The sequence below is a fragment of the Nonomuraea corallina genome, assembly GCF_027620315.1.
Classification (GTDB): domain Bacteria; phylum Actinomycetota; class Actinomycetes; order Streptosporangiales; family Streptosporangiaceae; genus Nonomuraea; species Nonomuraea corallina.
In genome coordinates, this window is record NZ_JAPNNL010000022.1 from 1 (window position 1) to 57,671 (window position 57,671).

Sequence of the window (57,671 nt, forward strand, 5' to 3'; positions counted from 1 at the left end):
GCCACCGCGCCGCCGCCGGCCCCCGTCTGGCGCTCCGACGGCGCGTACCTGATCACAGGCGGGACGCGCGGGCTCGGCATGGCGCTCGCCCAGCATCTCGTCCGCGCGGGCGTACGGCGGCTCGCCCTGGTCGGCCGCACCCCGCTGGACCGCGAGGCTGGTGGGCTCACGGAAGCGGCCGAGCGCACCCTGCGCGACGTCGCCGAACTCTCGGCGAGCGGCGCGGAGGTGCTGCTGCTCACCGCCGACACCGGGGTGCCCGACCAGCTCAGGGAGGCGTTGCGGCGCGCCCGGGAGCGCTTCGGCTCGCTGACGGGCGTCATCCACGCCGCCGGACTCCCGGCCGCCGGCCTGCTGAGGCGGCGCACCGTCGCCGAGACCGCGCGGGTGCTCGCGCCGAAGGTCGCGGCCATGGGACCGCTGGCCGAGCTGGTCGGGCCCGACACCCCGGCCGCCGAACGGCCGGAACTGCTCGTGCTGTACTCCTCCGCGGTGACCGCGTTCGGCGGCATCGGCGAAGGCGACTACTGCGCCGCCAACACCGTCCTGGACGCGTACGGTGACGCGCTGGCCGCCACCGCCCCTTCGACCAGGGTCGTGTCGGTCGCCTGGGGCCCCTGGCAGCACGACGTGTGGCAGTCGCGGAACCTCAAGTCGGCCGGAGGACTGGCCGACCGGGTGGCCGCCTACCGCGCCCGGTACGGCTTTGCCGACGACGCGGGCTGTGCCCTGCTGGACCGGATCGTGGCCGGCGGCCACGGCAGCGTGATGGCGGTGCGGCAGCCGCTGCACCAGGTGCTGGACGCCTGGACGAGCATGCTCGACCTGGACGACCTCGTCGGCTCCGCCTCCGCGGTGCCCGTGGGCGAGAGGTTCCCGCGCCCGAGGCTGCGCACCGACTTCGCCGCGCCGCGCACCGAGGCGGAGTCCGAGATGGCCGAGCTGTGGGGCGCCTACCTCGGCATCGACCAGGTCGGCGTGCACGACCCGTTCTTCGACCTCGGCGGCAACTCCCTGGTCGGCATGGCCATGATGCTCGCGATCGAGCAGAGGCGGGGCCGCCCGGTCCCGCCCGCGCTGCTGTTCGAGCACCCGACCGTGGCGGAGTTCGCCGCCGCGCTCGACGACGCGGACGACGCGGACGGCGGGGGAGACCGGGATTCGCTCACCACCAGTTCGGCACGGGGGCAACGGCGGCGCCGGGCCCGTTCCAGTAACCGGAAATGAGGTCGGAAGACGTGATCGACGACATCGAGACCGAGAACTCCGGCACCGACATCGCCATCGTCGGCATGTCGGGCCGTTTCCCGGGGGCGTCCGACGTCGCCGAGCTGTGGTCCGCCGTCCGGGCGGGGGCGTCCGGGATCACCCGGTTCTCCGACGACGAGCTGCGCGCCGCCGGCGTCCCCGAGGACGTGCTGGCCGATCCCGCGTACGTGAAGGCCGCGCCGGTGATCGAGGGCGTCGAGCTGTTCGACGCGGCCTTCTTCGGGTTCAGCCCGAAGGAGGCGCAGATCCTCGACCCGCAGCATCGGCTGTTCCTGGAGCACAGCCACGCGGCCCTGGAGGACGCGGGCTGCGACCCCCGGCGCTTCGACGGCTCCATCGGGGTGTTCGGCGGCTGCGCGCACAGCTCGTACATGCAGAACAACCTGCTGCCCAGCGGCATCGGCGCGGTGATGGGCGACCTCGCGCTCGGGCTGGCCAACGACAAGGACTCGCTGACCACCCGGGTGGCCCACACCCTGGGGCTGACCGGCCCGTCGTACGGCGTGCAGAGCTACTGCTCGACGTCGCTGGTCGCGGTCTGCGCCGCGGCCACCAGCCTGGCCGGCTTCGAGTGCGATCTGGCCCTGGCCGGCGGCGTCGCGGTCAGCGTCCCGCACCGCGTCGGCTACCTCTACCAGCAGGGCGGCATCTCCCCGCCGGACGGCGAGTGCCGCGCCTTCGACGCGACCGGCCTCGGCGCCCCGCTCGGCAGCGGCGTCGGCGTGGTCGCGCTGCGCCGGCTGGAGGACGCGCTCGCCGACGGCGACCAGATCTACGCCGTCCTGCGCGGCTGGGCGGTCAACAACGACGCCGGCCGCAAGGTCGGCTTCACCGCGCCGGGCGTGCAGGGCCAGGCGGCGGTGATGGCCGAGGCCCTGGCCAGCGCCGACCTGACGGCCGCCGACATCGACTACGTCGAGGCGCACGGCACCGGCACCGCGCTCGGCGACGCCGCCGAACTGGCCGCGCTCCAGCAGGTGTTCCGCGGGCAGTCGCTGCTGATCGGCTCGGTCAAGACCAACCTCGGCCACCTCGACCGGGCGGCCGGGGTCACCAACCTGATCAAGGCGGCGCTGGCGCTGCGCGACGACGAGATCCCCCCGACGCTCAACCTCACCGAGCCCAACCCGCAGCTCGGCGCGGGCGACGCCCGGCTGGAAGTGGTGACCCGGCGGCGCGCCTGGCCCCGCACGACCGGGCACGTCCGCCGGGCGGGAGTGAGCGCGTTCGGCATCGGCGGCACCAACGCCCACGTCGTGCTGGAGGAGGCGCCGCTGGTCCCCAGGACGGAGGAGGAGCCGCGCCCCGAGCCGCTGGTGTGGTCGGCCCGCACGGCCGCCGCCGCCGACGAGATGACCGCGCGTCTGGCCGCCCACCTGGCCGGGCCGGGGAACGGGACGCGCCTCGCCGACGTGGCCCACACCCTGCAGAACGGCCGGCAGGTCTTCGGCCACCGCAGGATGCTGGTGGCCGCGTCCACCGCCGAGGCCGCCGCCGCCGTCCACGACGGGGCGGTGCTGGGCCGCGCCGAGAGCCGCGCCGACCGGCCGGTCGCCTTCCTCATCGCCGGGACCGGCGAGCAGTACCCGGGCATGGCGGCCGAGCTGTACCGCACCGAGCCCGTCTTCCGGCAGACGCTCGACGAATGCCGCACCGTGCTGCGCGGCCGGATGGGCGGCGCCGACCCGCTCGCCGAGATGCTGGCCCCGCGTGCCGCCGCCGGTGACCTGAGCGCCCTGCTCGGCCGCGGCCCGGCCGCCGCCGCGACCCCGACCGGCGTGCTCCAGCCCGCCCTGTTCGCCGTCGAGTACGCGCTCGCCACCCTGGTGTGCTCGTGGGGCGTGCGTCCCGCCGTCCTGGCCGGCTACAGCCTGGGCGAGTACGTCGCCGCCTGCCTGGCCGGAGTCCTGTCACCGGAGTCGGCGCTGGCCCTGGTGGCGCACCGCGCGCGGCTCATCGACGCGCTGCCCGAGGGCGCGATGAGCGCCGTCCCATTGCCCGCCGCCGAGGCGCGCGAACGCCTGGCACGGGCCGGGATCACGGGCGTGGACGTCGCCGCCGTCAGCGGCCCCGAGCTGACCGTGCTGGCGGGAGAGCCGCACGCCATGGCGGAGGTGCGCGCCCTGCTGGAGGCCGACGCGGTGCCGTGCCGCCCGCTGGCCACCACGCACGCCTTCCACTCGGCCATGATGGAGCCGATCCGCGAGGAGCTCACGGCGTGGATCGCGGAGAACGTGACCCTGAACGCGCCGCGCGTGCCGTACGTGTCCAACGTGACCGGCGCCCTGGCCACCGCAGAACAGGTGACCGACCCCGCCTACTGGGCCGAGCACATGTGCGCCCCCGTTCAGTTCGACGCCGTCCTGGCCACGCTGCTGCGGCAGGAGGGCGAGGCGGCGCTGCTGGAGATCGGCCCCGGGCAGTCGCTCGGCGCGATGGCCCGCGGGCACCGCGACTGCGCCCGCGAGCGCTGGCCGCTGGTCGTGGCCACGCTGCCGGGCGCGCAGGACCCCCGCCCGGCCACCGCCGTGCTGGCCGAGGCCGCCGGGCGGCTGTGGCTGGCGGGCGTGCCGGTCGACTGGGCCGGCTACCGCCAGGACCGGCCGGTCGCCAAGGTCGGCCTGCCCACCTACCCCTTCCAGCGCGAGCGTTACTGGGTGGACCCCCCGAGCACCGTTCCGGCCCCCGTTTCCGGTGCCGTTTCCGGTGCCCTCTCCGAGGGTGTGGCCGGCGCCGTTCCTGGTGCCGAGGTCGGGTCCGGGGTCGGGCCCGGCGTCGCGGCGGGACAGCCTGAGCCGCACGTACGGCTGATGGACACGCGGTGGACGACAGCCCCGGCGCCGCCGCAGCCGGCGGCGCCGGTCGCCCGCTGCGTCCTGCTGACGGGCCCCGCCGAGGCGGCCGGAGCCCTGACCCGCACGCTCCGCGCCGACGGGATCGAGGTGGTGACTATCACCTCGTCGGACGCCTTCGCGGAGACCGGGGACGGCTACGCCATCGACCCCGCGTCAGCGGCCTCCCACGCCGAGCTGGTCGCACGGCTGGCGGAAAGGCCCCTGGAGGGCCGGACGGGCGAGCCGGCGGGCGGCGTCCCCACCGTGCTGGTGGACCTGAGGCTGCTCGGCGAGAGAGAACCGTCCTCCGACGGCCGCGCCTGGCTGCCGCCCCTGGCACGCCTGTTCGACGCCTGGGGCGAGTCCGGGACCGGGGTGCGCGTCCTCCTGGCCACCTCGGGCGGGCAAGCGGTGACAGCCGGCGAGGTCCCCCACCCCGGGCAGGCCGCCGCCGCCACCCTGCCGATGGTCGCCAACCAGGAGTACCTGAACCTGGACTGCGCCACCGTGGACCTGGACCCCGAGGCGGGTCCCGCGGCGGTCGCCGAGGCGCTCGCCGCCGAGATCCGCCGGCCCTCCGGAGAGGTGTTCACCGCCTACAGACAGGGCCGCCGCCTGGTCCGCGTGTTCACCCCCCAAGACTCCACCGAACCCCCCGAGGAGACCGGCGGGTGCGCGATCCGGCAGGGCGGCACGTACCTGATCACCGGCGGCCTCGGGGACGTCGGACTGCTCGTCGCCGGGCATCTGGCCCGAGGGGGCGCCCGGCGCCTGATCCTCACCAGCCGCCGGGGCGTGCCCGAGGACGACGGCGACCCCCGCCGCGAGGGCGTGCGCCGGTTGCGCGAGCTCGGCGCCGAGGTGCTCACCCCCCGGGTCGACGTCACCGACGCCGCCGCCATGCGCGCCGTGCTCGACGACGCGCTTCGCGGCCCGGCCGGCCAGGCCCCCCAGGAGGGGGCGCGGCTGGACGGGGTGGTGCACGCCGCCGCCGACACCGGACAGGACACCTTCCACCCGCTGCGCGACCTCGACGACGCCGCCGTGGAGAAGAACTACGCCGCCAAGGTCGGCGGCGCGCTGGTTCTGGAACGGCTGCTGGACGAGCTGCCCGCCGACCGCGCGCCCGACTTCTGCCTGCTGTTCTCCTCCACCTCCGCCGTGCTGGGCGGCATCGCGTTCGCCGGGTACGCGGCGGCGAACGCCGCGCTGACCACGATCGGTCAGCGCAACGACGCCCGCCGCGGCACCACCCGGTGGCTGAGCGCCGCCTGGGACACCTGGGCGGTCACGCTCGGCCGGATCGAGGGCGGGATGGGCGCGGCGATGGCCGCCCACTCCATGAGCTCCGAGCAGGCGCTGGCCGCCTTCGACGACCTGCTGGCCGTCTCCCGGCCCAGTCTCGTCGTGGCCGCCGGCGGCCTGGACGACCGGCTGCCGCACGCCCTGCCCGCCGCCGGACCGGCCACGGCCGTCGCGGCCGGCGACCGGTTTCCGCGCCCGGAGCTGCCGCAGCCCTACACGCCGCCGCTGTCGGCGGCGGAACGGGACCTGGCCGATCTCTGGTCGGAGGTGCTGGGCATCGAACCGGTGGGCACCCGGGACAACTTCTTCGACCTCGGCGGCAATTCACTGGTCGCGCTGCAGATGCTCGCGCTGGTGAAGCAGCGGTTCGGCGTCGCGGTGCCGACCGTGACGCTGTTCGAGGCGCCGACCGTCGCCACCCTGGCGGCCGTCGTCGCCGAGCGCGTCACCCCGCGGGCGCCCGCGCTGCGGGTCACCGAGGCGCCGCGGCGCGACGTCGGCGAGCCGGTCCGGTCGGATCAGGCCGACCAGGATGACCGGCGGATCGCCGTCGTCGGCATGGCCGGGCGCTTCCCCGGCGCGAGCGACGTCGGCACGTTCTGGCGCAACCTGCGCGACGGCGTCGAGTCCATCACCTTCTTCTCCGAGGAGGAGCTGCTGGCGGCCGGGGCCGACCCCGGGCAGATCAAGGACCCCGCGTACGTGCCCGCCAGGCCGGTGCTGGACGACATCAGCGGCTTCGACGCCGCCTTCTTCGGCATGAGCCCGCGGATGGCCGCGATCAACGATCCGCAGCAGCGGGCCTTCCTGGAGGTGTGCTGGGAGGCGCTGGAGCAGGCCGGGTACGCGGCGCCCGAGCACCGCGGCCGGGTCGGCGTGTTCGGCGGCGCCAACATCAGCACGTACCTGCTGCGGATGACCGACCACCTGCTCGGCGGCGGGCAGCAGGAGTTCAGCGACTTCGAGGTCATCATGGGCAACGACAAGGACGCCCTGACCACGACCGTCTCGTACCTGCTCGACCTGTACGGGCCGAGCGTGGCCGTGCAGACCTTCTGCTCCACCTCGCTGGTCGCCGCCCACCTGGCGGTGCGCAGCCTGCGGGCCGGCGAGTGCGAGCTGGCGCTGGCGGGCGGCGTCTCGATCCGGGTGCCCGACCGGGTGGGCCACCTGTTCGGGCCGGGAGGGCAGGAGTCGCCTGACGGGCACGTGCGCGCCTTCGACGCCGGGGCCAAGGGCAGCATGTTCGGCGACGGCGCGGCCGCGGTGCTGCTCAAGCGGCTGCCCGACGCCGTGCGCGACGGCGACCACATCTGGGCGGTGATCCGCGGCTCCGCCATGAACAACGACGGCGCGCTCAAGGTCGGCTACACGGCGCCCAGCGTCGTCGGCCAGGCCAGGGTGATCGCCGACGCGATGGCCGACGCGGGCGTCACCGGCGAGGACATCAGCTACGTCGAGGCGCACGGCACGGCCACCGAGCTGGGCGACCCGATCGAGGTGGCCGCGCTGACCCGCGCGTTCGGTCCCACCAGGGACAAGGGGTACTGCCCGATCGGGTCGGTGAAGACCAATGTCGGGCACCTGGACCGGGCCGCCGGCGCGAGCGGCCTGATCAAGACCTCGCTGGCGGCCAGGGAGGGCGTGATCCCGCCCAGCCTGCACTACACCAGCCCCAACCCGGAGATCGACTTCGAGGACAGCCCGTTCTACGTCAACGCCGAGCTGTCCCCCTGGCGCACCCGCGACGGCCGCCCGCGCATCGCGGGCCTCAACTCCCTCGGCATGGGAGGGACCAACGTGCACATGGTCATCGAGGAACCGCCCCACCGGCCCGATCCCCGGCCGCCGGCCCGCCGCTACCAGGTGCTGCCCGTCTCGGCGCGGAACGCCCCCGCGGCCGACGCCGCCGTGCGGCGGCTGGGCGAGCACCTGGCCGCCGAGCCCGGCCAGCGGCTCGCCGACGTGGCCTACACGCTGCAGGTCGGCCGCAAGACGTTCGAGCACCGGCGGGCGCTGGTCGCCGCCGACGGGCAGGCCGCCGCGGCCGCGTTCACCGGCTCGCGCCGGGAAGGGCTGCTGGGCCGGGTGGACACCGTACGGGACCGCCGGACGGGCTTCCTGCTGACAGGGGTCGGCGAGCAGTACCCGGGCCTGGCCGGCGACCTCTACCGGCACGAGCCCGCCTTCCGCGCGGCCCTGGACGAGTGCCTGGAACTGCTGGAGCACCACCTCGGCGACGCCGGGCTCGCCGGCCTGCTGACCGGCGAGCGCGAGTCCGGCGCCGGCCTGGCCGCCCTGCTGGGCCGTGCGCCCACCGGCGGGGGAGGCTCCGGCGGCGCGCCCGGGGATCCCGCCGCCGGGGAGAGTCGGAACGCGGCGCTGCAGCGCACCGACGTGGTCCAGCCCGCGCTGTTCGCCGTCGAGTACGCGCTGGCCCGCACCCTGATGTCCTGGGGCCTGCGACCGGCGGTCATGCTCGGCTACAGCCTCGGCGAGTACGTCGCCGCCTGCCTGGCCGGAGTCCTGTCGCTGCCCGACGCCATCGCCCTGGTCGCGCACCGGGCCAGACTGATCGCCGCGCTGCCGCCGGGCGCGATGCTGGCCGTCTCGCTCCCGATGGACGTCCTGCGCCGCCGCTTCACCCTGCAGCAGCGCGGGCTCGACGTCGCCGCCGTCAACGGCCCCGAGACCGTCGTGGTCGCCGGGCCGGTGGACGCGGTCGGGGAACTCGCCGCCGACCTGCGCCTGGCCGGGATCGCCTGCCGGCCGCTGGAGACCACGCACGCGTTCCACTCCCGCATGCTGGAGCCGGTGAGCGACGAGCTCACCCAGTGGATCAAGGCCGAGGTCACGCTCAACCCGCCGGCGCTGCCGTACATCTCGAACGTGACCGGTGCGATCGCCGACGCCGAGCTCGTGTGCGACCCCGGCTACTGGGCCAGGCACATGTGCGCGACCGTGCTCTTCCAGGCCGGGGTCGAGACCCTGCTGGCCGAGCCGGAGCTGGCCCTGGTCGAGATCGGCCCCGGCCAGTCGCTGGGCGCGCTGGTGCGCGGGGCCGGCTGCCCGGCCGAGCGCTGGTCCCTGATCACCCACACGCAGCCCGGCGCGAGCGACCTCAGGCCGGGGGACGAGGTGCTGGCGGACTGCCTGGCCCGGCTCTGGCTCTGCGGCGTCACCGTCGACTGGGACGCCTACCACGGGCGCGCCGAGGGCGCCGACCCCGCGGAGCTGCCCGGCCGGATCCCGCTGCCCACCTATCCGTTCCAGCGGCAGCGCTACTGGATCGACCCGCCTGCCAGGACCGAGGTGGGCCGCCAGGCCGCGGCCGAGCCCGAGGACCTGTTCGAGGCCATCACGAGCCTGCCCAAGCTGCCCGAGGACGAGTGGCTCTACCTGCCGGTGTGGCAGCAGACGGCGCCGACCGGCGCGGCGGGGCGCTCACCCGGCTCGTGGCTGGTCTTCACCCGCGACGGGCTGGCCGACGAGGTGCTGGCGGCCCTGCGCGGCGTCGCCGCGAGGACCGGCGCCGCCGTCACGGAGGTGCGCCCCGGCGACGCGTACGCGGCCGGCGCCGGCGGCCACACGGTCAGGCCGGGCGACGTCGCCGACATGCTCGCCGTCCTGCGCGACCTGCGCGCGGCGGGACGGCCGCTGGAGCGGGTGGTGCACCTGTGGAACCTGGACCCCGACGCGCACGACACCGCCATCGCCCGCGGCCTGCACACCCTCGTCGCGCTGGCCCGCGCCGCCGGCGAGTCCGGCATCGGCGAGTGGTCGCTCGACGCCGTCGTCTCCGGCACCCAGCAGGTGCTCGGGGAGGAGGTGGCCCACCCGGCCGGGGCCACGCTGCTCGGGCCGTCGCTGGTGATCCCGCTGGAGTACCCGGGCGTGGACACCCGCCTGATCGACCTGCCCGCGGGCCCGTCCGCGCGCGACCTGCGGAGCCTGGCCGCCGAGCTGGCCGGCGCGCGGGAGGACCGGACGGTCGCGCTGCGCCACGGCCGCCGCTACGTCCCCGGCTACGCCAGGATGCCCGCCCCGCCGCTGCCCGACGGCCCGGCCGCCGACGCCACCGGGCTGCGCCAGGAAGGCGTCTACCTGATCACCGGCGGGCTGGGCGGCATCGCGCTCGGCCTGGCCGAGCACCTGGCCCGCGACTACCGGGCCAAGCTGGTCCTGCTGGCCAGGCGCGGCCTTCCGCCGCGCGCCGACTGGCCCGCCGTCCTGTCCGGCGCGCGCGCCGCCGACGACGTCACGCGGGACAGGGTACGGCGGGTCACCGAGCTGGTCGCGCTGGGGGCGGAGGTCGAGGTCGTCACCGGCGACGCCGCGAGCGCCGCGGACGTGCGCCGCGCCGTCGAGGCGGCGACCGGGCGCTTCGGCGCGCTGCACGGCGTGCTGCACGCGGCCGGAGTCCCGGCCATGGGCCTGATGCAGTTCAAACGCCCCGAGGAACTGGACGAGGTGCTCGCCCCCAAGATCGGCGGAGCGCTGGCGCTGGCCGAGGCGCTGCGCCTCGGCCGGCCGGACGAGGTGGAGCTGGACCTCCTGGTGCTGTTCTCCTCGATCACCTCCGCGACCGGCGGCGGCCCCGGCCAGGTGGACTACTGCGCCGCCAACGCCTTCCTGGACGGCTACGCCTGCGAGCTGGCCGCGACCGGGCGCCGCGTGGTGTCCGTCGGCTGGGGCGAGTGGACGTGGAACGCCTGGGAGGCCGGGCTCGACGGGTACGAGGAGGCGCTGCGCGACTTCTTCCGGCAGAACCGGGCCCGCGTCGGGATCGGCTTCGCCGACGGCTGGCGCTCGCTGCTGCGGGCGCTGGCCACCGGCGAGCCGCGGGTCGTGGTGTCCACGCAGGACTTCCCCACGCTGGTGAGCGGCAGCTCCCGCTTCACCCTGGAGGCGGTCACCTCGCCCGCCATGGGCGGCGGGAGCGAACGCCACCCCCGGCCCGAGCTGGTCACCTCCTACCAGGAGCCCGACGGCGCCACCGAGGAGGCCATCGCCGCGATCTGGGGCGAGTCCCTGCGGCTGGACCAGGTCGGCGTGCTGGACAACTTCTTCGAACTGGGCGGCAACTCCCTGCTCGGCGTCGCCATCGTGGCCTCGGTCCGGCGCGCGTTCGAGCTGGCGGAACTGCCGCCGCACATCCTCTACGAGGCGCCGACGGTGGCGGCCCTGAGCCGCACCGTCGACGCCCTCGTCTCGGGCGCGGCCACCGCCGTCGCGGACGGCGGCAGCCAGGTACGGGCCCAGCTGAGGCGTTCGGGCCTGGAGGCCTCGGCCGCACGCAGACGCGGCAGGTGAGGACGCCGCGGGACCACCGAACCAGCGATCTAGGAGCGCAAACGATGAGTGGAACGGAGACGACATGACGGTGATCGGGGTGATCGGCGCCGGCGTCATGGGAGTCGGCGTCGCCCAGAACCTCGCCGCGACGGGTCACGACGTGGTGCTGGTCGACAAGGACGAGCGGACGCTGGCCGACGCGCTGGCGACCATCAGGCACAACACCCGGATGAGCCGCCTCATGGGCGGCCCCGCCCTGGACCCCGACGAGGTCCTGTCCAGGATCACCACCGCCGTCGGGGCCGCGGGCGCCGCCAAGGCGGACCTCGTCATCGAGAACGTGACCGAGAACTGGGACGTCAAGCGGGAGGTGTACGAGACGCTGGACGCCGAGTGCGGCCCCGGCACCGTCTTCGTGGTCAACACCTCCGCCATCCCGATCACCAAGGTCGGCGCGGTCACCGGCCGCCCGGACCGGGTGATCGGGGTGCACTTCATGAACCCGGTGCCGGCCAAGCCGGTCGTGGAGCTGATCCCCGGCTTCCACACCTCGCAGGAGACGATCGAGCGTACCGAGGCCCTGCTGAGCGCCATGGGCAAGAAGGCCGTGCGGGTCAAGGACTCCTCCGGCTTCGTCTCCAACCGGGTGCTGATGCTCACCGTGAACGAGGCGGCCTACCTCGTGCACGAGGGTGTGGCGGACGCCGCGTCGGTGGACGAGGTGTTCCGCGGCTGCTTCGGCCACCCCATGGGTCCGCTGGAGACCGCCGACCTGATCGGCGTCGACACGATCCTCTACAGCGTCGAAGTGCTCTACGAGCACTACGCCGACAGCAAGTACCGCCCCTGCCCGCTGCTGAAGCAGATGACCGACGCCGGGCTGCACGGCCGCAAGTCCGGCAGGGGCTTCTACACCTACGACTCGAACTGAAAGGGAGCCACCTCCATGTCCGTTACCGCGATAGACCAGATCCTCGCCTTCGTACGGGAGCGTTACCCGCAGGCGGAGATCGACGCATCCCAGGACATCTTCGCCCTCGGCTTCGTCAACTCGCTGTTCGCGATGGAACTGGTGATGTTCGTGGAGAAGACCTTCGAGGTCACCATCCCCAACGAGGAGCTGCGGATCGACAACTTCAGGACCGCGGACACCATGGCCACGCTGGTGGCCAGGCTCGCGCCCGACGCGGCCGCCGCGTGACGCTCACCGACCCGGCGCCGGCCGCGCCCATCGCGCCGGCCGCCGGGCGAGTCACCGACCGGCGTTCGGCCCGCGCGTTCGTCGACACGCACGTGGTGCCGCGCGCCGACGCCTACGACCGGGAGGGCCGCGTCCCCGAGGACCTGCTGAGCCAGGTCGCGGAGGCGGGCCTGTGGGCGCCGTTCCTGCCGCCCGGCTCGGGCGGCATCGGGATGGACATGGTCACCCTGGGCGAGGTGCACGAGGAGGTGGGGCGCGGCTGCTCCTCCCTGCGCAGCCTGCTCACCGTCCACACCATGGTGGCGTGGACGGTGCAGCGGTGGGGCACCGCCGCCCAGCGTGACCGGTGGACGCCGGCGCTCGGCAGCGGTGCCGTGCTCGGCGCGTTCTGCCTGTCGGAGCCCGGCGCGGGCAGCGACACCGCGGGGATCACCACGACCGCCGTCGAGTCCGGCGGCGGCTGGGTGCTGAACGGGGTCAAGACGTGGACCACGGGCGGCCAGCGCGCGGACCTGTTCCTGGTGTTCGCCCGCACCGCCGCCAGCATCGGCGCCTTCCTGGTCGGCAGGGACGCGCCGGGCGTGCGGGTACGGCCCATCGACGACATGCTCGGCACCCGCGCCTCCATGCTGGCGGAGATCTCCTTCGAGGACGTCGAACTCGGCCCCGACGCGCTGCTCGGCCCGAGCGGCTTCACCGCGGGCATGGTGCTCACCGGCACCCTCGACCTCGGCCGCTACAGCGTGGCCGCGGGCTCGCTGGGCATCCTCCAGGCGTGCCTGGAGGCGTCCTCCGCCTACGCCGCGCACCGCAGGGTCGGCGGGTCGCCGCTGCGCGACCTGCCGCTGATCCAGGCCAAGCTGTCCGACATGGTGACCGACGCGCGGGCGGCCAGGCTGCTGCTCGCCGAGGCCGGCCGGCTCAAGGACGCCGGTGACTCGGCGACGCTCATGGCCACCTGGATCGCCAAGTACTTCGCGTCCACGGCCGCCGTGCGGCACGCGGCCGAAGCGGTGCAGATCCACGGCGCCAACGGGTGCAGCCCGGACTTCCCGGTCGCGCGCCTGTACCGGGACGCCAAGGTGATGGAGATCATCGAGGGCAGCAACGAGATCCAGCGGATCACCATCGCCGGCCAGGCGGAGAGGGAGAAGACCCCATGTCCGTGACCACGACAGCCGTCACCGCGACGCCCCCGCTGCCGGAGAAGCCGAAGCGGGGCCGGATCAAGTGCATCGTGTGGGACCTCGACAACACCCTGTGGGACGGGGTGCTCCTGGAGGACGGCGACGTCACCGTGCGCCCCGCCGTCGTCGAGCGGATCCACGAGCTCGACCGCAAGGGCATCCTGCACTCCGTCGCCAGCAAGAACGACAGGGACGCGGCCATGGAGAAGCTGCGCGCCTTCGGGCTGGAGGAGATGTTCCTGTACCCGCAGATCAACTGGAACCCCAAGTCGGACTCCATCCGGCACCTCGCCAAGGCGCTCAACCTCGGCCTGGACGCCTTCGCGTTCGTCGACGACCAGCCGTTCGAGCTCGCCGAGGTGGCCCACGGGATCCCCGAGGTGACCTGCGTGGACGTCCTGGAGCTGGAGGAGGCGCTGGAGCGGCCGGAGTTCCGGCCGCGTTTCGTCACCGACGAGTCCGCCCTGCGGCGCGGCATGTACCGCAGCCAGATCGCCAGGGACGAGCTGGAAGGCGAGTTCGTCGGCACGAACGAGGAGTTCCTGGCCGGCCTGGAGATGTCGTTCACCATCGCGCCCGCCAGAAGGGAGGACCTGCAGCGGGCCGAGGAGCTGACCGTGCGGACCAACCAGCTGAACTCCACCGGCCGCACCTACTCCTACGAGGAGCTGGACGCGCTGCGTGAGTCGCCGGACCACCTGCTCCTGGTGGCCTCGCTCACCGACCGGTTCGGCGGCTACGGCAAGATCGGCCTGGCCCTGGTGGAGAAGGGCGAGGACGCCTGGTGGCTGCGCATGATGCTGATGTCGTGCCGGGTGATGTCGCGCGGCGTCGGCATGGTGCTGCTCAACCACGTGCTGCGGCTGGCGGTGGAGGCGGGCGCGAAGGTGCGGGCCGACTTCGTGGAGACGGGCCGCAACCGGATGATGCAGGTGACGTACGCGTTCGCCGGGTTCCACGAGGTCGCCAGGGACGGCGCGCACGTCGTGCTGGAGGCCGACCTGACCGCGGTGCAGCCGCCGCCGCCGTACGTGAAAGTCGAGATCGTCGAGTGAGGAACCCACATGACCGTCTATGACGAGACGACCGACGGCCTCCTGGCGAGCTGGCTGCCGTTCCGCGCCCTGACCGGCGCCGAGCCCGGCGCGCTGCCGCTCTACTGCCTGCCGCACGCGGGCGGCGCCGCCTCGGCCTTCCGGTCGTGGCAGCGCGAGCTGCCGGGGGTCGCGGTGCAGCCGGTGCAGCTGCCGGGGCGGGAGAGCAGGCACAGGGAGCAGCCCTACCTGCGGATGGAGCCGCTGGTCTCCGACCTGGCCGACGCGGTGCTCGCCGACGTCGAGCTGTCGGCCGCGGGCCACCGGTACGCGCTGTACGGGCACAGCCTCGGCGGCCTCGTGGCCTTCGAGCTGACCAGGGAGGTCAGGCGGCGCGGCGGCCCGCTGCCGGTGCACCTGTTCGTCTCCGGCGCCGACGCCCCGCACGTCACCTACGAGCGCGGGCGGCCGGTCCGCGACATGACCAGGCCGCAGGTGGTGGCGCTGCTGCGCAAGCTGGGCGGCACCCCGGAGTGGCTGCTGGCCGACCCGGGGGCGCTGGAGATGATCCTGCCCGCCGTGCAGGCCGACTTCACCGTCAAGGAGACCTACCGCTACACGGACGAGCCGCCGCTGGCCGTGCCGATCTCGGCGATGCCCAGCGGCGCCGACCCGCGCGTCGCGCCGGCGAAGGTGGCGGCGTGGCGGGACCAGACCGCGGGCGCGTTCGCGCTGCACCCCTTCGAGGGCGGCCACTTCGCGGTCTTCGAGCAGGCGCCGAGGACCCGGGGCATCGTGGCCGAGGCGCTGCGGCCGTGGGTGTGAGGGTCTGGCGGGCCGACCTGGACCGCCCGGAGCGGCCGGAGTGGTGGCACTGCCTGTCGGCCGCCGAGCGCGAGAAGGCCGAGGCGCTGGCGGAGCCGCTGGCGCGGCGGCGCTACGTGGCCGCGCACGCGGCCCTGCGCGCCGTCCTGGGACGCCTGTGCAGGCTGCCCGCCGGGCGGCTCGTGTTCGGCGCCGGCGAGTCGGGCCGCCCCTGCCTGCGGACCCCCGCAGGACGGCGGCGGCCCGACTTCAACCTGTCCCATTCGGGGCGGTGGGCGCTGATCGCGGTGACGGAGCCGGGCGGCCGGGTCGGCGTCGACGTGGAACGCGTCCGCGACGACTTCGACCACCTGGAGATGGCGCGGCGGATGTACCAGCCGGAGGAGGCCGCCCGGGTCCTCGCGGCCGGGCCGGAAGCGGGCCTGGCGGAGTACTTCCGGCTGTGGACGGCCAAGGAGGCGTACGTCAAGGCGAGCGGGGCCGGGCTGGCCGGCCTGCGCGACGTCCTCGTGCGCCCCGACGCCGGCACGTGCGCGCGAAGCCGGGGAGGGAGCGTGTCGTCACGCTCCCTCCCCGGCTCCGCCGCCGCCGTCCGCTGGCTGGACGTCGCTCCCGGCTACGCCGCCGCGGTGCTCACGACCGCTTCGACACCGGCACCACGTACCGGCTGAAGACCAGGTCGCGCAGCACGTCGTCGCCGCCTTCCACGATCGAGACGTACCGCATGTCGCGCAGCAGCTTGCCGATCACCGCCTCGTGGGTGTAGCCGAGGCCGCCGAACATCTCCGAGGCCGCCGAGGCGATCCGCCAGCCGGTCTGGCCGCAGAACATCTTCGTGGTGAGCGCCGACTTCAGCGTGCCCACCCGCATGAACTCCTCGCCGGCGTCGGGCCTGGCCGCGATCGCGTCGTAGGCGCGCGCCGCGGCCAGGCACTGGTTGGTCATGACCTCGATCTCCATCTCGAACTGGCCGAGACGGGAGGCGAAGACCGCGTTCGAGGTGAGCGGGGCGCCCTTCACCGACTTGGACTTGCCGTACTCCATGCACACGTCGCGGATCCGGCGGGCGATGCCCAGCGCGGTCGTGGCGATCAGGATGCGGCTGGCGTTCAGGCCGATCTCCAGCAGTCGCAGCCCGTTGCCGCGCAGGACGTTGCCCGCCGGCACCCGGACGCCGGACAGCGACACCTGGTAGGTCGCCGAGGCGCGCAGCCCGATCACGTCCCATCGCTTCTCCACGGTGACGCCCGGCGCGTCCCCGGGGACCAGCACGGCCAGGTAGCCGGACGGGTCGTCGGCGACGCGCGCGATCACCACGATGAACCGCGCGAAGGCGGTGTTGGTGGAGAACGCCTTCTGGCCGTCGAGCACCACCGTGTCGCCCTCGCGCCGTGCCGTGGTGCCGATCCTGGCCAGCTCGCTGCCGGCGGCGTGCTCGCTGCCCAGCGTGGCGGCGAAGCCGCCGCCCGCCAGTCCGCCCAGGTGCTCCTTGCGCAGTTCCTCGCTGCCGTACCACTGCACCATGCTCGTCGTGAGCACCGGGATGAACAGGGTGAAGGCCACCCCGGCGTCGGCGTACGCGAGCTCGGAGGTGATCCGGACGCTCTCCTCCAGGCTGAGACCGAGCCCGCCGTACTCCTCGGGCAGCCACCATCCGGCCAGGCCGGTGGCGCCGAACCGCTCGTACAGCGGCAGCGGCGCCTCGGCCAGCGAGTCGAGGTAGTCGTCCTTGCCGGTCAGCTCGCGCCGGACGAACCCGCGCAGGGTCCGCAGGTGCTCGGGAGAGTTCATCGCCGGGGTCACTCCTCGTCGTCGCGGGCGTCGAGCAATTCGGCCAGCTGGCGCACGGTGGGGCACTCCAGGAGCCCGGTCACCGGCACCGAGGCGTTGAGCGTCTTGCGGATCCGGGTGGTCAGCTCGATCGCCAGCAGGGAGTGCCCGCCCAGCTCGAAGAAGTTGTCCAGGGCGCCGATCGGCTCGATGGCCAGCACCCGGGACCAGATCCCGGCGAGGACGGCCTCGGTGCCCTCGCGCGGCTCGACGTAGGGGTTGTTCAGCTCGGGGCGCGGGTGGCGCTCCTGGTCGTCGACGTCCTCGCCGGCCTCGTGGATGTCGCCGGTGACCCACTGCGCGATCCGGCCGTCGAGCGAGCCCGTGGAGATGACCAGGTGGCCGACCCTGTCGGCGGCCGACAGCGCCCGTTCCAGGACGTCCACGCCCTCCGCCGGGGCCATCGCGAAGTCGATGACGGCGCCGCTGTGCCCCTCGACCCGCTCGGGGTCGATGTTCCAGGTGTCCCAGTCGACGGTGACCCAGTGGCCGCCCGCGGCGCGGTCGGCGCGGACGTAGGCGTCCAGCGCGGCGTTGGCGGCCGCGTACGGGGCCAGCGTCATCCCGCCGAGCACCGCGGCGATCGACGACAGCGTGATCCGGCGGTCCGGGCAGTGGTCGCCGAGCACCTTCTGCAGCACGTGGAACCCCGTCACCTTGGCGGCCAGGTGCGCGTCGCACTGCCGCCGGTCCATCAGGTGGGCGAAGTTGAAGTACGCGCCGTCCTGCACGCCCGCGCCGTGCACCACCACGTCGATGCCGCCGAAGCGGGCGACCGCCTGGTCGACGACGGCCCGCATCGCCTCCTCGTCGGCCACGTCGGCCGAGAGGGCGAGCACGGTGGCGCCGCGCTCCTCCAGGTCCCTGATGTTGCGGATGTGCCGGGCGGTCCGCTCCCCGCCCTGCGGCGTCGAGGCCAGGTAGCCGTCCCATTCCTCCCTGGGCGGCAGCGCGCTGCGGGCGGTCAGGACCAGCCGGCAGCCGTACGCGCTTGCCAGGTGCCGCGACAGCACCAGGCCGACGTCGCCGAGGCCGCCGGTGATGAGCACCGTGTCGCCGGCGCGGAACGGCCGCTGGTCCGGCTCGGGGGCCTCGATCGGGTACTGCTCGTAGCGCCGCACCCAGGTCTCGTCGGCGCGGATCGCGACGGGTCCCTCGTACGGGCAGACCGCCGCCGCCAGGATGCGCGCCGCCGTGGCCCCGGCGTCGAGGCCGCCGCCCACGTCGATGGCGCGGCTGCGCAGCCTCGGGTTCTCCTGGGCCAGGCTCGGGGCGAGCGCCGCGAGCGTGGCGTGCTCGGGGTGGCGCAGGTCGGCGCCGGCCACGCTCACCGCCTCAGGGGTGAGCAGGACCAGTTCGGCGCGGGGGGCCGAACCGGTGTTGTCGATCAGCTCCCTGGCCAGCGCCAGCACCGAGTAGAAGCCGCGCCGCTGCTCGGCGGCGAAGTGCGCCACCGGGTCGTCGTCCCGGCCCGACTCGGCGGCGGCCAGGCTGAACCCGTGCACGATGGCGCGCGGGGCCGCCACCAGGGAGTACATCACCTCGGCGATGTCGTCGGCGGTGCCGATCCTGACCGTGAAGTCACCGGTGTCGTCCTGCTGGAAGCTCTCGCCCGGGCGTACCGTCGTCACCTCCGCGCCGGCCTCGATCAGCCGCTCGACCAGCGCCTCGCCGTGCGGGTCCGCCGCGAACACCAGCCACGGCCCCGCCTCGCGCAGCCGCTCGTCCAGGCCCGCCACGGGCAGCGGGCGCTGCCGCCAGCCGGGCAGGTACGTCCACCGGGTCCTGTCGAAGGTCTTGCCGCTGCCGACCTGGACCTGCGCCTGCTCCTCCGGCGGGTTGATCCAGTACCTGCGGCGCTGGAACGGGTAGGTCGGCAGTTCGACCCGGCGGCCCGCGCCCCCGTGCAGCGCGGCCCAGTCGACGGCGACGCCGGCCTGCCAGAGCCGCGCCACCACGGCGAGCAGCCAGCCGGACGCGCCCTCTGACCCACCCGTTCCGAGTCCCGTGTCGTCGCGCGCCGTGTCACCGGGCGCGACGGTCACCGTCTCGGCGGCGTCCTCGGCGTCCGTCACGTTCACGCCGATCGCGCGCAGGGCGTCGGCCAGCGCGCCCAGAGCCTCCTCGCGTCCAGGAGCCTCCTCGCGTCCGGGAGCCCGCGTGCCGGGAGAGCCGGCGGCCGGCGAGCCGGGCCGCAGCACGGCGCCGACGGCCGCGTGCACCTCGGCCCACCACTGCTCCGGCACGCCGGAGTCCGGCGTGACCAGCCGGACCCTGGGGTTGCGCCGCTGCGTCTTGCCGTCGATCCAGCGCGCCGGGTCGCCGAGCGCGGCCACGGCGTCCTCGCGGTCCTGGCACACCACCGCCCGGCGCAGCGCGAACCCGCCGCGCGACACCTGCGAGGTGAACGCCACGTCCGCGAAGTCCTCGCCGTCAGGCGCGCCGGCGGCGAGATGGTCGCGGAGCCGCTCGGTGAGCGCGGTGAGCGCGCGGTCGTCGGCGGCGGAGAACACCAGCAGGTGCGGGCCGGGCCGGGCGGGACGCGCCGGCCTCGGCGGCGCCTGCTCCAGCACGACGTGCGCGTTGGTGCCGCCGAGCCCGAACGAGCTGACCCCGGCGCGGCGCGGGTGCGGCCCGGCGGGCCAGGGCGTGTGCTCCTTCAGCACGGTGAAGCGGTCGTGCGCGGTGGCCAGCGCCGGGTTCGGCGTCTCGTAGCCGGGGGTGCCCGGCAGCAGTTCGTGCCTCAGGCTGAGGGCCGCCCGCATCAGCCCGGTGACCCCGGAGGCGCGGTCGAGGTGGCCCAGGCTCGGCTTGACCGATCCGAGCACGCACGGCGTCTCGCCCGCCTGGGTGAACACCCGGTTCATCGCCGCCAGCTCGATGGAGTCGCCCAGCATGGTGCCGGTGGCGTGGCACTCCACGTACCCCACGGTCTCGGGCTTGACCCCGGCCACGCCCAGCGCCGACTCGATCACCTCGGCCTGCCCGTCCACGCCGGGGGCCGTGTAGCCGGCGCGCAGCCGGCCGTCGTTGTTGGACGCCGAGCCGAGGATCACGGCGTGGATGACGTCGCCGTCCGCGATGGCGTCGGACATCCGCTTGAGCGTGACCGCGCCCGCGCCCGCCCCCATCACGGTGCCGCTCGCCTCGGCGTCGAAGCTGCGGACCCGGCCGTCGGGCGACAGGATGCCGCCCTGCTCGTACAGGTAGCCGGAAGGCTGGGGGAGCGGCGTGAACGCGCCGCCCGCCACGGCCAGGTCGCACTCGTAGGTGAGCAGGCTCTGGCAGGCCAGGTGGACCGAGACCAGCGAGGTGGAGCAGAACGTCTGCACCGACACGGCCGGCCCGCGCAGGCCCAGCTTGTAGGAGACGAGCGAGGCCAGGGAGTCGCGCTCGTTGCCGATCGCGGCCAGCATCGCCGCGCCCGGCTGGCCCATCAGGTGCTGGATGTTCCTGACGATGTAGTCGGGGAAGCCGCAGCCGCCGAACACCGCGACCTGGCCGGGCACGTCAGTGGGGCAGTAGCCCGCGCTCTCCAGCGCCTCCCAGGAGCACTCCAGGAACAACCGGTGCTGCGGGTCCATCAGCTCGGCCTCGCGCGGGTTGACCCCGAAGACGGCGGCGTCGAAGGTGTCCAGGCCCTCCAGCGGCCCGCCGACGCGGACGTACCGCGGATCGGCCAGCATCCCCGGCTCGATGCCCGCCTCCAGCAGTTCCTCGTCGGTGATCGTGCGCAGGCCCTTGACTCCCGAGAGCAGGTTGCGCCACAGGCTGCCGACGTCCGCGGCGCCGGGAAAGCGCCCCGACATGCCGATCAGCGCGACCGCGGAGTCGTAGTCGGTTTCGGTCATGACGTCCTTCCGCTCCTGAGCATGTTGCGTCGCTGGGCGATCCGCGATCGCTGCTGTTCACGTTCCTCCGCCGCCGGCTCCCCGCCGGACTCCTGGCCCTCGCGGGCCGCCTCGGCGAGCGCGGCGATGGTGGGCGCCTGGTAGAGGATGTGCGGGGGCAGGTACGACAGCTCCAGCGCCCGCCTGACCTCGGCGATGATCTCCATCCCGAGCAGGGAGTTGCCGCCCAGCTCGAAGAAGTTGTCGTGCACGCCGACCTGCTCCAGGCCGAGCGCCTCGGACCACACGCCGGCGATGGTCTCCTCGGCGGGCGACTGCGGCTCGACGTACGCGGTCGACAGGTCGGGTCTCGGGTGCCGCCCGAAGGCGTCCCGGATCTTCTTCACCGTCGCCTGGTGGCTCTCGATGGAGGACCTGCGGCTCATCGCCACCATCGGGGCGAAGTCCTGGGTGGAGGCCACCACGTGCCGTTCGCCGCTGGCCAGCACCCGCAGCAGCGTCTGCCAGCCCTGGTCGAAGGTGAGGCCGAAGTTCTCCCGGTACCACTCGAAGTACTGCTTGGACCCCTCGTCGTAGTTGTCCAGGCCGTCGGTCCAGCCGTTCCAGGTCCACTCGCACCAGTCGATCGAGGCGACCGCCACGCCGGGCAGCGCGTCGGCCAGGGCGAAGGAGTCGAGGAAGGCGTTGGCCGCACAGTAGTCGACCTGGCCCGCGCCGCCGCCGGTCGCCGAGGTGGTGGAGGAGAACAACGCCAGGAAGTCCACCGGCACCTCGCGCAGCGCCTGCGCCAGGGCGAGCGTGCCGCCGACCTTGGGGGCCAGCACCCGCTCCATGTCGGCGACGGTCTTGAACTGCATCAGCCCGACCGCCGGGACCCCGGCGCAGTGCAGCACGCCGTTCAGCTCCCCGAACCGCTCGACCGCGGCGCCGACCGCGCGGCGCACGTCCTCGGCGCTGGAGACGTCGCCGGCGACGGTGAGCACCTCGACGCCCGCCGACTCCAGCCGGCGCAGACCCTCCAGCCGCCTGCGGACCTCGCCGCCGGTGCTCTCCGCGTTCAGGATGGCGTCCCACCGCTCACGCGGCGGGACCGGCGTCCGGCCGAGCAGCACCAGCCGCGCCCGGTACTGCTCGGCCAGTCGTTCGGCCATCGCCAGCCCGATGCCGCCCAGACCGCCGGTGACCAGGTAGACGCCGCCGTGCCGCACGCTCGCGGCCGGAGGCGCCGCCTCGATCACCGAGGCGTCCAGCGCCTCGTAGTCGGGGATCCAGCGGTGCCCGCCGCGCAGCGCGACGACCTGGTCCTCGGGCTCGGCGCGCAGCTCGGCCAGCAGCGCGGCGCCCTCGGCGGCCGCGTCCAGGTCGATCAGCCTGGTCCGCACCCTCGGGTACTCCACCGGGATCAGCCGCGTGGGACCGAGCAGGGTGCCGCGCTCCGCGGCCACCTGCTCACCCGCGTGCACCCGGTGGCTGCGGGCCGTGACGACGTCCAGCGACCAGCCGGGCAGGCCGAGGTCGCCGGCCGCGCGGGCCAGCGCCACCAGCGTGTAGAGGCCGCGCCGCAGGCACTCCTCGGTCGCCGGGTCCTGCGGGCGCGGCGGGGCGTCGTCGGCCGTCCACAGGTGCACGACCCGTTCGGGCAGCCAGTCGCGGGCCGCCAGCTCGCGCAGCGCCGCCAGCGCGTCGTCAGGGGAGCCGGGGCGCAGCAGGAAGCCGTCGGGGCCGCTCGCGTAGCGCTCGCCCGGCCGCACCAGCACGACCTCGCCGCCCTGCGCCGCCACGTGCGCGAGCAGCGGCGCCGCCAGCGTGTCGGCGAACCCGGCGTCGGTGTAGACCAGCCAGCGGGCCGCCTCCTGCGCGCGGGCCGGGCGCGGCGTGGTCTGCCGCCAGGTCGGCAGGTGGATCCAGCGGTTGTCGGGCAGCCTCGGGTACGCCTTGGCGATGCTCGTCGGATCGCTCTCGTCGAACGCCGGGGTCCCGCCGGCCAGGGAGCTCTCGTCGATCTCCAGCCAGTAGTCCTGATGCTCGAACGGGTACGTCGGCAGCGGCACCCGGCCCGGCGACCAGCCGTCGTCCTCGTGCAGCGCCGCCCAGTCGACCGGCACGCCGGTCAGCCAGAGCTTGCCGACGGCGGTGGCCAGCGCCGCGCCGGCGTCCTGCGGGTCGTTGGCGGCCGGCAGGGTGGTCACGATCAGCGGCCACTGGGCGCGGTCGCAGCCGGGGTGGCCGCGCGTCAGCGCGCCGAGCGACTGACCGGGGCCGATCTCGGCGAGCGCGAGCTCGGCGCCGAGCACGTGCGTGAGGCCCGTGCCGAACTCGACCGTCTCGCACATGTGCCGGGCCCAGTAACCGGGGTCGTCCACCAGCTCCGCGGTGGCGAGCCCGCCGGTGACGTTGCTGACGTAGGGCAGCTCGGGCGCCCGCAGCGTGACGTTCTCCTTGATCCAGGCGGTGAGCTCCTCGGCGAGCGGAGCCAGCATCCGGGAGTGGTACGCGTGCGTGGTGTCCAGCCTGCGATGCCCGATCCGCGCGTCGAGCAGCAGCGCGGACGCCGCCTCGACGGTCTCGGCCGGGCCCGCGAGCACCACCTGCGAGCCGGTGCGCACCGCCACGTCCAGGTCGCGCGTGATCGACTCGCCCAGCACGACGCGCAGCCGCCGCTCGTCGGCGGACACCGCGAGCATGGCCCCCTCGGGCTGCGAGGCGATCAGCTTGGCCCGGTGGGCGACCAGCCGGACCGCGTCGGGCAGCGACAGGACGCCCGCCAGGCAGGCGGCGACGTACTCGCCGAGGCTGTAACCGATCATGATGTCCGGCGTCAGCCCCCAGCGGATCAGCTGGCGCGCCAGCGCGTACTCCGCCACGAAGACGGCCGGCTGGACCAGGTGGGCGTCCGTCGTCGAGGCCGGCGCGGGCGCGGCCCTGCCCAGCATCCCGGCCAGGTCGCCGGCCGCCCTGCCCCGGTCGGCGGGCACGAACACGTCCGACAGCTCCGCGGCCTCGGCGATCCCGAGGACGGCCAGGCACGCGTCCACGTCGGCGCGGAACGCCGGCTCCTCCGCGTACAGGGACGCCACCATGCCGGGGTACTGCTCGCCCACCCCGGCGATCAGGAAGCCCAGCTTCCTGCCCGCCGTCGCGTCGTTGCGCCCCAGCGGCCCCGCCGGATCGGCGAGCCGCCCGGCGGCCTCGCCGGTGGATGCGGCCACCACGAACCGCCGGTGGTTGAAGACCTTGCGGCCGGCCTGCAGCGTGTAGGCGACGTCGCCGAGGTCGTCCGGCGAGCCCGCCAGCCGGTCGGCGAGCCTGGCGCAGGACCGGTCGGCGGCGGCGGCGGAACGCGCCGAGAGCGGCAGGATCTGCCAGCGGCGCGACCGGGCCGGACGCTCGGCGGGCAGGGGCGCCTCGGTGATGATGGCGTGCGCGTTGGTGCCGCCCATGCCGAGTGAGCTGATGCCGGCGATGCGCGGCCGGTCGGCGGCGCGCGGCCAGGCGGTGGTGCCGGCGGTCACCCGGAACGGGCTGTCGGCGAAGTCGATCTCGGGGTTCGGCGCGCGGTAGTGCAGGGTGCCGGGGATCAGCTCGTGCCGCAGCGACTGGACGACCTTGATCAGGCCGGTCACGCCGGAGGCCCGGTCGAGGTGGCCGACATTGGGCTTGATCGAGCCGAGCACGCAGTACTGCTTCTCCTTGGTCGCGCCGAAGGCCCTGGTCAGGGCCGCGACCTCCATGGGGTCGCCGACCTCGGTCGCGGTGCCGTGCGCCTCGACGTAGGAGATCTCGGACGGGTCCACCCCCGCCTTGGCGATCGCGGCGGAGACGCAGCGCCGCTGGCCGTCGATGCTCGGAGCCAGATAGCTGAACTTCATGGCGCCGTCGTTGTTGATGGCCGAGGCGCGGATCACGGCGAGCACGGTGTCGCGGTCGGCCACCGCGTCGGACAGCCGCTTGAGCGCCACGACGGCCGCGCCGTCGCCGAACATGCTGCCCCGGCCCTCGGCGTCGAAGGTCCGCACGTGCCCGTCGGGCGACTCCTGGCCGCCCTCCTCCCACAGGTAGCCGGTGCGGTCCGGGATGCGCACGGACACGCCGCCGGCCAGCGCCATGTCGCACTCACCGCGGCGCAGGCTCTCGCTCGCCAGGTGCACCGCCACCAGGGACGTGGAGCAGAACGTCTGCACGCTGAGGCTCGGCCCGCTCAGGTCCAGCCGGAAGGAGACGTTCGTGGCCAGCGAGTCCTTGTCGTTGCCGATCATCAGGGCGGAGGTGTCGATGCCCATGGTGAAGGCCCGCAGGCGGGTGAGCAGGTAGCCGCTGATGTTCATGCCGGCGAAGACGCCCACGGCGCCTCGGCCCTCGGGCGCGGCGTAGCCGGCCGACTCCAGCGCCTCCCACACGCATTCCAGGAAGATGCGCTGCTGCGGGTCGGCCAGCGTCGCCTCGCGCGGGTTGTAGCCGAAGAACCCCGCGTCGAAGCCCCGCACGTCGTCGAGGATCGGCCGTACGCGGACGTAGTTGGGCTGCTGGTAGACCGAGGCGTCCACCCCGGCGGCGGCCAGTTCCTCGTCGGTGAACCGGGTGAAGGACTCCACGCCGGAGCTGATGTTGCGCCAGAACGTCTCGACGTCGGTCGCGCCGGGGAAGCGCCCGGACATGCCGATGATCGCCACGTCTCCCGCGCCGGGTGGTTGGTGCTCATCCATGGACGTGCCCCTCTTCATGAAGTCGCCATTGCTTTACTCCGCTGCTCGCCCCGGCCTCAGATCAGCCCGCCGCGGCCCCAGCCGCGAGCCAGCCGACGGGCCGCGAACGCGCCCGCCACCAGGCCGATCGCCAGCAGGATCGCGGCGGACGGCAGCATGCCCGCCAGGTCGCCGCGTACCGCGGCCTGCATCAGGGTCAGCGCCCAGTAGCCGGGCGAGACGGGCGCCACGAGCTGTGCCCACTCGGGCATGAGGCTCAGCGGCACCAGGGCGCCGCCCAGGGAGCTGAGCGTCAGCGCGCCCACGTCGCAGATCACGCTCAGCTCGCCGTGGCTGCGCACGATCGCGGCGAGCAGCGCGCCGAGTGAGAGCAGCGCGAAGGCCCAGATCACGATGGCCAGCAGCACGTAGTGCGGCGCGCTCGGCACCGGCAGCCCGATGACCAGGCAGCCGTAGGTCAGCAGCAGCGTCTGCTGCACGACCATCACCGCGAAGATCGGCGCGATCTTGCCGGCCAGCAGCTCGGCGGCCGCCGCCTGGCTCACGCGGAGCCGGTCCCAGGTCCGCCAGGTGCGTTCGGACAGGATCGCGTTGCCCGCCAGGGAGATCGCGAAGACCGAGAACATCACCATGAGCCCGGTGGACACCTGGGTGGCGCCGCCGTCCACGGCCCGCACGTACAGCGGCTTGAGCACCAGCATGAGCACCATCGGCATGACGATGTAGCTGATCGCCTGACCGGGGTCGCGCAGCCGGATGATGGTGTTGTGCCGGGCCACCGCGGCGATCCGGTGGAACGCGGGTAACACGCCCGCGCCGCGCGGCGCGCTGTCAGCGAGCATCGTGGACCGCCAGGGATCTGTAGAGGTCGTCAAGGGAGGGGTGGCGCACGTCGACCGAGCGGATGGGGCGGTCGAGGCGGCCGAGCAGGTCGATCAGGGTCGCGGTCGGCTCGGTGGTGGAGACGGTGATCTCCTCGTCGTCCTCGAGCTGGACCCGGACCTCGCCCGGCAGGTCTCTGGCCAGGTCCTCGTAGGTGCCCCTGGCGATGACCCGGCCGTCCCGCGCGACGGCGAGCGTGGCCTGCAGCTCGGTCAGCTCGGGGAGGTAGTGGGTGGTGTAGACGACCGCCGCGCCCTCGCCCGCCCGCTGCTTGACCACGTCGAGCATGGCCTGCCTGGTCTCCAGGTCGGCGCCGGCGGTCGGCTCGTCGAGGAGCAGCAGGGGCGGCCGGTGCACCAGCGCGGTGGCGGCCTGGGTACGCCGCTGCTGGCCGCCGGAGAGCTTCCCCGCCCGCCTGTCCATGATCTCCGCCAGCCGCAGGATGCCGGCGAGGTCGTCGATGGCCGAGGTCAGCGCGGCCCCCCTGAGCCCGGCGAGCCTGCCGAACAGCTCCAGGTGCTCGCGCACGGTGACGGAGGGATAGAGGGCCAGGTGCTGGGGGGCGACCCCGACCTGGCCGCGCATGGCCGACGGGGGTTTACCGTCAATGGTGACGTGACCGCTGTCCGGTCGGATCAAATCGGACACGATTTCCACAAAGGTCGTCTTGCCCGCACCATTGTGTCCGACCAGTCCGACGATTTCACCGGCTGCCACATTCAGTGTGAATCCGTCGAGGGCCTGCACCGTGCCGTACCGTTTGACGAGATCGGTTACCACCAGCAATGTGTCACCTCCTCAGATGTCACACCATCAGTATTTGAGTAATCCGATTTACGCGATTGCCCGACGTTCTCTTACGATAGCGACGAACATGGGCGCGGCCGGTGGCAACTAGTTTCGCGAAGAAGCGGCCAACGGCAGCCGATTCCTGTCGGCCGTCCTGACTGATTAATCTGACAAATATGCGTGTGGGTGCATTGATCGCGGCCGGGGACGACTGCCTCGTCTACGAGGCCGGGGCGGGCAGGGTGGTCAAGCGCTCCCGCGACGGCCGCGGCCTGGAGCAGGAGGCGGCCGTCATCCGCCACGCACGCCGGCACGGGATCCCCGCGCCGGAGGTCTTCGACGCCGACGGGCCCGACATCCTCATGGAACGCCTGGAGGGTCCGAGCCTGCGCGAGACGGCGCTGCGCCGGCCCGACCGCCTGGAGGAGTACGGCCACCTCCTGGCCGAGCTGCTGCGGACGCTGGGCCGCGTGCGCGCGCCCGGGTGGCTCAAGGCCGTCGGGGGCTGCCCCGGCAACCGGCTGCTCCACCTGGATCTGCACCCCTCCAACGTCGTCATCACCGGCGACGGGCCGCGGATCGTCGACTGGGCCAACGCGGCCAGGGGCGCGCCCGTCGCCGACGTCGCCTGCACCTGGCTCATCCTGGCCACCACCGTCGTGCCCGATGCGCCGGTGCCGGACTGGCGGGAGATCATGCTCGGCGCCTTCCTGGAGGGCGTCGACGTCGCCGCCGTGCGGCCCTATCTGCACGTGACCGCCGAGCGATGGCGCGGGGACCGTGCCATCGGCCCGGAGGAGCAGGCCGACATCGACGCCTTCCTGGCCGGCGAAGAGTTCCGGGCCGCCGGATGACCGCGCGCGCCGAGGCAGGCCGGCCCGAGGGGGGCGAGCGGATGACCGAGCAGCCGGAGCCCGCCCCCTCGCCGGCGGACGGCGGAGCGCCGCCCGCGCGCCGGAGCGAGCTGGACTCCGTCCGGGTGCTGGTGGTCGTCGGGCTGGTGTTCTTCCACGCGGCGCTGGTCTTCGACGGCTCCGACGACTTCTACGTACGCAACGCCGAGACCACGGGCGTGTCCCTCGTCGTCTCGGCACTCGGCGTGGTGTGGGCGATGCCCATCCTCTTCCTCATCGCCGGCTTCGGCGCCCGGCACTCGCTGCGCCGCCGCGGCCCGGCCGGGTTCGCCGCCGAGCGGCTGCTGCGGCTGGGCGTGCCGCTGGTCTTCGGCACGCTCACCATCGTCCCGGTGCCGCAGTGGCTGCGGCTGCGCGCCGACCCCGGCTACCACGAGTCCTACCTGGCCTTCCTGCCGCGCTTCTTCGAGGTCCGGTTCGACCCGGCCGAGTTCCCGTTCGTGCTGCAGGGCGAGCACTTCGAGACCGGGCACCTGTGGTTCATGCTGCTGCTGCTGGTGTTCGCGCTCATGCTGGCGGCGGTGGCGCGCTGGTTCCCCGCCGCCCGCGCCGGCCGGATCGCCGACCGGCTCGCCGCCGCGGCCGGGCACCGCGGCGCCCTGCTGCTGCCCGCCCTCCCCGTGGCGCTGCTCAGCGCGCTGGCCGGGCTGGAGGAGGAGTACGCCGGCTGGAGCCGCTGGGCCTACCTGCTGTTCTTCTGCTACGGGTTCGTGCTCGCCGGCGACGACCGCTTCCGCCGGGCGATCCGCAGGGACGCGCCGGTGGCCGCCGCCCTCGGCGTGACGCTGCCCATGGCCGGCCTGCCCATGTTCCTGCTCGCCGGCGGCGACCCCTTCACCGACCTGAGCCCCATGGCCACCGTCGCGCGGGCGATGTACGGCGTCGCGGGCTGGTGTCTGCTGGTCGGCATCCTCGGCCTGCTCGACCGCCGCGCCGCCGCCCGCCCCGCGGGCGCGCCGTCACGGGGCGGCGCCCGCCGGCGGGTGTACGCCTACCTGGCGGCCGCCGTGCTGCCCCTGTACATCCTGCACCAGCCGATCGTGGTCGCGGTCGCGTACGGGGTGGTGCGGCTGGACGCGCCCATCGCCGTCAAGTACCCGCTGATCGTGGCCGTCTCGCTGCTCCTCACGGTCGCCGCGTACGACGTGCTGGTACGGCGGACCCGGGTCACCCGGTTCCTGTTCGGCATGCGCGACGGACGCTGACGGCGCGGGGCCCCTTCCGCAGGGGAGGCCGCCCGGCGGCGAACCCGGGCGGTACGGATCAACCACAATGCCACCGTGGGGCCGCGGGCCTCCGGCGGTCCGGCGTCCCGGCGCAGCTCAGGGCGGAAGGGCCCGACCGCGCCGGGGGTCCGGCCCGCCGCTGACGGCCGCCGGCCGGACCCGTGTGTAACCCGACCGTAATCGTGGCGACCCTTGACGGAGCGGCATGTTAACGTTCACAGTCGTGCCAAGCCCGAAAGGAGCACGGCCGTGGGAACTGCCCGAGGACGCCGTCCGCCGGTCATGGCGGACGTGGCCAAGGAGGCCGGCGTTTCCCATCAGACGGTCTCGCGCGTCCTCAACGACCACCCCAACGTGCGCGCCGAGACCCGGACCCGGGTGCTGGAGGCGATCGACAAGCTGGGCTACCGCCGCAACCTCGTCGCCCGCGCGCTGGTCACCAAGCACTCCAGAACCCTGGGCGTGGTCAGCTTCGACACCACGCTCTACGGCCCGGCCAGCACGGTGTACGGCATCGAGCAGGCGGCCAGGGCGGCCGGTTACTTCATCAGCATCGTCAGCCTCAAGTCCATCGACAAGACCGGCGTCCGCGACGCCCTCGACTACCTGGCCGACCAGGGCGTCGACGGCATCGTGGCGGTCGCGCCGCAGCGGTCGGCCGCCCAGGCGCTGGCCGACCTGCCGCTCGACATCCCGGCGGTGGCGGTCGAGGGCGGCGAGGCCGGTGAGGTGCCGGTCGTCTGCGTGGACCAGGTCGAGGGCGGCAGGCTCGCCACCGAGCACCTGCTGGAGCTGGGTCACGAGACGGTCTGGCACGTACGCGGGCCGGGCGACTGGCTGGAGGCCGAAGGCCGGGTGATCGGCTGGCGGTCCGCTCTGGAGCGGGCGGGCCGGGCGGTCCCCGAGCCGCTGGCCGGCGACTGGAGCCCGCGCTCCGGTTACGAGGCCGGTCGCAGCCTGGCCGGCATGGCCGGGGTCACGGCGGTCTTCGTGGCCAACGACCAGATGGCGCTGGGCGTGCTGCGGGCCTTCACCGAGAAGGGGGTGAAGGTGCCCGGTCAGGTGAGCGTCGTCGGCTTCGACGACATCCCCGAGTCGGCGTACTTCTCACCTCCGCTCACCACCATCAGGCAGGATTTCGGCGCGGTCGGGCGGCACAGCATCGGGGTGCTGCTGCGGCAGATCGAGGCCGGCGGGCCGCAGGCAAGCGAGCGGCTCGTCGTCCCTCCCGCGTTCGTCCCCCGCGTCAGCACGGCCGGGCGCTGAGCCCGGGCCGCCGGCAGGACGGCGCTCGCACGCCCCTCGTGTTAGCGCTCACAACCCCAGAAAGGACACCCCCCACGTGTTGAAGAGGATCTCGACGCTGGTCGTCGCCGGATTGACCGCGGCGGCGCTGGCGGCATGCGGCACCGGTGGCAGCGGCGGCAGCGGCGGCACGGAAGGAGGAGGCTCCGGCGGCGACTCGATCGTCATGGGCTTCTCCCAGGTCGGCGCGGAGAGCGGCTGGCGGACCGCGAACACCAAGTCCGTCCAGGAGGCCGCCAAGCAGGCCGGCATCACGCTGCGCTTCTCCGACGCCCAGCAGAAGCAGGAGAACCAGATCAAGGCGATCCGCTCCTACATCCAGCAGAAGGTGGACGTCATCGCGTTCTCGCCGGTCGTGGAGTCGGGCTGGGACACCGTGCTCAAGGAGGCCAAGGACGCGAACATCCCGGTGATCCTGACCGACCGGGCCGTCGACTCCGCGGACACCTCGCTCTACAAGAGCTTCCTCGGCTCGGACTTCGTCGAGGAGGGCAAGAAGGCCGGCCAGTGGCTGGTCGAGGAGTACAAGGACAGCAGCGAGACCGTCAACATCGTCGAGTTGCAGGGCACCACCGGCTCCGCCCCGGCCAACGACCGCAAGGCGGGATTCGCCGAGGTCATCGGCGCCGACCAGAAGTTCAAGATCGTCGCCTCGCAGACCGGTGACTTCACCAGGGCCAAGGGCAAGGAGGTCATGGACGCCTTCTTGAAGGCGCAGCCGGACATCGACGTCCTCTACGCCCACAACGACGACATGGGCCTGGGCGCGATCGAGGCGATCGAGGGCGCGGGCAAGGTGCCCGGCAAGGACATCAAGATCATCACGGTGGACGCCGTCAAGGACGGGATGCAGGCGCTCGCCGACGGGAAGATCAACTACATCGTCGAGTGCTCCCCGCTGCTCGGCCCGCAGCTGATGGACCTGGCCAAGAAGGTCGTCGCCGGCGAGAGCGTGCCGGCCCGCGTGGTGACCGAGGAGACCACGTTCACCCAGGAGCAGGCCAAGGAAGCCCTGCCCAGCCGCCAGTACTGACCGTGGACGACCGGGCCGGCCGCGCGGCCGGCCCGGTCCGAAAGGAAGGGGCGCCGGATGGACGCACCCGCGCCGGTCCTGCGGATGAGCGGGATCGGCAAACAGTTCCCGGGCGTGCGCGCCCTCGACCGCGTGGACCTGCGGCTGCTGCCCGGAGAGGTGCACGCGCTCATGGGCGAGAACGGCGCGGGCAAGTCCACCCTGATCAAGGTGCTGACCGGCGTGCACCCGGCCGACGAAGGCGCCGTCGAGCTCGACGGGCGGCCCGTCGCCTTCGCCAGCCCGCTGGAGGCGCGTCAGGCCGGGATCAGCACCGTCTACCAGGAGGTCAACCTCTGCACGAACCTGTCCGTGGCCGAGAACATCCTCATCGGCCGCGAGCCGCGCCGCTTCGGCCGCATCGACTGGAAGCGGATGCGGGCCCGCGCCAGGGAACTGCTGGCGCGGATGGAGCTCGACCTGGACGTCTCCGCGCCGCTGTCGTCGTACTCGCTGGCCATCCAGCAGATGGTGGCCATCGCCCGCGCGCTCGACGTCGAGGCCCGCGTGCTGATCCTGGACGAGCCCACCTCCAGCCTGGACGCCGACGAGGTGGGGCAGCTCTTCCGGGTCATGCGCAGGCTCAAGGAGGAGGGCATCGCCATCCTCTTCGTCACGCACTTCCTGGACCAGGTGTACGAGATCTCCGACCGGATGACGATCCTGCGCAACGGGCGGCTGGTGGGGGAGTACCTCACCCGCGAGCTCAGCCAGGTCGAGCTGGTCGCCAAGATGATCGGTCAGGAGCTGGAGGCGCTGGACAAGCTGCACGGTGAGGCCAGGGCCTTCACCCGGCCGCTGGTCGAGGCGCGCGAGCTGAGCCGGTCCGGGGCGATCGAGCCGTTCTCGCTGACCATCCACGAGGGCCAGGTCGTCGGGCTGGCCGGGCTGCTCGGCTCAGGCCGCACCGAGGTCGCCCGGCTGCTGTTCGGCGCCGACCACCCCTCGGGCGGGCAGCTCGCGGTCCGGGGCGAGCCGGTCACGCTGCGCACCCCGCGCGCCGCGATGAACCACAAGATCGCCTTCTGCTCGGAGAACCGCAAGACCGACGGCCTGATCGAGGACCTCACCGTCCGCGAGAACATCGTCCTGGCCCTGCAGGCCACCCGAGGCTGGACCAGGCCGGTGCCGCGCGAGCAGCAGGACCAGCTGGTCGCCAAGTACGTCAAGGCGCTGCGGATCAACCCGCCCAACCCCGAGATCCCGGTGCGCAACCTCAGCGGCGGCAACCAGCAGAAGGTGCTGCTGGCCCGCTGGCTGATCCTGGAGCCGCGGCTGCTCATCCTCGACGAGCCCACCCGCGGCATCGACGTCGGCGCCAAGACCGAGATCCAGCGGCTGGTCGCCGAACTGTCCGACGGCGGGGTGGCGGTGCTGTTCATCTCCGCCGAACTGGAGGAGGTGCTGCGGCTCAGCCACAAGGTCGCGGTGCTGCGGGACCGCCGGTTGATCGCCGAACTGCCCAACGACGACGAGCTCACCAAGGAAGTGATCATGGAGACCATCGCGAGCGGAGGCCGGACCTGATGCGCCGCCTGCTGTGGCCGATCCTGATCCTGGCCGCGCTGTTACTCGTCAACGTGATCTTCACCCCCGGCTTCTTCTCCATCCAGCTCCGCGAGGGCCACCTGTACGGGAGCCTGATCGACATCCTGCGGTTCGGCGCCCCGCTGATCCTGGTGTCGCTGGGCATGACGCTGGTCATCGCGACCGGCGGCATCGACCTGTCGGTGGGCTCGGTGGTGGCCATCGGCGCCGCGCTCGCCTGCCTGCAGATCAGCCAGGACCAGGGCGTGCTCGTCGCCGTGGCGCTGTCGCTCGGGCTCTGCCTGCTGCTCGGCGCCTGGAACGGGTTCCTGATCGCCGCGGTCGGCATCCAGCCGATCATCGCCACGCTGATCCTCATGGTGACCGGGCGCGGCCTGGCCCAGCTGATCACCGACGGGCAGATCATCACCGTCAACGAGCCCGCGTACAAGCTCATCGGCGGCGGCTACCTGCTGACCGTGCCGTTCGGCATCCTCATCGTGCTCGTCGTGCTGGCGGTCACCGCGTTCCTCACCCGGCGGCTGGCCCTCGGCGTGCTCATCGAGTCGGTCGGCGGCAACGCCGAGGCGAGCAGGCTGGCCGGCATCAGGGCACGCGGGATCATCGTGATGGTGTACGCGTTCGCCGCCCTCTGCGCGGGCGTGGCGGGGCTGATGATCAGCTCCAACGTGTCCAGCGCCGACGGCAACAACGCCGGCCTGTGGATCGAGCTGGACGCCATCCTGGCCGTGGTGATCGGCGGCACGTCGCTGGCCGGCGGCCGGTTCTCGCTCGGCGGCACGGTGATCGGAGCGCTGATCATCCAGACGCTGACGACCACGATCTACTCCGTCGGCGTGCCGCCGGAGACCACGTTGCTGTTCAAGGCGCTCGTGGTGACCGCGGTCTGCCTGATCCAGTCGCAGGCGTTCCGCGACAAGGTGTTCCGCCGCCGCGGCGGGACCGCCCCGCCCCAGCCGGTGAACGAGGAGAAGGTACGGGTGAGCACGTGAGCACGCTCAGCCTCGGCGGGGGCAGGACGATCCCCGCCAAGTACGTGCCGGTCATGGTGACGGCCTGCCTGTTCGCGGCCATGTTCCTGGCGGGCGGCGTCCGCTACGAGGGGTTCGCCACCGGGCAGATCGTGCTGAACGTCTTCATCGACAACGCGTTCCTGCTGATCGTGGCCGTCGGGATGACGTTCGTGATCCTCACCGGCGGCATCGACCTGTCGGTGGGCTCGGTGGTGGCGCTGTCCACGATGATCGCCGCGAGCCTGATGTCCGGGCCGGGCTGGCCGCCGTACGTTGTGGTGCCGCTGGTGCTGCTGGTCGGCTCGGGGCTGGGCCTGGTGATGGGCTACCTGATCCACGCCTTCGACATCCAGCCGTTCATCGTGACGCTGGCCGGGATGTTCCTGGCGAGAGGACTGTGTTACACGATCGGAACAGAGTCCATCCCGATCACCGATCCCACGTTCACCGTCTTCGCGCAGACCCGGCTGGACCTGTTCGCGGATCTGTGGATCTCGCCGAGCGTGGTCATCGCGGCGGTCGTGGTGGTGGTGGCCGCGTACGTGCTGCACTACACGCGGCTGGGCCGGGCGGTCTACGCCACCGGCGGCAGCGAGCAGTCGGCGCTGCTCATGGGCCTGCCCGTGGGCCGCACGAAGGTGGCGGTCTACACGATCTCCGGGTTCTGCTCGGCGCTCGGCGGGGTCGTGCTGTCGTTCTACATGCTCTCCGGGTACGGCCTGCACGCGGTCGGCATGGAACTGGACGCGATCGCGGCGGTGGTCATCGGCGGGACCCTGCTCACCGGGGGGACCGGTTTCCTGCTGGGCACCGTGCTGGGCGTGCTCGTGCTGGGCCTGATCCAGACCATCCTCAGCTTCGAGGGCACGTTGAGCTCCTGGTGGACCAAGATCGTCATCGGCCTCCTGCTGTTCGCGTTCATCCTGCTGCAGCGGCTGTTCTCGGCGCGGTCACGCCTCTGACCTGCGGGGAGATACCATGTGAACGTTACCAGGAGGTTACCGGGAGCCATTGACACCGTGGTTGTTAGCGATAACAATCACGGACAACAAATGCGAGGTTTGTTCTGGTTCATCCCTTCTTGTGGTGAACCGTTAACACTCACGCGCAGCCCCCGCTGCCGTGATCTTTCATGCAAGGAGAGCACACGATGAGGTTGGGACGGATCGGGGGCGTGGTCACCGCGATCGCGCTCGCCGCCACCATGACGGCCTGCGGCTCCAGTCAGAAGACGGTCGACGCCGAGGCGTCCTCCGCCGCCGGAGGGGGCAACTCCGGCGGGCTGGTCGGCGTCACGATGCCGACCAAGTCGTCCGAGCGGTGGATCCACGACGGCGACAACGTCAAGAAGCAGCTGGAGGCGCTCGGTTACCAGGTCGACCTCCAGTACGCGGAGAACGACATCCCCACCCAGGCGAACCAGATCGAGAACCAGATCACCAAGGGCGCCAAGCTGCTGATCGTGGCCTCGATCGACGGCACCGCGCTCACCTCCCAGCTCCAGCAGGCGGCGGACAACAAGATCCCGGTCATCGCCTACGACCGCCTGATCCGCAACAGCCCGAACGTCGACTACTACGCCACCTTCGACAACTTCAAGGTCGGCGTGCAGCAGGCCACCTCCCTCCTCCAGGGCCTCGGCGTGGACAAGGGCGAGAAGGGCCCGTTCAACGTCGAGCTGTTCGGCGGCTCGCCCGACGACAACAACGCCACGTTCTTCTGGAACGGCGCCATGTCGGTGCTCCAGCCGAAGATCGACGACGGCACCCTCGTCGTCAAGAGCGGCCAGACCGACTTCAAGACCGCCGCGATCCTGCGCTGGGACCCGGCCACCGCGCAGCGGCGCATGGAGGACATCCTCACCAAGACCTACACCGGTGACACCAAGGTCGACGGCGTGCTCTCCCCGTACGACGGCCTGTCCATCGGCATCCTGTCGGCGCTCAAGAGCAGCGGCTACGGCACCAGCGGCCAGCCCTACCCGATCGTGACCGGCCAGGACGCCGAGCTCGCCTCGGTCAAGTCGATCATCGCGGACGAGCAGTACTCGACGATCTTCAAGGACACCCGCAAGCTCGCCGAGACCACCGTCAAGATGGCCGACGCCGTGCTCAAGGGCCAGAAGCCCGAGGTCAACAACGAGAAGGACTACGACAACGGCAACAAGGTCGTCCCCTCGTACCTGCTCGACCCGGTGATCGTCGACAAGACGAACTACAAGGAGATCATCATCGGCGGCGACTACTACACCGAGGACCAGCTCAAGTAGGGCCGTGCTCCGGGGGACGACCCGTCCCCCGGAGCCCCTGACCGAGGGGCTTCGACACATGACCGACCACATTCTGCGGATGACCGGGATCACCAAGACCTTCCCCGGCGTCAAGGCGCTGCAGGACGTCAACCTGTCCGTGCGGCGCGGCCGGATCCACGCCATCTGCGGCGAGAACGGCGCCGGCAAGTCGACGCTGATGAAGGTGCTGTCCGGGGTCTATCCGCACGGCACGTACGAGGGCGAGATCCACTTCGACGGCGCGCGGTGCGCGTTCGGCGGCATCCGCGACAGCGAGCACGCCGGCATCGTCATCATCCACCAGGAGCTGGCGCTCAGCCCGCAGCTGTCGATCGCGGAGAACATCTTCCTCGGCAACGAACGGGCCAGGCGCGGGATCATCGACTGGAACCGCACCAACTACGAGGCCGGCCTGCTGATGAAGCGGGTGGGCCTGCGGGAGAACCCGACGACCGTCGTCTCCGACCTCGGCGTCGGCAAGCAGCAGCTCGTGGAGATCGCCAAGGCGCTGTCGAAGGAGGTGAAGCTGCTCATCCTCGACGAGCCGACCGCGGCGCTCAACGACGACGACTCCGCGCACCTGCTCGACCTGCTGCGCGGGCTGCGCGACGAGGGCATCACCTGCGTGATCATCTCCCACAAGCTGAACGAGGTGACCGCCATCGCCGACGCCGTCACGATCATCCGCGACGGCCGCACCATCGAGACGCTCGACATGGCGACCGACGAGGTGACCGAGGACCGGATCATCTCCGGCATGGTCGGCCGCGCCCTGGACAACCGCTTCCCGCCGCACGAGTCCACGATCGGCGAGGAGGCGCTGCGCATCGAGGACTGGACCGTCCACAGCCCCAGCCAGCCCGGCCGCAAGGTCGTCGACGGCGCCTCGCTCACGCTGCGGCGCGGCGAGATCGTCGGACTGGCCGGCCTCATGGGCGCCGGGCGGACCGAGCTGGCGATGAGCGTCTTCGGCCGCGCGTACGGGGTCAACATCTCCGGCAAGATCTACAAGGACGGCAAGCCGATCGAGATCCGCACCGTGCAGGACGCGATCCGGCACGGCCTGGCCTACGCCACCGAGGACCGCAAGCGGTACGGGCTCAACCTCATCGAGGACATCAAGCGGAACATCTCGGCGGCCGGCCTGAGCGGCCTGTCGCGGCGCGGCTGGGTCAACGAGCACGAGGAGTACGCGGTCGCCCAGCGCTTCCACAAGAGCATGAACATCAAGGCGCCCAGCGTGTCGAGCGTCGTCGGCAAGCTCAGCGGCGGCAACCAGCAGAAGGTCGTGCTCTCCAAGTGGATCCTCACCGAGCCCGACGTGCTCATCCTCGACGAGCCCACCCGCGGCATCGACGTCGGCGCCAAGTACGAGATCTACACGATCATCAACCGGCTGGCCGACGAGGGCAAGGCGGTGCTGGTGATCTCCTCGGAGCTGCCCGAGCTGCTGGGCCTGTGCGACCGCGTCTACACGCTCTGCGAAGGGCGCGTCACCGGTGAGCTGCCGCGGCGGGAAGCCACGCAGGAACGCCTCATGCAACTGATGACCAAGGGACAGGAGTAGCTCCACATGAGCAGCACCACGCCCACCGCCGTCACGGCGGGCGCCACGGGCGGCGGACCGGAAGAGCCCAGGCGGCCGGGTCGCATCTCTCTGGGCGGAATGTCGCTCAACCTGAGGGCGAGCGGCATCTACATCGCGTTCGCGCTGATCGTCGTCCTCTTCTCGATCCTCACCGACGGCGCGCTCCTGACCCCCCAGAACATCTCCAACATCATCGTCCAGAACTCCTACATCCTGATCCTCGCGATCGGGATGATCCTGGTGATCATCGCCGGGCACATCGACCTGTCGGTGGGCTCGGTGGTGGCCGTCACGGGCGGGCTCGCCGCGGTGCTCATGGTCAACATGAGCATGCCGTGGCCGCTGGCCATCATCCTCACGATCGCCGCCGGCGCCCTGATCGGCGCCTGGCAGGGCTACTGGGTGGCCTACTTCGGCATCCCGGCGTTCATCGTGACGCTCGCGGGCATGCTGCTGTTCCGCGCGCTGACCCTCACCGTGCTCGGCAACCAGGGCATCGGCCCGTTCCCCGACCAGGTCCGCACGCTGGCCAACGGGTTCACCCCCGGCTACCTCGGCAACGTCGGGCTCGGCCCGCTGGGCGGCGCCGACCTGTTCAGCCTGCTCGTCGCGCTGGCCGCGATCGCCGGCATGGTCGTGTCCCAGTGGCGCACCCGCGCGGCCAGGGCCGGCTACGGGCAGGACGTGGAGCCGCTGGCGCTGTTCGCGCTCAAGATGGTCGCCGGGGCCGCGCTCATCATGTTCCTGGTCGTGCAGCTCGCCCGGTTCAAGAACCTGCCGTGGGTGCTGGTCCTCCTCGCGGTGCTGGTGCTGGGCTACTCGCTGCTGGCCAACAAGACCGTGTTCGGCCGGCAGATCTACGCCATCGGCGGCAACCTGCAGGCCGCGGTCATGTCCGGCGTCAAGGTCAAGAAGGTCGTCTTCTGGATCTTCGTCAACATGGGCGTGCTGGCGGCCGTCGCCGGCATCATCTTCGCCGGCCGGCTCAACCAGGCGGGCCCGACGGCGGGCAACGCCTTCGAGCTGGACGCCATCGCCGCGGCCTTCATCGGCGGCGCGGCCGTCCAGGGCGGCGTCGGCAAGGTGGTCGGGGCCATCACCGGCGGCCTCATCATGGCGGTGATCAACAACGGCATGTCCCTGATCGGCTCGCCGAGCGAACGGGTCATGCTCGTCAAGGGCCTCGTGCTGCTGGCCGCCGTCGCCTTCGACGTGTGGACCAAGCGCCGCGCGGGCGCCGCCGGCTGACCCCCGGCTCCCGTCCCGTTCCCGTACCCGTACCCGTACCCGTCCCGGACCCGCAGAGAGGAGAGACCGTGGGAGCGCCGCCCAAGCGCCGCCCGCCCGTGATGGCCGACGTGGCCAGGGAAGCCGGCGTGTCGCACCAGACGGTCTCCCGGGTGCTGAACGACCACCCCAACGTCCGGCCCGACACCCGGGCCAGGGTGGAGCAGGCGATCACCAGGCTGGGCTACCGGCGCAACCTGGTCGCCCGCGCCCTGGTCACCAAGCGGTCCCGGATGCTCGGCGTGGTCAGCTTCGACACCACTCTTTACGGCCCGGCCAGCACGATCTACGGGATCGAGCAGGCGGCCAGGACCGCCGGCTACTTCGTGAGCATCGTGAGCCTGAAGACCCTCGACGTCGACAGCGTCCGCGACGCCATCGACTACCTGTCCGGTCAGGGGGTGGACGGGGTCGTGGTGGTGGCGCCGCGGCGTTCGGCCGGCCCGGCGCTGGAGAACCTGCCGTCGGGCACCCCCGCCGTCGCGGTCGAGGGCAGCCACCGCAGCGACGTCTCGGTGGTCTGCATCGACCAGGCCGAGGGCGCCAGGCTCGCCACCCGGCACCTGCTGGAGCTGGGTCACCGGACCGTCCACCACGTCACCGGCCCGCCCGACTGGCTGGAGACCGAGGGCCGGCTGGAGGGCTGGCGGGCCACGCTGCAGGAGGCGGGCCGGCCGGTGCCCGAGCCACTGGCGGGCGACTGGAGCCCGCACGCCGGCTACGAGGCGGGCAGGATCCTGGCCGCGATGGACGGCGTCACCGCCGTCTTCGCGGCCAACGACCAGATGGCGCTGGGCGTGCTGCGCGCGCTCTCCGAGGAAGGAGTGAAGGTACCCGACCAGATCAGCGTCGTGGGCTTCGACGACATCCCCGAGTCGGCGTTCTTCTCGCCCCCGCTCACCACGGTCAGGCAGGACTTCGACCAGGTGGGCCGGCACTGCATCGAGGTGCTGCTCCGGCAGATCGACTCGGGGGCGGGCGCGGGCGAGCGGCTCGTCGTGCCGCCCGGGTTCGTCGTCAGGTCCAGCACGGCCGCCGCGGCGCGGGTGCCGTGATCCATGCCGTGATCCATGCCGTGTCCTATGCGGGGGCAAGGCCCCGTACGAATCCCCTGGAGTTCAGCGTGAACGCTAACAAGTACGTGGTCGGAGTGGACTTCGGCACGTTGTCCGGGCGTGCCGTCGTCGTCCGCGTGTCCGACGGCGCCGAGCTGGGCAGCGCCGTGCACGAGTACGCGCACGGCGTCATCGAGCGGGAGCTCCCGGGCTCCGGCGTGCGGCTCGGCCCCGACTGGGCCCTGCAGTCGCCGCAGGACTGGATCGACGTGCTGCGCGTGGCCGTACCGGCCGCCCTCGCCGCGGCGGGCGTCCCCGCCGGCGAGGTGATCGGCATCGGCACCGACTTCACCGCGTGCACCGTGCTGCCGGCCACGGCCGACGGCACCCCGCTCTGCCTGCGGACCCCCGAGCGGCCGCACGCCTGGCCCAAGCTGTGGAAGCACCACGCCGCCCAGCCGCACGCCGACCGGATCAACGGGCTGGCGGCCCGGCGCGGCGAGAGCTGGCTGCCCCGCTACGGCGGCAAGATCTCCTCCGAGTGGGAGTTCGCCAAGGCGCTGCAGGTCCTGGAGGAGGACCCGGAGACCTACGCCGCGGCCGAACGGTGGATCGAGGCCGCCGACTGGATCATCTGGCAGCTCACCGGGGTGGAGAGCCGCAACATCTGCACCGCCGGCTACAAGGGCATCCTCCAGGACGACGGCTACCCCTCCGAGGAGTTCCTGGCCGAGCTGAACCCCGGCTTCGCCGGCTTCACCGCGAAACTCGCCACCGGGCAGGTCGGCGAGAAGATCGCGGGAGTCACCCTGGCGGCGCTCGGCGGCCTCGCCGGAACCCTCACCGCCGAGGCGGCCGCCTGGACCGGCCTGCCCGAGGGGATCGCCGTCGCCGTCGGCAACGTGGACGCGCACGTCACCGCCGCCGCCGCCGACGCCGTCAGACCCGGCCAGATGGTGGCCATCATGGGCACCTCCACCTGCCACATCATGCCCAGCGACCAGCTCGCCGAGGTGCCCGGCATGTGCGGCGTGGTACGCGACGGCATCGTGCCCGGCCTGTGGGGGTACGAGGCCGGCCAGTCCGCGGTCGGCGACATCTTCGCCTGGTTCGCCGACGCCCACGTCCCCGCCGGGTACGCCGAGGCGGCGGCCGCCCAGGGGATGAACGCGCACGAGTACCTCACCTCGCTGGCCGAGAAGCAGGCCGTCGGCCAGCACGGCCTGGTCGCCCTCGACTGGTTCGGCGGCAACCGCTCGGTCCTCGTGGACCACAACCTGTCCGGCGTCATCGTCGGCCAGACCCTCGCCACCCGGCCGGAGGACGTCTACCGGGCGCTCATCGAGTCCACCGCCTTCGGCGCCCGCATGATCGTCGAGACCTTCGAACGGGCAGGCGTCCCGGTCGAGGAGTTCGTCGTGGCCGGCGGCCTGCTGAAGAACCGCTTCCTCATACAGGTCTACGCCGACGTGCTGCGCCGCCCGCTGTCGGTCATCGGCTCCGACCAGGGCCCGGCGCTCGGCTCGGCCATCCACGCCGCCGTCGCCGCCGGTGCCTACGGCGACATCGAGAAGGCGGCCGCCGCCATGGGCAAGCGCACCGAGGCCGCGTACCTGCCCGACCCGGCCAGGGCCGACGCCTACGACCGGCTGTACGCCGAGTACCGCACCCTGCACGACCACTTCGGAGACGGACGCATGCTGCACACCCTGCGCGCCATCAGGAACGAGGCGACCGCGTGAGGCCCACCATGAGGACCACCATGAGGAGCACGGTCGCCACCCTGCACGCGGAGCTGGTCCGCTACGGCCTGGTCGCCTGGACCGCCGGGAACGTCTCCGGCCGGATCCCCGGCGAGGACCTGTTCGTCATCAAGCCCTCCGGCGTCTCCTACGACGAGCTGACCCCGGAGAACATGGTCGTCTGCGACCTCGACGGCAACCTCGTCGAGGGCGACCACGCGCCGTCCAGCGACACCGCCGCGCACGCGTACGTCTACCGGCACCTGCCCGAGGTGGGCGGCGTCGTGCACACCCACTCCACCTACGCCTCGGCGTGGGCGGCCAGGGGCGAGCCGATCCCGTGCGTGCTCACCGCGATGGCGGACGAGTTCGGCGGCGAGATCCCCGTCGGCCCCTTCGCGCTCATCGGCGACGACTCCATCGGCCAGGGCATCGTGGCCACGCTCGCCGGTCACCGCTCGCCCGCCGTGCTCATGCAGAACCACGGCGTCTTCACCATCGGCAAGGACCCCAAGGCGGCGGTGAAGGCCGCCGTGATGTGCGAGGACGTCGCCCGGACCGTCCACGTCGCCAGGCAGCTCGGCGAGCCCCTGCCGATCAAGCCGGAGCACGTCGACCGGCTGTACGACCGTTACCAGAACGTCTACGGACAGAGGAGCCCGCGTTGAACATCTGGTTTCTGACCGGCAGCCAAGGGCTGTACGGGGAGGACACGCTGCGGCAGGTGGCCGAGCAGTCGCAGCGCATCGCCGAGGCACTGCCGGTGCCCGTGCAGTGGAAGCCGGTCCTGACCGACGCGGCCGCCATCCGGCGGGTGATGCTGGAGGCCAACGCCGACGACTCCTGCGCCGGCGTGATCGCGTGGATGCACACGTTCTCCCCGGCCAAGATGTGGATCGCCGGCCTGGACGCGCTCCGCAAGCCGCTGCTCCACCTGCACACGCAGGCCAACGTGGAGCTGCCGTGGGCCTCCATCGACATGGACTTCATGAACCTCAACCAGGCCGCGCACGGCGACCGCGAGTTCGGGTACGCCCAGACCCGGCTCGGCGTGGCCCGCAAGACCGTGGCCGGCCACGTCAGCGACCCGGCCGTGGCCGAGCGCGTCCTGTCCTGGGCGCGCGCCGTCTCCGGCCTGGCCGAGCTGCGCACGCTCAAGCTGGCCAGGTTCGGCGACAACATGCGGGACGTGGCCGTCACCGAGGGCGACAAGGTGGAGGCCCAGCTCCGCTTCGGCGTCTCCGTCAACACCTACGGGGTCAACGACCTGGTCGAGGCCGTCGACGCGGCCGCCGACGCCGACGTCGACAAGCTGCTCAAGGAGTACGAGGAGCTCTACCGGGTGGCGCCCGAGCTGCTCGGCGAACGGCGCGAGTCGCTGCGCTACGCGGCCAGGATCGAGCTGGGCCTGCGCCACTTCCTGGAGAGTGGCGGCTTCAAGGCGTTCACCACCAACTTCGAGGACCTCGGCGGGCTGCGCCAGCTGCCCGGCCTGGCGGTGCAGCGGCTCATGGCCGACGGGTACGGCTTCGGCGGTGAGGGCGACTGGAAGACGTCGGTGCTGCTGCGCACGCTCAAGGCGATGGCGCCCGGCGGCACCTCGTTCATGGAGGACTACACCTACCATCTGACGCCGGGGGAGGAGCTCATCCTCGGCGCCCACATGCTGGAGGTGTGCCCGACGATCGCCTCCGGCACCCCGTCGTGCGAGATCCACCCGCTGGGCATCGGCGGCAGGGAGGACCCGGTCCGGCTGGTCTTCGACGCCACCCCGGGGCCGGGCGTCGTGGTCGGCCTGGCGGACATGGGGGACCGGTTCCGGCTGGTGGCCAACGAGATCGACCTGGTCGCGCCGCCGCAGCCGCTGCCCGCGCTGCCGGTCGCCCGCGCGGTCTGGCGCCCCCGCCCGAACCTGCGCACCTCGGCCGAGTCCTGGCTCACCGCCGGCGCCCCGCACCACACGGTGCTGTCCACGGCCGTCGGGGTCGAGGAGCTGACGGACCTGGCCGAGATGCTCGGCGTCGAACTGCTCGTCATCGACGCCGGCACCACGCCGCGCCAGTTCGCCAAGGAGATCCGCTGGAACCAGGCCTACTACCGCCTGGCCCAGGGCTTCTGACGGCGGCCCGGCGGTCACCGGAGCGGTGGCCGCCGGGGCGCGTCAGCCGGAGCCCACCCGTTCCGTGACCGCCCGCGCTTGGGGGGCCGGGCAGCCGGGGAGCAGGGGGACCGCCGCGAGGATGACGGTGACCATGGCCAGGGCGAACCAGAAGACGCCCCGCATGCCGCCCAGCGGATCGCCGGCCGTCTGCACGATGAGCGTGACCACCGCGATGCCCAGGGCCGCGCCCAGCTGGTTGAGCATGTACAGCACGGCGCTGCCCTGCGGGATCAGCGGCGCGGGCAGCAGCCGGTAGAGCGAGCCCATCGTCGGCGCGCCCACGAAGCCCAGTCCGAGCCCCATCGCGCAGCCCGCGACCACCGGCCACGCCCATCCCGTGCCGGGGCCGACCTGGGTGAAGGCCAGCCCGCTGACCACCGCCACCGCCGCGCCGCCCAGCGCCAGGCCCCGCGCGCCGAGCCGGTCCGACAGCCGCCCGGCCAGCGGCATCGCCACCGCGGCGCCCGCGCCGACCGGCGCCACCAGCATCCCGGCGGCCAGCGCCCCCACCCCGTGCACCTGACGGAAGTACAGCGGCAGCGCGAACAGGGTGGCGAACGTGGCCAGCCCGACCAGCCCCATCACCACCACCGCGGCGCTGAACGAGCGCCGGGCGAACAGGCGCGGGTCGATCAGCGGCTCCCCGCGGCGCGCGTGCAGCCCGTACCCGCCCAGCAGCGCCACCCCGGCCGCGAGCGGGACGAGCACCTGCCACACCCCGAACGCGACCTGCTCGGCCGCCTGCGACAGCGCCAGCATGAGCGCCACGAACCCCGGCGCGAGCAGCGCCACCCCCGTCACGTCCAGCCGGGCCCGCCGTCCGGCCGGGGGATCGTCGGCCGGGATCACCCGCAGCGCCAGCAGGTAGGCGACCACCCCGACCGGCACGTTCAGCAGGAACATCCACTTCCAGGAGAACGCCTGCAGCAGCGCCCCGCCGGTCAGCGGCCCGAGGACCGGACCCAGGGACAGCACCACGCCCATCAGCCCCATCACCCGCCCCGCCCGGTGCGGCCCGGCGGCGCGGGCGAGCAGGGTGAGCACCAGCGGGTCGAGCACGCCCGCGCCGAGCCCCTGGACCGCGCGGAAGGCGATGAGGCTGCCGGTGTCCCAGGCCAGCCCCGCGCCGAGCGAGCCGGCGAGGAACACCAGCAGCCCGAACAGCCAGAGCCGCCGCGCGCCGAACCGGTCGACGGCCCACGAGGTGACCGGGATGGCGGCGGTCACGGCCAGCAGGAAGCCGGTCGACACCCAGCCGATCGCGCTGAGCGAGGTGCCGAACGCGGCGGCGAGGGCGTCGATCCCGACGGCGACCATCGTGCTGTTGAGGATGCCGAGCATCCCGCCCAGCAGGACGACCGCGACCAACCGCGACAGATTTGAACTCATGGGTTCAACTTAACAGTCTAGTCAGTAGCAATGAACCCATGAGTTCAATCCCGCTCTAGGATGGTGTCCATGCCCACCGCTCGCGGCCGCATCGACAAGCGGCAGGCCATCCTCGACGCCGCGATCACCGTCTTCGCCCGCAGGGGCTACGACCAGGCCTGCGTCCAGGAGATCGCCGACGAGGCCGGGGTCGCCAAGCCCACCGTCTACAACCACCTGACCGACAAGGCCACGCTGTTCCGCGAGGCGATGACCGCCGCCACCGGCGCCGCCGTCGCCCGCCACCTGGCCACCCTCGACCGCCTCGCCGTCCCCGGCGACGACCTGCGGACCGTGCTGGAAGAGGTCGCGCTCGACCTGCTGCGGTGCCACTGCGACGAGCGATCCCGGGCGGTCCGCCGCCTCCTGCACGCCGAGACGGCGCGCTTCCCCGACCTGCTCTCCCTGGTGCGCGGCCCCTCCGGCCACCGCGTCACCGAAGCCCTCGCCGACCGCCTGGCCCGGCTCGCGCTCGCGGGCCGGCTGCGCGGGGCGGACCCCTCGCTGGCGGCCGAGCAGCTCATCGCGCTGCTCACGGGCCCCGCCGACCTGCGCTGGCCCGTGAGCTCCCCTCCGGACGACGACCTCGCCACGATCGCCCACGCGGCGGTGGACACCTTCCTCCGCGCCTTCGCCGCAGACCCGCCTGTGTCCCAGGAGCGGGCCATCCACACGTGATCCCCTGTTGAGGGGGCCACCTCGCCGATCTCACCGACCGGCGAGCGGCCTCGCGTGCCCCCTGATCAGCCGGCCGCCCCGGCGACGGCGACCAGAATCTTCTCGAGCCCGGCCTCGATCCGGTCGAACCGCGCGTCCATGCGGTCGAGACGAGCATCCATGGCATCCAGGCGGGAGTCCATGGCGTCGAACCGCGCGTCCATGCGGTCCAGGCGGGTGTCGACGGCGGAGAAGCGGTGCTCGAACTTCTCGGTCAGTCGTTGTTCGAGCCTCTGCAGATCCTCGCGCGTGGCGAGGTTGGCGCGGCCGGCCATGATCTCGCCGAAGACCGGCTCGGTGTAGTCGAGGATCTCCTGACGGATCGTCGTCGGCAGATCCTGGACGACGGTCTTGAGGTCGGCGACGTCCGTATCGATGGTGAACACACACGATTCCAATCTCTTGACACGCTCGACCAGTTGCAGCCGGTGCTGGGGGGATGACATACGGTGATGATAGCGCCTGGCCGCCCCTGACGAGCACCGCGAACGCCCCCCAGACCCAACCTTCCGCACCACTCGCGCTCACCGATCCCGTGTCGTCGTGGATGTCCCTGCCGATGCTAGTCAACGCCGTTGCTAGTCAACGCCGGTGCTAGTCAACGCGGTGTGCTGGCTGCCTTCTCGCCCTCGGACGGAGGGTGGACGCGCGGCCCGGTCGCGGCCGGACCGCGCCGTTCGACAGCGACGAGAAGGCAGGGCGGATGACCATCGACACGAGCACCACGGAGATCCGGGAACAGCCGGCCACCCGCCGGACGGCGGCGGCGTTGCTCGCGCTCAGCCTCGGCGGGTTCGGGATCGGGCTGACCGAGTTCGTCATCGCGGGGCTGCTGAGCGAGGTGGCCGGCGACCTGGGCGTGACGATCACGGCAGCGGGGCATCTCGTGGGCGTCTACGCGCTCGCGGTGATCCCCGGGGCGGTCATCGTCACGCCGTTCCTGATGCGACGGCCGCCGAAACACGCGCTGATGCTGCTGCTGGCGTTCTTCGTCGTGGGCAACGCGCTGTCGGCCTGGGCGCCGGACTACGGGGTGATGTTCGCGGGACGGATCGTCGCCGCGCTGGCCCACGGCGGCTACTTCGGCATCGGCGCCGTGCTGGCCGGCTCCCTCGTGCCGCCCACACGACGGGCGTCCGCCGTGGCCGCCCTGTTCGCCGGGCTCACCGTCGCGAACGTGCTGGGCGTGCCGGCCGGGGCGTTCGTCGGCCAGCAGGCGGGCTGGCGCACCGTGTTCTGGATCATCGGACTGATCGGCGTCCTCTCCCTGGCGGGGGTCGCGGTCCTGGTCCCGAGGACCGAGCCGGAGCGGGACCGGCTTCCGCTCGGGCGGCAGTTCCGGGTGCTGGCCCGCCCGCAGGTGCTGGCCTCGCTGCTGACGACCGCGCTGGTGTTCGGCGGCATGTTCGGGGTGTTCACGTACATCCAGCCGCTGCTCCGCGAGGTCACCGGATACTCGGCGGCGGCGGTCCCGTGGCTGCTGGTGCTCTTCGGCGTCGGGCTGTTCGCCGGGAACCTCGTGGGCGGGAAGGCGGCGGACCGGAACGCGGACGGCGCGGTGCTGGTCCTGTCGGCTCTGCTGCCGATCGTGATCCTCGCCCTGGGCGCGGTCGCGTCGCTGCCGGTGCCGACGGCCGTCGCCCTGGCGCTCCTGGGGCTGGTCGGCTTCGCCACGGTGCCGGGGCTGCAGGCTCGGGTGCTCCGGCACGCGACGGGCGCGGCGACGCTGGCGTCGGCGACGAACATCGCCGCCTTCAACCTCGGCAACACGGCCGGGGTCAGCCTGGCCGGGGCGGCCATCGCCGCCGGCCACGGGCTGCGCAGCCCGGCCGTCACCGGCGCCGCGCTCACCATCCTCGGCGTGGCCGTGATCGTGGCCGCCCGGCTGGTCGCCCGCCGGAAGAGCCGGAAGAGTACGGATCCGCGGTAGCGCGGTGAGGGGCCCGCGGTGGCGCCGGGCCCCTCACCAACGGGCCGGCTCCTCAGCAGCGGGCCGGGGCCCTACCAAGGGGACCCGGGGCGGCTCAGGTCGTGGTGAGGAGGCGCAGGGCCGCGGCCGAGGCGCTGTCTGGCTCGGCGGTGTGGGTGAGGATGCGCTGGCCGTTGCCTTCCGGCAGGTGGAGGACCTCGTAGGCCAGCGTCAGCTCACCGACGGCGGGATGCCGGAACCGCTTGACGCCGCTGGTGCAGAGCTTGACGGCGTGACCGGCCCACAGCGAGGCGAAGGCGGGACTGTTCATGGACAGCTCGCCGACCAGCCGGGCCAGGCGCGGGTCGTCGGGGAACTGGGCGGCGACGTAGCGCAGCGAGGCGACCGCGAGGGCCGCCTCGTCGCGCCAGTCGGCGTAGAGGTCGCGGGTGTGCTCGTCGAGGAACAGCATCCTGATCTGGTTGGGCCGGTCGGCGGCCCGGCTCGGGGCGTCGACGTCGAGGTGGCCCGCCAGCAGGAGATGACCGGCGCGGTTCCAGGCCAGGATGTCGTTGAACCGGCCCAGCAGCACCGCGGGCACGTCGTCCATCGCCCGCAGCAGCCGCGCGGCGCCCGGCTTGGCGGCCTCCGGCTTCGGCGCCCGGCGACGCCTGACCGGCCTGGGACGGGCGAGGGCGAACAGGTGGGCCCGCTCGTCGGCGTCCAGCCGCAGCGCCCGCGCGAGGGCGTCGATGACCGCGTCGGAGGCGTTCTGCGACTGCCCCTGTTCGAGCCTGGTCAGGTACGTCATCGACACGCCGGCGAGCTGCGCCAGCTCCTCGCGGCGCAGGCCGGGCACCCGGCGCCGGCCGTAGGTGCGCAGCCCGGCGGCCTCCGGGGTCAGCCGGTCACGACGGGAGCGCAGGAACTCACCGAGCTCGGTCCTCGGCCGCTCGTCCGGGGGCCGGGTCGCTGTGTCGAGAGGCAGTCGTTCCACGTTCCCATTCTCCCCCACCGACGCCCGGCGAGCCTGTCCCTGGCAGTGCTAGGCAACCGGGTGGGCTGGCTGCCCGTCCCGGCGCGCCGGAGCCTGGACGGCATGACCGCTACCGGCATCTCCGCACCACCGTCAGCAGCGAGCGCCGACCGCTTCACCGGGCCGCAGAAGATCGCGCTGGCCCTGCTGCTCACGGCGAACTTCACCCTCGCCGTGGACTTCTCGATCCTGAACGTCGCCCTGCCCCACATCGGCCGCGACCTGGACTTCGCCACCGCGGCCCTGCAGTGGATCGTGACCTCCTTCGCGCTCTGCGCCGCCGGGTTCACCCTGTTCTTCGGCCGCGTCGCCGACCTGTTCGGACGCAAGCGGCTCTTCCTGGCGGGGATCGTCCTGCTCGGCGTCTCCTCCCTGGCCGGAGGGCTCGCCCAGGACCCGGCCCTGATGCTGGCCGCCCGGGCCGGCCAGGGCGTCGCCACCGCGATGGTCACTCCCGCCGCGCTGTCGCTGATGACCACGATGCTCCCGGAAGGCCCGGCCCGCTCCCGGGCCCTTGGCCTGAACGGGGCGCTCATGGCCGCGGGGTTCACCACGGGAGCCGTGCTGGGCGGCGTCCTCACCGGAACGGTGAGCTGGCGGTGGGCGTTCTTCATCAACGTCGTCATCGCCGTCGCCGTGATCGCCGTCGCCCCGTTCGTGCTGCGCGAGCCGCCCGCCGGACGCCGGCCGAGGCTCGACGCCCCCGGCGCCGTCACCGTCACGCTGGCCCTGGTCGCGCTCGTCCTCGGCATCGACACCGCGGGCCACGCCGGCTGGACCCACGCCGGCGCCTGGGGGCCGATCCTGGCGGCTACCGTCCTGTTCGTGATCTTCTGGAGGGTCGAGTCCCGCATCGCGGAACCCCTCATCGCCCCGGCCCTGCTCAAGCGGCGCACCGTCGCCTGGGGCAACCTGGCGGGCCTCCTGGCCTTCGCCACCGAGACCTCGCTGGTGTTCCTGCTGACCCTCTACCTGCAGGAGGTCCTCGGCTACACCGCCGTCACGGCAGGGCTGATCCTCGCCGTCCTCGGCATCGGCACCGTCCTCGGCGGGCTGATCGCGCCGAGGGTCATCGGCAGGACCGGCGCGAGGACCGCGATCGTCGTCGGCTTCGTCGTCCAGGCCGCCGCCACCTTGCCCCTCGCCTTCGTCGGCGACGACCGAGGCTGGCTCGTACCTCTGCTGGTCGTCACCTTCCTCGGAGGCGTGGCGAACCTCGTGGCGATCGTCGGCTACACCGTGATGTCCACGGCGGGTGTGCCGAGCGAACAGCAAGGGCTGGCCACCGGGCTGGTCACCATGAGCCAGCAGGTCGGCATCACCCTCGGCACCCCGGTCATGTCCGCGCTCGTCACCGGCTGGGCGGCCACGACGCTGCTGCCCGGGCTGCGCTTCGCGATCGGCGTCAACGCGGGGATCGCCGTCGTCGCCGCACTCCTCGTCGCCTGCTTCCTGCGCGTCCCCAAGCCTCCGGCGTGAACGGCCGCGCCCTTCCCGACGCGCTTCGCTGCTCTGCCGGGTGGTGGCGTTCATGAGGCTTTCCAGGATCACGGGACGCCGCCGGAGATCCGGCACCATGGGTCACGAGAGCCAACGCACAACAGGGAACGGATGGCCGAGATGGGCGGGCGTGAGAGCGGGGCGTGCCATGAGCGCGGCTGCGCCGATCGCGGCGGGGGCCGGGATGCTCATGTTCTGGATCAACGGCGTCCTGGCCGGTCGACCCCGGTGGAGTACGTCAGGTGGAGGTGGAGCTATGGGGATTCGAACCCCAGACCTCTTCCATGCCATGGAAGCGCGCTACCAACTGCGCCATAGCCCCTCGCGTCGTCGCGTGCCCCAGTGTATCGGACCTCACGACCGCTCTCGTACCGCTTTATCCGCCCGTTCAGCCGCCCGCCGGCGTCCGGAGGGTCCTCGGCCGGCAGGCGGTTCTGCTTTGACGCTCACCTTCTTAAGGTGCCCAAACGGTCGCATTCATCGCAAATTGTTATCGGGTCTCGCGTGCCTTGCCGATGAGGCCGGCCAGCTCGGTGACCATCGGGTCCTCGGCGGCGGCGGCCAGGCGGGTGGCGTGCTCGCCGAGCGTGGGCAGGTCCAGGCCCAACGACTCGTCGTCGCGCAGCTGGAGGGCGAAGGCCGCGGCGACCACGTCCACCTGGAGCCGCAGCGGCGCGTCGGACCACAGCTCCCGGGCCAGGGCGCCCACGTCGACCGAGCCCGCGGCCTCGGTGGGCTGCCGGGTGTCGGGGTCCTGCCAGCGCACGGTGGCGGTGGCGAGGTGGCCCTTCGCGCCGGGCTTGAGCTTGAGCGCGTACAGCGCGGTGACGGAGTGCCCGGGCCCGACCTCGCCGCCGTCGGCGCTGTCGTCGCGGAACTCCTCGGCCTCCAGAGCGCGGTTCTCGTACCCGACGAGGTGGTACTCCTCGACCACGGCCGGGTTGAACTCGACCTGGGCCTTGGCGTCGCGGGCGCGCAGCTCGACGGTCGCGGGCAGCCGGGTGACGAACGCCTTCTCGGCCTCCTCGACGCTCGACACGTAGATCGCGGCGCCGTCGCCGTTGTCGGCCAGCTGCTCCATCAGCTCGTCGCCGTACTCGCGGCCGACGCCGACGGTGAGCAGCGTGATCTGCTCGGCCGCGCTCTCCTTCACCCGGTCGAGGATGCCCTGCCAGGCGGTGTCACCCTGGTTGGCGAGGCCGTCGGACAGCACGATGACCCGGTTGGTGGCGGCGGGGCGGAAGGCCCTGGACGCCTCCTCGTACCCGAGGACGATCCCGGCCTCCAGGTTGGTGCCGCCCTTGGTGACGAGCCGGTCGACGGCGGCGTGCAGGTCGTCCCTGGCGGCGAGCGGCGTCATGGCGGCCAGCAGCTCGGCCTCGTCGCTGAAGGCCACGACGGCGACCTGGTCACCCGGGGTGAGCTGGTCGAGCAGGGTGCGCAGGGACTGCTGGACGAGGTCGAGCCTGCCGGGCTCGGCCATGGAGCCGGAGACGTCGATGACGAAGGTCAGGTTGACCGGCCGGCGCGCCTGCGCGCTGGAGCCGCGCGTCTGCAGCCCGACGCGGAGCACGGCCCCGGCCTCGCCGGGCAGCCTGGCGCCGTCGGTGTGCACGGTGAAGCCGTTGTCGCGGGGTTCGGCGTAGTCCTGGCGGAAGGAGTTGACGAACTCCTCCGGCCGGACCTGGCCGGGTTCGGGCCAGCGCCCCTCCTGGAGGGTGCGGCGGGCGTAGGAGTACGAGGCGGTGTCGACGTCCAGGGCGAAGGTGGAGATCCGGGCGCTGGTGGTGCCCGACTTCTCCGGCTGCGCGGGCGCCGGGCGCCGGTCCTGGGCGGCGTCCGGGTTCCCGCCCGATCCGCCGCACGCGGTGAGGGCCAGCAGCGCCGCCAGAGCGATGGCCGCGAGCGAGCGTGATGTCATGTGCGTCACCTCCATGCCGTATGACGAGCCATGCCGTATGACGAGCGGTGGCGGAGGGCGGCCGGGGCGGAGACGTAAGCGAGCGCAAACCGCGACTCTTACGTGATTCATTGTCATGGAGTGGCCGTTTCCTGTAGGTATGACTGCCGTGCGTATGTATATCGGCCTGGCCGCCAAGGGCCGCGAGGTGCCGGCCCGGGTCCTGGAGAAGGTCCGTGCCGTCGCCGAGACGGCTTTCCCCGTCCCGCCGGAGGTGATTCGCGGCCGTGAATGGCACGGCCGGGGCGTGTCCCTGTTCGGGTGGACGAACGAGCCCGGCGACGAGCGGCGGCCGCCGCTGCTGTCGGAGTCGGGCGGCCGGGTGCTCGGGCTGAACGGTCACCTGGCCGACCCCGGCGACGCCGGCCGGCTGCTGGACGACCCCCTGGGCGAGGGGGTGGGCGGGTGCTTCTCCGCCTGGGTGGCGGGCGACGGCGTGCTGTCCGCGGCGACCGCGATCAACCGGGTCTGCCCGGTCTTCCACACCGAGACGCCGGAGCTGCACATCGTCGGCAGCCGGGCCCTGCTCGTGCACCTGGCGGCCCAGGAGGGCGACCGGGTGGAGCACGACGTGCTCGCCCTGCAGACGATGGTCCGCCAGGGGTTCTTCCTGTCCGACGAGACCCCGTACCGGGGGGTGACGGCGCTGCGGCCGAGCACGCGGCTGGACGTGCGGGACGGGCGGCGCACGATCACCGAGACGCCGCTGCCGCTCGCGGCGCCGGCCCCCGCGTCGGAGCGGGGCAAGCGCAGGGCGATCGGCGAGCTGGCCGAGGCGCTGCTGGCCACCGTCGCGCCGCTGCGCGGCCTGGACGAGCCGGTGAACCTGGCGCTGACCGGCGGGCGCGACACCCGCATCCTGGCGGCGCTGCTGCACGCGGCGAAGGTGCCGTTCCGGGTGACCACGAACGGGCTCGACACGCACCCGGACGTGATCCTGGCCCGTCAGATCGCCGGGCGGCTCGGCGTGGAGCACACGGTGATCGCGCCGCCGCAGACGGCCGGGCAGGACGCGGTGCTGGTGGAGCATCCGCTGGACCGGGTCTGGGAGACGCTGCGCACCTGCGAGGGCATGACCTCCGCGTACGAGTCGATCGTGAGCTACCTGCCCTACTCCGGCAAGCCGACCATGTCCGGGCAGAGCGGCGAGACGCTCCGGGCCGGCAGCCTGAACCTGCTGCAGACGGACCTGAGCGACAAGGCGCTGCTGCGCCGCATCACCGCCACGTTCGGCAAGGACGACAAGCTGTTCACCGCCGAGGCGAACGAGCACGCCCGCGAGCTGGCCCGGCCGTGGCTGGCCAGGGAGAACCGGCTGGAGGCGCTGGACCACATCTACATCTGGTACAAGGTGGGCCGCTGGCAGGCCAGCGCCCGCGCGGGGTCGCTGCGCCGCGGCGACCCGGTCCGGCCGTTCCTGGACAACCGCGTGGTACGGGCCGCGCTCGGGCTGGACCAGGCCTGGCGGCTGTCCGAAGAGGTGATCTACGCGCTCATCCTGCGGTTCGCGCCCCAGCTGCGCGACGTGCCGATCGAGGGCAAGCCGTGGCGGTTCGCCGGCGCGCTGGAGAAGCGGCCCTCGCACTGGTGGCGGCGCGCGCCGCGGCCTCCCGCGCACATGCCGACGCTGCGCACCGGCGGCGGCTGGAGCTGGCGGACGAGCCCCGGGCCGGTGCTGACGGACGTGCTGCGGCAGCAGGTGCTCGGCGGCCTGGACGCGCTGGCGCCGATCGTGAACCCGGACGAGGTGCGCGCCCTGTTCGCCGACCCGGTGGTCAGGAAGCCGGCCCTGGCCTGGCACCTGTACACGGTGAGCGCGCTGCTGACCGGGGTCTACCCGGGCAAACGGCCGGAGGGGCTGGAACGGATCGCGGTGGCCAAGCCGGAGTCCTGACCGCTACCAGTGCAGCAGGAGCAGCTCGGCGGAGAACCCCGGCCCGAACGCCATGAGCACCGCGGGCTGGTCCTTGCGCCCGCGCGTCTCCTGCAGCACGTGCAGCACCGACACCGACGACAGGTTGCCGTGCTCGTGCAGCGACCGCCAGGTCACCTCCAGCGCCTCCGGCGACAGCTCCAGCGCCGCGGCCAGCCGGTCGATCACCTTGGGGCCGCCGGGATGGCAGATCCAGGTGCCGACCTGGCCGGGGGTCAGGCCGTTGTCGGCGAGGAAGGCGGTGACGTCGGCGGCGAGCACCTGGTTCACGAAGTCGGGCAGCCCGGGGTCGAGCACGATGCGGAACCCGTGCTCGCCGACCTGCCAGCCCATCAGGTGCTCGGTGCCGGGATACAGCTTGCTGCGGGTGGCCACCACCTCGCGGCCGGTGCCGTGCCCGGTGGCCACCACGGCAGCGGCGCCGTCGCCGAACAGGCCGCTGGCGATCAGGTTGGCGACCGAGGTGTCGTCGCGCTGCACGGTGAGCGAGCAGAGCTCGACGCAGACGAGCAGCGCCACCTGGTCCGGCCAGCCGCGCAGGTAGTCGTGCAGCCGCGACAGCCCGGCCGCCCCGGCGGCGCAGCCCAGCCCGAACACCGGCACCCGCTTGACGTCGTCGCGCAGCCCCGCCCGCAGGGCCAGCCGGGCGTCGAGCGACGGCGTGGCCAGCCCTGTGGTGGAGCAGAACACCAGGTGGTCGACCTTCTCGGGAGGCAGCCCGGCCTTCTCCAGCGCGCCGGCGATCGCCCGTTCCCCCAGGTCGAGCGCGATCTCGGCGTAGGCGTCGTTGGCCAGGGCGAACGAGTCGAGCTTGGTGTAGTCGTCCAGCGGCAGCGCCAGGTTGCGGCCGGTGACGCCGGTCGCGGTGTGGAAGCGTTTGAGAGCCCCCTCGTCCGCCGCCGTGAGCCGGGCGAACGCCTCGGTGATCTCCTCCTGTTCGTACCGGTGATCCGGCAGAACAGTCCGTACCCCCCAGATGTACATGTCTGGTTTCTGCCGCTCAGAGGCCGGGGCTAACATCGGCCGGCGGCGACCTCACTCCTCCAGCGTGTAGTCGAACACGTACGTGTGAGAGCCGTCCGGGGCGATCCGGATGTCCATGTCGCCGCGCAGGCCGCGCAGCTCGCCGGTCGCGGAGTCGGGCGCGACCGAGACCTCCAGCGACTGCCCGCCGCGGTCGCCGGCGGCGCCGTGCAGCAGGACGAAGCTGCCCGTCCGGCCGTCGAGGGTGCCCTCGACCCGCTCCACGGCGACGTACGCCTTGGACTCCTCCACCGGGGTGGTCACGATGGTCAGGTGGACGGTGCTGGTGGCGTCGAGGGCGCCGTGGAACTTCTTGGTCATGGTGACGCGGCCGAGCGAGACGCCGTCGCGCTCCTCGAACGGCGGCTCGGCGTTCCAGTCCGCGGTGTCGAAAGGTCCTTGGACGATCATGCCGTCATCCTGCCGGGGATACCTGGCATCTTCTGTCAGGTATCCAGAAGCGCCCGGGTGAAGGCGTTGCCGAACGTGCCCTCGGGGTCGTAGCGGCGCACCAGCTCGCGGAACCGGCCGGGGACGGCCGGGCGGCGGACGAACAGCTTGCCCCAGTGCGGCCTCGGGTCGAACGGCGCCAGCACGTCCTCCACCAGCTCGATCACCGGCCGCACCGCCACCGGGTCCTTGACCCAGGTGAAGTGGAACGCCACGCTGTCGCGCCCGTACGAGGGACTCAGCCAGAGGTCGTCGGCGGCGATCGTGCGCACCTCCGAGATCTGCAGCACCGGCCTGATCCGGTCGCCCACGGCGCGCAACCCGCGCAGCGCGGCGGCGGCGTGCGCGCGGTCCGTCAGCCACTCCGACTGCAGCTCGTTCCCGGCGCTGCTCGGCGGCGCGTCCGGGCGGAAGTGCGGCAGCCGCTCGTGCCACGGCCCCGGCACGCCGAGCTGCTCGGTGCAGCTCCCGGCCGGCATGCCGGGTACGGGGTGGCGGGGCCCGTCGGCCGGTCGGGTGCCGCGCCAGCCGTCGCTGACCGGCTCGGCGGGGTGCTTGATCCAGGCGCGGGTGTCGCGGTAGTCGGTGAAGAGGCTGACGCTGTGGCCGTCGGCCATGATCTCGTCGAACGGGGCGTCGTCCGGCACGCCCTCGCGCACGTACTGACGCAGCTCGAAGGCCGGGACCAGGTCCAGCGTGAGCGCGGTCACCACGCCGAGCGCGCCGAGCGCGACGACCGCGCCGGGGAAGTCCTCGTGGCCGCGTTCGAGGGTGACCAGCGAGCCGTCGGCGGTGACCAGCTCCAGGCCGCGGACGGCGGCGGACAGGCTCGGGTTGCCCACCCCGGAGCCGTGCGTGCCGGTGGCGACCGAGCCCGCCACGGAGATGTGCGGCAGCGACGCCAGGTTGGCCAGCGCGAGGCCGCGCGCGTGCAGCTCGGGGGCGAGCCGCGCGTAGGTGGTGGCCGCGCCGACCCGCACCCGCGCCGCCGCTTCGTCGACCTCGATCAGGGGCGGCATGCGGTCGAGCCGGACCAGCTCGCCGGGGGAGTCGGCGATGTCGTTGAAGGAGTGGCCGCTGCCCAGCGCGCGGATCCGCCGCGCGGCGGCGACCAGGCGGCGGAGTTCGCCGAGGGAGGCGGGACGGTGGAGCCGGGAGGCCGTGAAGGGGGTGTTCCCCGCCCAGTTGGTGAGCGTCACCGCCCCACCCTGCCACACGCCGCCAGGTCTGGCCCGGGGTGGTCGGGGGGATGGTGAGTGACATGGAACTGTTTCCCGCGATCCCGCTGTCGGCCTGGCAGGACACCAAGGCCACGCTGCACCGCTTCGCCCAGGTCATCGGCAAGATCCGGCTCGCCGGCGGGATCCGGCGCAACCACTGGTGGAACGTGCCGTTCCACCTGACCGGCCGGGGGATCACCACCCGCCCGATAGGCCGGGCCGACGGCGGGCCGATCTTCACCATCGACTTCGACTTCGTCGCCCACCGGCTGGCCGTCACGACGATCGA

General features: G+C 72.8%; 39 protein-coding genes and 1 tRNA gene (1 of these 40 running past the window's edge). 27 read left to right on the forward strand and 13 right to left on the reverse strand.

Translation table 11 applies throughout. The annotated features are described in order from the left end of the window. From OUY22_RS08505 to OUY22_RS08540, 8 genes are all read left to right on the forward strand, one after another. Window positions 1–1,227 (forward strand): SDR family NAD(P)-dependent oxidoreductase (locus OUY22_RS08505; protein WP_270154267.1); only part of this gene is annotated, 1,227 nt, incomplete at its 5' end. Between the two features lie 11 nt (window positions 1,228–1,238). Next, complete coding sequence (locus tag OUY22_RS08510; protein WP_270154268.1) at window positions 1,239–10,721, forward strand: type I polyketide synthase; 9,483 nt, start codon at window positions 1,239–1,241, stop codon at window positions 10,719–10,721. A 64-nt stretch (window positions 10,722–10,785) separates the two neighbouring features. Then, window positions 10,786–11,634 carry a 3-hydroxyacyl-CoA dehydrogenase family protein gene (locus OUY22_RS08515; protein WP_270154269.1) on the forward strand — a complete coding sequence of 283 codons (849 nt, stop codon included), beginning with the start codon at window positions 10,786–10,788 and terminating at the stop codon, window positions 11,632–11,634. 15 nt (window positions 11,635–11,649) lie between these two features. Next, window positions 11,650–11,904 (forward strand): acyl carrier protein, encoded by a 255-nt coding sequence (locus OUY22_RS08520; RefSeq protein WP_270154270.1) that lies wholly within the window; start codon window positions 11,650–11,652, stop codon window positions 11,902–11,904. Then, complete coding sequence (locus OUY22_RS08525) at window positions 11,901–13,073, forward strand: acyl-CoA dehydrogenase family protein (protein WP_270154271.1); 1,173 nt, start codon at window positions 11,901–11,903, stop codon at window positions 13,071–13,073. The genes OUY22_RS08520 and OUY22_RS08525 overlap by 4 nt, the downstream gene beginning before the upstream one ends. After that, complete coding sequence (locus OUY22_RS08530; RefSeq protein ID WP_270154272.1) at window positions 13,064–14,146, forward strand: HAD-IIIC family phosphatase; 1,083 nt, start codon at window positions 13,064–13,066, stop codon at window positions 14,144–14,146. The genes OUY22_RS08525 and OUY22_RS08530 overlap by 10 nt, the downstream gene beginning before the upstream one ends. 9 nt (window positions 14,147–14,155) lie before the next feature. Next, window positions 14,156–14,950, forward strand: coding sequence for a thioesterase II family protein (locus tag OUY22_RS08535; RefSeq protein ID WP_270154273.1), 795 nt, complete (start codon window positions 14,156–14,158; stop codon window positions 14,948–14,950). Then, window positions 14,941–15,621, forward strand: a complete 681-nt coding sequence (locus OUY22_RS08540; RefSeq protein ID WP_270154274.1) for a 4'-phosphopantetheinyl transferase family protein — start codon at window positions 14,941–14,943, stop codon at window positions 15,619–15,621. Before OUY22_RS08535 ends, OUY22_RS08540 begins: the two co-directional genes overlap by 10 nt. Here OUY22_RS08540 and OUY22_RS08545 read toward each other — a convergent pair. Genes OUY22_RS08545 through OUY22_RS08565 form a run of 5 tightly spaced genes read right to left on the reverse strand, consistent with a single transcriptional unit; the run spans window position 15,584 to window position 26,996 of the window. Continuing rightward, window positions 15,584–16,741 (reverse strand): acyl-CoA dehydrogenase family protein, encoded by a 1,158-nt coding sequence (locus tag OUY22_RS08545; protein ID WP_270154275.1) that lies wholly within the window; start codon window positions 16,739–16,741, stop codon window positions 15,584–15,586. The genes OUY22_RS08540 and OUY22_RS08545 overlap by 38 nt on opposite strands. Before the next feature lie 8 nt (window positions 16,742–16,749). Then, a complete protein-coding gene (locus OUY22_RS08550; RefSeq protein ID WP_270154276.1) occupies window positions 16,750–20,631 on the reverse strand; it encodes a type I polyketide synthase in 3,882 nt (1,293 codons plus the stop codon). Further along, the gene (locus OUY22_RS08555; RefSeq protein ID WP_270154277.1) at window positions 20,628–25,334 is read right to left on the reverse strand and encodes a type I polyketide synthase; all 4,707 of its coding nucleotides are present in this window, start codon (window positions 25,332–25,334) and stop codon (window positions 20,628–20,630) included. The genes OUY22_RS08550 and OUY22_RS08555 overlap by 4 nt, the downstream gene beginning before the upstream one ends. A gap of 56 nt (window positions 25,335–25,390) precedes the next feature. After that, window positions 25,391–26,176, reverse strand: a complete 786-nt coding sequence (locus OUY22_RS08560; RefSeq protein WP_270154278.1) for an ABC transporter permease — start codon at window positions 26,174–26,176, stop codon at window positions 25,391–25,393. Continuing rightward, window positions 26,166–26,996, reverse strand: coding sequence for an ABC transporter ATP-binding protein (locus tag OUY22_RS08565; protein WP_270154279.1), 831 nt, complete (start codon window positions 26,994–26,996; stop codon window positions 26,166–26,168). The genes OUY22_RS08560 and OUY22_RS08565 overlap by 11 nt, the downstream gene beginning before the upstream one ends. A 191-nt stretch (window positions 26,997–27,187) precedes the next feature. On the opposite strand from OUY22_RS08565, the gene OUY22_RS08570 reads away from it, so the two are divergent. The 14 genes from OUY22_RS08570 to araA all read left to right on the forward strand — a co-directional run bounded on the left by OUY22_RS08570 (window position 27,188) and on the right by araA (window position 44,164). Continuing rightward, entirely contained in the window at window positions 27,188–27,859 is a 672-nt protein-coding gene (locus tag OUY22_RS08570) for a phosphotransferase (protein WP_270154280.1), read from the forward strand. Then, window positions 27,856–29,124 carry an acyltransferase family protein gene (locus OUY22_RS08575; protein ID WP_270154281.1) on the forward strand — a complete coding sequence of 423 codons (1,269 nt, stop codon included), beginning with the start codon at window positions 27,856–27,858 and terminating at the stop codon, window positions 29,122–29,124. Before OUY22_RS08570 ends, OUY22_RS08575 begins: the two co-directional genes overlap by 4 nt. A 303-nt stretch (window positions 29,125–29,427) precedes the next feature. Continuing rightward, window positions 29,428–30,411 carry a LacI family DNA-binding transcriptional regulator gene (locus tag OUY22_RS08580; protein ID WP_270154306.1) on the forward strand — a complete coding sequence of 328 codons (984 nt, stop codon included), beginning with the start codon at window positions 29,428–29,430 and terminating at the stop codon, window positions 30,409–30,411. Between the two features lie 76 nt (window positions 30,412–30,487). Continuing rightward, complete coding sequence (locus OUY22_RS08585; protein WP_270154282.1) at window positions 30,488–31,483, forward strand: ABC transporter substrate-binding protein; 996 nt, start codon at window positions 30,488–30,490, stop codon at window positions 31,481–31,483. Between the two features lie 57 nt (window positions 31,484–31,540). Continuing rightward, window positions 31,541–33,049 carry a sugar ABC transporter ATP-binding protein gene (locus OUY22_RS08590; RefSeq protein ID WP_270154283.1) on the forward strand — a complete coding sequence of 503 codons (1,509 nt, stop codon included), beginning with the start codon at window positions 31,541–31,543 and terminating at the stop codon, window positions 33,047–33,049. Continuing rightward, on the forward strand, window positions 33,049–34,062 hold the full coding sequence (locus tag OUY22_RS08595) for an ABC transporter permease (protein ID WP_270154284.1): 1,014 nt from the start codon (window positions 33,049–33,051) through the stop codon (window positions 34,060–34,062). Before OUY22_RS08590 ends, OUY22_RS08595 begins: the two co-directional genes overlap by 1 nt. Continuing rightward, a complete protein-coding gene (gene yjfF / locus OUY22_RS08600; protein ID WP_270154285.1) occupies window positions 34,059–35,045 on the forward strand; it encodes a galactofuranose ABC transporter, permease protein YjfF in 987 nt (328 codons plus the stop codon). The genes OUY22_RS08595 and yjfF overlap by 4 nt, the downstream gene beginning before the upstream one ends. Before the next feature lie 188 nt (window positions 35,046–35,233). Then, window positions 35,234–36,352, forward strand: a complete 1,119-nt coding sequence (gene chvE / locus OUY22_RS08605) for a multiple monosaccharide ABC transporter substrate-binding protein (RefSeq protein ID WP_270154286.1) — start codon at window positions 35,234–35,236, stop codon at window positions 36,350–36,352. 58 nt (window positions 36,353–36,410) lie between these two features. Continuing rightward, window positions 36,411–37,940, forward strand: a complete 1,530-nt coding sequence (gene mmsA, locus OUY22_RS08610; RefSeq protein ID WP_270154287.1) for a multiple monosaccharide ABC transporter ATP-binding protein — start codon at window positions 36,411–36,413, stop codon at window positions 37,938–37,940. A gap of 6 nt (window positions 37,941–37,946) precedes the next feature. After that, a complete protein-coding gene (mmsB, locus tag OUY22_RS08615; protein WP_270154288.1) occupies window positions 37,947–39,209 on the forward strand; it encodes a multiple monosaccharide ABC transporter permease in 1,263 nt (420 codons plus the stop codon). 101 nt (window positions 39,210–39,310) lie between these two features. Then, window positions 39,311–40,303: a LacI family DNA-binding transcriptional regulator gene (locus tag OUY22_RS08620; protein WP_270154308.1), complete on the forward strand. Its 993-nt coding sequence runs from the start codon at window positions 39,311–39,313 to the stop codon at window positions 40,301–40,303. A gap of 86 nt (window positions 40,304–40,389) precedes the next feature. After that, the gene (gene araB, locus OUY22_RS08625; RefSeq protein WP_270154309.1) at window positions 40,390–42,045 is read left to right on the forward strand and encodes a ribulokinase; all 1,656 of its coding nucleotides are present in this window, start codon (window positions 40,390–40,392) and stop codon (window positions 42,043–42,045) included. Window positions 42,046–42,053: 8 nt separating this feature from the next. Then, on the forward strand, window positions 42,054–42,713 hold the full coding sequence (locus OUY22_RS08630) for an L-ribulose-5-phosphate 4-epimerase (RefSeq protein ID WP_270154289.1): 660 nt from the start codon (window positions 42,054–42,056) through the stop codon (window positions 42,711–42,713). Next, window positions 42,710–44,164, forward strand: a complete 1,455-nt coding sequence (gene araA / locus OUY22_RS08635) for an L-arabinose isomerase (protein WP_270154290.1) — start codon at window positions 42,710–42,712, stop codon at window positions 44,162–44,164. Before OUY22_RS08630 ends, araA begins: the two co-directional genes overlap by 4 nt. A 42-nt stretch (window positions 44,165–44,206) precedes the next feature. On the opposite strand, the gene OUY22_RS08640 is transcribed toward araA, so the two are convergent. Further along, window positions 44,207–45,595, reverse strand: a complete 1,389-nt coding sequence (locus OUY22_RS08640; RefSeq protein ID WP_270154291.1) for a DHA2 family efflux MFS transporter permease subunit — start codon at window positions 45,593–45,595, stop codon at window positions 44,207–44,209. Between the two features lie 69 nt (window positions 45,596–45,664). Here OUY22_RS08640 and OUY22_RS08645 point away from each other — a divergent pair, with 69 nt between their 5' ends. Further along, on the forward strand, window positions 45,665–46,312 hold the full coding sequence (locus tag OUY22_RS08645) for a TetR/AcrR family transcriptional regulator (protein WP_270154292.1): 648 nt from the start codon (window positions 45,665–45,667) through the stop codon (window positions 46,310–46,312). A 65-nt stretch (window positions 46,313–46,377) separates the two neighbouring features. On the opposite strand, the gene OUY22_RS08650 is transcribed toward OUY22_RS08645, so the two are convergent. Next, entirely contained in the window at window positions 46,378–46,797 is a 420-nt protein-coding gene (locus OUY22_RS08650; RefSeq protein ID WP_270154293.1) for a hypothetical protein, read from the reverse strand. A 257-nt stretch (window positions 46,798–47,054) separates the two neighbouring features. Between OUY22_RS08650 and OUY22_RS08655 the strand changes: the two genes are divergently transcribed. Next, window positions 47,055–48,281, forward strand: a complete 1,227-nt coding sequence (locus tag OUY22_RS08655; protein WP_270154294.1) for an MFS transporter — start codon at window positions 47,055–47,057, stop codon at window positions 48,279–48,281. Window positions 48,282–48,375: 94 nt separating this feature from the next. On the opposite strand, the gene OUY22_RS08660 is transcribed toward OUY22_RS08655, so the two are convergent. Then, complete coding sequence (locus OUY22_RS08660) at window positions 48,376–49,257, reverse strand: helix-turn-helix transcriptional regulator (RefSeq protein ID WP_270154295.1); 882 nt, start codon at window positions 49,255–49,257, stop codon at window positions 48,376–48,378. A gap of 102 nt (window positions 49,258–49,359) precedes the next feature. On the opposite strand from OUY22_RS08660, the gene OUY22_RS08665 reads away from it, so the two are divergent. After that, window positions 49,360–50,775 carry an MFS transporter gene (locus OUY22_RS08665; RefSeq protein ID WP_270154296.1) on the forward strand — a complete coding sequence of 472 codons (1,416 nt, stop codon included), beginning with the start codon at window positions 49,360–49,362 and terminating at the stop codon, window positions 50,773–50,775. A gap of 270 nt (window positions 50,776–51,045) precedes the next feature. Here OUY22_RS08665 and OUY22_RS08670 read toward each other — a convergent pair. Together OUY22_RS08670 and OUY22_RS08675 are read right to left on the reverse strand one after the other, a co-directional pair. Further along, a tRNA-Ala gene (locus OUY22_RS08670) sits at window positions 51,046–51,118 on the reverse strand. 168 nt (window positions 51,119–51,286) lie between these two features. After that, window positions 51,287–52,717 (reverse strand): vWA domain-containing protein, encoded by a 1,431-nt coding sequence (locus OUY22_RS08675; RefSeq protein WP_270154297.1) that lies wholly within the window; start codon window positions 52,715–52,717, stop codon window positions 51,287–51,289. Between the two features lie 139 nt (window positions 52,718–52,856). Here OUY22_RS08675 and OUY22_RS08680 point away from each other — a divergent pair, with 139 nt between their 5' ends. Next, entirely contained in the window at window positions 52,857–54,650 is a 1,794-nt protein-coding gene (locus OUY22_RS08680; protein ID WP_270154298.1) for an asparagine synthase-related protein, read from the forward strand. Window positions 54,651–54,653: 3 nt separating this feature from the next. Here the strand turns inward: OUY22_RS08680 and OUY22_RS08685 are convergent, their stop codons facing one another. The 3 genes from OUY22_RS08685 to OUY22_RS08695 are packed head-to-tail and all read right to left on the reverse strand — an operon-like array spanning window position 54,654 to window position 57,361. Beyond that, window positions 54,654–55,673, reverse strand: coding sequence for a type III polyketide synthase (locus tag OUY22_RS08685; protein ID WP_270154299.1), 1,020 nt, complete (start codon window positions 55,671–55,673; stop codon window positions 54,654–54,656). 51 nt (window positions 55,674–55,724) lie between these two features. Continuing rightward, window positions 55,725–56,123, reverse strand: coding sequence for a DUF3224 domain-containing protein (locus OUY22_RS08690; RefSeq protein WP_270154300.1), 399 nt, complete (start codon window positions 56,121–56,123; stop codon window positions 55,725–55,727). 35 nt (window positions 56,124–56,158) lie between these two features. Further along, a complete protein-coding gene (locus OUY22_RS08695) occupies window positions 56,159–57,361 on the reverse strand; it encodes an FAD-binding protein (RefSeq protein ID WP_270154301.1) in 1,203 nt (400 codons plus the stop codon). Between the two features lie 62 nt (window positions 57,362–57,423). Here OUY22_RS08695 and OUY22_RS08700 point away from each other — a divergent pair, with 62 nt between their 5' ends. Then, window positions 57,424–57,671 carry the beginning of a DUF5996 family protein gene (locus tag OUY22_RS08700; protein WP_270154302.1) on the forward strand. Its footprint extends 685 nt past the window's final position, so the window shows 248 of its 933 coding nt (coding positions 1–248); its start codon is at window positions 57,424–57,426; its stop codon lies beyond the right edge, outside the window.

Excerpts from the sequence above, each read along its gene's own strand:
- OUY22_RS08515 (WP_270154269.1), top strand. The coding sequence starts at position 10,786 with ATGACGGTGATCGGGGTGATCGGCGCCGGCGTCATGGGAGTCGGCGTC.
- OUY22_RS08520 (WP_270154270.1), top strand. The coding sequence starts at position 11,650 with ATGTCCGTTACCGCGATAGACCAGATCCTCGCCTTCGTACGGGAGCGT.
- OUY22_RS08530 (WP_270154272.1), top strand. The coding sequence starts at position 13,064 with ATGTCCGTGACCACGACAGCCGTCACCGCGACGCCCCCGCTGCCGGAG.
- OUY22_RS08535 (WP_270154273.1), top strand. The coding sequence starts at position 14,156 with ATGACCGTCTATGACGAGACGACCGACGGCCTCCTGGCGAGCTGGCTG.
- OUY22_RS08545 (WP_270154275.1), bottom strand. The coding sequence starts at position 16,741 with ATGAACTCTCCCGAGCACCTGCGGACCCTGCGCGGGTTCGTCCGGCGC.
- OUY22_RS08550 (WP_270154276.1), bottom strand. The coding sequence starts at position 20,631 with ATGACCGAAACCGACTACGACTCCGCGGTCGCGCTGATCGGCATGTCG.
- OUY22_RS08555 (WP_270154277.1), bottom strand. The coding sequence starts at position 25,334 with ATGGATGAGCACCAACCACCCGGCGCGGGAGACGTGGCGATCATCGGC.
- OUY22_RS08560 (WP_270154278.1), bottom strand. The coding sequence starts at position 26,176 with ATGCTCGCTGACAGCGCGCCGCGCGGCGCGGGCGTGTTACCCGCGTTC.
- OUY22_RS08575 (WP_270154281.1), top strand. The coding sequence starts at position 27,856 with ATGACCGCGCGCGCCGAGGCAGGCCGGCCCGAGGGGGGCGAGCGGATG.
- OUY22_RS08580 (WP_270154306.1), top strand. The coding sequence starts at position 29,428 with ATGGCGGACGTGGCCAAGGAGGCCGGCGTTTCCCATCAGACGGTCTCG.
- OUY22_RS08590 (WP_270154283.1), top strand. The coding sequence starts at position 31,541 with ATGGACGCACCCGCGCCGGTCCTGCGGATGAGCGGGATCGGCAAACAG.
- OUY22_RS08595 (WP_270154284.1), top strand. The coding sequence starts at position 33,049 with ATGCGCCGCCTGCTGTGGCCGATCCTGATCCTGGCCGCGCTGTTACTC.
- chvE (WP_270154286.1), top strand. The coding sequence starts at position 35,234 with ATGAGGTTGGGACGGATCGGGGGCGTGGTCACCGCGATCGCGCTCGCC.
- mmsA (WP_270154287.1), top strand. The coding sequence starts at position 36,411 with ATGACCGACCACATTCTGCGGATGACCGGGATCACCAAGACCTTCCCC.
- mmsB (WP_270154288.1), top strand. The coding sequence starts at position 37,947 with ATGAGCAGCACCACGCCCACCGCCGTCACGGCGGGCGCCACGGGCGGC.
- OUY22_RS08620 (WP_270154308.1), top strand. The coding sequence starts at position 39,311 with ATGGCCGACGTGGCCAGGGAAGCCGGCGTGTCGCACCAGACGGTCTCC.
- OUY22_RS08630 (WP_270154289.1), top strand. The coding sequence starts at position 42,054 with ATGAGGACCACCATGAGGAGCACGGTCGCCACCCTGCACGCGGAGCTG.
- OUY22_RS08640 (WP_270154291.1), bottom strand. The coding sequence starts at position 45,595 with ATGAGTTCAAATCTGTCGCGGTTGGTCGCGGTCGTCCTGCTGGGCGGG.
- OUY22_RS08645 (WP_270154292.1), top strand. The coding sequence starts at position 45,665 with ATGCCCACCGCTCGCGGCCGCATCGACAAGCGGCAGGCCATCCTCGAC.
- OUY22_RS08650 (WP_270154293.1), bottom strand. The coding sequence starts at position 46,797 with ATGTCATCCCCCCAGCACCGGCTGCAACTGGTCGAGCGTGTCAAGAGA.
- OUY22_RS08655 (WP_270154294.1), top strand. The coding sequence starts at position 47,055 with ATGACCATCGACACGAGCACCACGGAGATCCGGGAACAGCCGGCCACC.
- OUY22_RS08665 (WP_270154296.1), top strand. The coding sequence starts at position 49,360 with ATGACCGCTACCGGCATCTCCGCACCACCGTCAGCAGCGAGCGCCGAC.
- OUY22_RS08675 (WP_270154297.1), bottom strand. The coding sequence starts at position 52,717 with ATGACATCACGCTCGCTCGCGGCCATCGCTCTGGCGGCGCTGCTGGCC.
- OUY22_RS08680 (WP_270154298.1), top strand. The coding sequence starts at position 52,857 with ATGACTGCCGTGCGTATGTATATCGGCCTGGCCGCCAAGGGCCGCGAG.
- OUY22_RS08685 (WP_270154299.1), bottom strand. The coding sequence starts at position 55,673 with ATGTACATCTGGGGGGTACGGACTGTTCTGCCGGATCACCGGTACGAA.
- OUY22_RS08690 (WP_270154300.1), bottom strand. The coding sequence starts at position 56,123 with ATGATCGTCCAAGGACCTTTCGACACCGCGGACTGGAACGCCGAGCCG.